The 45438-nt window shown below is 64.7% G+C and carries 37 protein-coding genes (1 of these 37 cut by a window edge); 16 read left to right on the forward strand and 21 right to left on the reverse strand.

Annotated elements, in window-relative coordinates; all coding sequences use genetic code 11:
* A protein-coding gene (locus K1X74_15575) for a phospholipase (protein MBX7167751.1) crosses the window boundary here: on the forward strand, positions 1 to 718 show its 3' portion. The gene continues 8 nt to the left of window position 1, outside the view; 718 of the gene's 726 nt are visible here — the last part of the coding sequence; its start codon lies beyond the left edge, outside the window; the stop codon is at positions 716 to 718.
* Positions 719 to 937: 219 nt separating this feature from the next.
* Positions 938 to 1417: a transcription elongation factor GreA gene (gene greA, locus K1X74_15580; protein MBX7167752.1), complete on the forward strand. Its 480-nt coding sequence runs from the start codon at positions 938 to 940 to the stop codon at positions 1415 to 1417.
* A gap of 24 nt (positions 1418 to 1441) precedes the next feature.
* On the opposite strand, the gene K1X74_15585 is transcribed toward greA, so the two are convergent.
* On the reverse strand, positions 1442 to 3175 hold the full coding sequence (locus K1X74_15585; protein ID MBX7167753.1) for a hypothetical protein: 1734 nt from the start codon (positions 3173 to 3175) through the stop codon (positions 1442 to 1444).
* 225 nt (positions 3176 to 3400) lie between these two features.
* On the opposite strand from K1X74_15585, the gene K1X74_15590 reads away from it, so the two are divergent.
* Complete coding sequence (locus K1X74_15590; protein MBX7167754.1) at positions 3401 to 4228, forward strand: heme-dependent peroxidase; 828 nt, start codon at positions 3401 to 3403, stop codon at positions 4226 to 4228.
* A gap of 31 nt (positions 4229 to 4259) precedes the next feature.
* On the opposite strand, the gene K1X74_15595 is transcribed toward K1X74_15590, so the two are convergent.
* Both K1X74_15595 and K1X74_15600 read right to left on the reverse strand, forming a co-directional pair.
* Positions 4260 to 4757: a DinB family protein gene (locus K1X74_15595; protein MBX7167755.1), complete on the reverse strand. Its 498-nt coding sequence runs from the start codon at positions 4755 to 4757 to the stop codon at positions 4260 to 4262.
* A 28-nt stretch (positions 4758 to 4785) separates the two neighbouring features.
* Positions 4786 to 5553 carry a YdjY domain-containing protein gene (locus K1X74_15600; protein MBX7167756.1) on the reverse strand — a complete coding sequence of 256 codons (768 nt, stop codon included), beginning with the start codon at positions 5551 to 5553 and terminating at the stop codon, positions 4786 to 4788.
* A gap of 193 nt (positions 5554 to 5746) precedes the next feature.
* Here K1X74_15600 and K1X74_15605 point away from each other — a divergent pair, with 193 nt between their 5' ends.
* The 5 genes from K1X74_15605 to K1X74_15625 all read left to right on the forward strand — a co-directional run bounded on the left by K1X74_15605 (position 5747) and on the right by K1X74_15625 (position 13437).
* Complete coding sequence (locus K1X74_15605; GenBank protein MBX7167757.1) at positions 5747 to 7576, forward strand: hypothetical protein; 1830 nt, start codon at positions 5747 to 5749, stop codon at positions 7574 to 7576.
* Between the two features lie 48 nt (positions 7577 to 7624).
* Complete coding sequence (locus tag K1X74_15610) at positions 7625 to 8338, forward strand: YggS family pyridoxal phosphate-dependent enzyme (protein MBX7167758.1); 714 nt, start codon at positions 7625 to 7627, stop codon at positions 8336 to 8338.
* On the forward strand, positions 8335 to 8637 hold the full coding sequence (locus tag K1X74_15615; GenBank protein ID MBX7167759.1) for a DUF167 domain-containing protein: 303 nt from the start codon (positions 8335 to 8337) through the stop codon (positions 8635 to 8637). The genes K1X74_15610 and K1X74_15615 overlap by 4 nt, the downstream gene beginning before the upstream one ends.
* 213 nt (positions 8638 to 8850) lie before the next feature.
* Positions 8851 to 10155, forward strand: a complete 1305-nt coding sequence (locus tag K1X74_15620; protein MBX7167760.1) for an efflux RND transporter periplasmic adaptor subunit — start codon at positions 8851 to 8853, stop codon at positions 10153 to 10155.
* A 12-nt stretch (positions 10156 to 10167) separates the two neighbouring features.
* Positions 10168 to 13437 carry an efflux RND transporter permease subunit gene (locus K1X74_15625; protein MBX7167761.1) on the forward strand — a complete coding sequence of 1090 codons (3270 nt, stop codon included), beginning with the start codon at positions 10168 to 10170 and terminating at the stop codon, positions 13435 to 13437.
* A gap of 39 nt (positions 13438 to 13476) precedes the next feature.
* On the opposite strand, the gene K1X74_15630 is transcribed toward K1X74_15625, so the two are convergent.
* The 8 genes from K1X74_15630 to K1X74_15665 all read right to left on the reverse strand — a co-directional run bounded on the left by K1X74_15630 (position 13477) and on the right by K1X74_15665 (position 22545).
* Positions 13477 to 13881, reverse strand: a complete 405-nt coding sequence (locus K1X74_15630) for a DUF2251 domain-containing protein (GenBank protein ID MBX7167762.1) — start codon at positions 13879 to 13881, stop codon at positions 13477 to 13479.
* Positions 13882 to 14073: 192 nt separating this feature from the next.
* Entirely contained in the window at positions 14074 to 14553 is a 480-nt protein-coding gene (locus tag K1X74_15635; protein ID MBX7167763.1) for an SRPBCC family protein, read from the reverse strand.
* Positions 14554 to 14588: 35 nt separating this feature from the next.
* Positions 14589 to 15071: a hypothetical protein gene (locus K1X74_15640; GenBank protein ID MBX7167764.1), complete on the reverse strand. Its 483-nt coding sequence runs from the start codon at positions 15069 to 15071 to the stop codon at positions 14589 to 14591.
* A gap of 141 nt (positions 15072 to 15212) precedes the next feature.
* Positions 15213 to 16721 carry a SpoVR family protein gene (locus K1X74_15645; GenBank protein MBX7167765.1) on the reverse strand — a complete coding sequence of 503 codons (1509 nt, stop codon included), beginning with the start codon at positions 16719 to 16721 and terminating at the stop codon, positions 15213 to 15215.
* Positions 16722 to 16773: 52 nt separating this feature from the next.
* Entirely contained in the window at positions 16774 to 17883 is a 1110-nt protein-coding gene (locus K1X74_15650) for a DUF444 family protein (protein MBX7167766.1), read from the reverse strand.
* A gap of 57 nt (positions 17884 to 17940) precedes the next feature.
* Positions 17941 to 19992: a serine protein kinase gene (locus K1X74_15655; GenBank protein MBX7167767.1), complete on the reverse strand. Its 2052-nt coding sequence runs from the start codon at positions 19990 to 19992 to the stop codon at positions 17941 to 17943.
* Positions 19993 to 20655: 663 nt separating this feature from the next.
* Positions 20656 to 21051 carry a response regulator gene (locus K1X74_15660; protein ID MBX7167768.1) on the reverse strand — a complete coding sequence of 132 codons (396 nt, stop codon included), beginning with the start codon at positions 21049 to 21051 and terminating at the stop codon, positions 20656 to 20658.
* A gap of 135 nt (positions 21052 to 21186) precedes the next feature.
* Positions 21187 to 22545, reverse strand: coding sequence for an NAD(P)/FAD-dependent oxidoreductase (locus K1X74_15665; GenBank protein MBX7167769.1), 1359 nt, complete (start codon positions 22543 to 22545; stop codon positions 21187 to 21189).
* 127 nt (positions 22546 to 22672) lie between these two features.
* Between K1X74_15665 and K1X74_15670 the strand changes: the two genes are divergently transcribed.
* Together K1X74_15670 and K1X74_15675 are read left to right on the forward strand one after the other, a co-directional pair.
* Entirely contained in the window at positions 22673 to 23824 is a 1152-nt protein-coding gene (locus tag K1X74_15670) for a Xaa-Pro peptidase family protein (protein ID MBX7167770.1), read from the forward strand.
* A gap of 10 nt (positions 23825 to 23834) precedes the next feature.
* The gene (locus tag K1X74_15675; protein MBX7167771.1) at positions 23835 to 24554 is read left to right on the forward strand and encodes a hypothetical protein; all 720 of its coding nucleotides are present in this window, start codon (positions 23835 to 23837) and stop codon (positions 24552 to 24554) included.
* A gap of 48 nt (positions 24555 to 24602) precedes the next feature.
* Here the strand turns inward: K1X74_15675 and K1X74_15680 are convergent, their stop codons facing one another.
* Positions 24603 to 26084: a leucyl aminopeptidase gene (locus tag K1X74_15680; protein ID MBX7167772.1), complete on the reverse strand. Its 1482-nt coding sequence runs from the start codon at positions 26082 to 26084 to the stop codon at positions 24603 to 24605.
* A gap of 89 nt (positions 26085 to 26173) precedes the next feature.
* Positions 26174 to 27217, reverse strand: a complete 1044-nt coding sequence (locus tag K1X74_15685; protein ID MBX7167773.1) for an SMP-30/gluconolactonase/LRE family protein — start codon at positions 27215 to 27217, stop codon at positions 26174 to 26176.
* A gap of 173 nt (positions 27218 to 27390) precedes the next feature.
* On the opposite strand from K1X74_15685, the gene K1X74_15690 reads away from it, so the two are divergent.
* A complete protein-coding gene (locus tag K1X74_15690) occupies positions 27391 to 28818 on the forward strand; it encodes a PQQ-binding-like beta-propeller repeat protein (GenBank protein MBX7167774.1) in 1428 nt (475 codons plus the stop codon).
* A gap of 168 nt (positions 28819 to 28986) precedes the next feature.
* Here the strand turns inward: K1X74_15690 and K1X74_15695 are convergent, their stop codons facing one another.
* The 5 genes from K1X74_15695 to K1X74_15715 form a co-directional block, all read right to left on the reverse strand.
* Entirely contained in the window at positions 28987 to 29790 is an 804-nt protein-coding gene (locus K1X74_15695) for an enoyl-CoA hydratase/isomerase family protein (GenBank protein MBX7167775.1), read from the reverse strand.
* Positions 29787 to 30854 carry an Ldh family oxidoreductase gene (locus K1X74_15700; GenBank protein MBX7167776.1) on the reverse strand — a complete coding sequence of 356 codons (1068 nt, stop codon included), beginning with the start codon at positions 30852 to 30854 and terminating at the stop codon, positions 29787 to 29789. The genes K1X74_15695 and K1X74_15700 overlap by 4 nt, the downstream gene beginning before the upstream one ends.
* 36 nt (positions 30855 to 30890) lie before the next feature.
* The gene (locus K1X74_15705; protein ID MBX7167777.1) at positions 30891 to 31784 is read right to left on the reverse strand and encodes an alpha/beta hydrolase; all 894 of its coding nucleotides are present in this window, start codon (positions 31782 to 31784) and stop codon (positions 30891 to 30893) included.
* 13 nt (positions 31785 to 31797) lie between these two features.
* Positions 31798 to 33696 (reverse strand): ABC-F family ATP-binding cassette domain-containing protein, encoded by a 1899-nt coding sequence (locus K1X74_15710; GenBank protein MBX7167778.1) that lies wholly within the window; start codon positions 33694 to 33696, stop codon positions 31798 to 31800.
* A 110-nt stretch (positions 33697 to 33806) separates the two neighbouring features.
* Positions 33807 to 34538 (reverse strand): ester cyclase, encoded by a 732-nt coding sequence (locus tag K1X74_15715; GenBank protein ID MBX7167779.1) that lies wholly within the window; start codon positions 34536 to 34538, stop codon positions 33807 to 33809.
* 253 nt (positions 34539 to 34791) lie between these two features.
* Here K1X74_15715 and K1X74_15720 point away from each other — a divergent pair, with 253 nt between their 5' ends.
* The gene (locus K1X74_15720) at positions 34792 to 35478 is read left to right on the forward strand and encodes a DUF1080 domain-containing protein (protein ID MBX7167780.1); all 687 of its coding nucleotides are present in this window, start codon (positions 34792 to 34794) and stop codon (positions 35476 to 35478) included.
* Between the two features lie 12 nt (positions 35479 to 35490).
* Here K1X74_15720 and K1X74_15725 read toward each other — a convergent pair whose 3' ends face one another.
* From K1X74_15725 to K1X74_15735, 3 genes are read right to left on the reverse strand one after another with little or no spacing between them, the layout of a single operon-like run.
* Positions 35491 to 36534, reverse strand: a complete 1044-nt coding sequence (locus K1X74_15725; protein MBX7167781.1) for an extracellular solute-binding protein — start codon at positions 36532 to 36534, stop codon at positions 35491 to 35493.
* A gap of 30 nt (positions 36535 to 36564) precedes the next feature.
* The gene (locus tag K1X74_15730) at positions 36565 to 38367 is read right to left on the reverse strand and encodes an adenylate/guanylate cyclase domain-containing protein (GenBank protein MBX7167782.1); all 1803 of its coding nucleotides are present in this window, start codon (positions 38365 to 38367) and stop codon (positions 36565 to 36567) included.
* A gap of 46 nt (positions 38368 to 38413) precedes the next feature.
* Entirely contained in the window at positions 38414 to 40816 is a 2403-nt protein-coding gene (locus K1X74_15735; protein ID MBX7167783.1) for a serine/threonine protein kinase, read from the reverse strand.
* Positions 40817 to 41025: 209 nt separating this feature from the next.
* Between K1X74_15735 and K1X74_15740 the strand changes: the two genes are divergently transcribed.
* The 4 genes from K1X74_15740 to K1X74_15755 form a co-directional block, all read left to right on the forward strand.
* Positions 41026 to 42246: an efflux RND transporter periplasmic adaptor subunit gene (locus K1X74_15740; GenBank protein MBX7167784.1), complete on the forward strand. Its 1221-nt coding sequence runs from the start codon at positions 41026 to 41028 to the stop codon at positions 42244 to 42246.
* A gap of 11 nt (positions 42247 to 42257) precedes the next feature.
* Positions 42258 to 43394: an ABC transporter permease DevC gene (gene devC / locus K1X74_15745; protein MBX7167785.1), complete on the forward strand. Its 1137-nt coding sequence runs from the start codon at positions 42258 to 42260 to the stop codon at positions 43392 to 43394.
* Between the two features lie 35 nt (positions 43395 to 43429).
* Positions 43430 to 44590, forward strand: coding sequence for an ABC transporter permease DevC (devC, locus tag K1X74_15750; GenBank protein MBX7167786.1), 1161 nt, complete (start codon positions 43430 to 43432; stop codon positions 44588 to 44590).
* Positions 44587 to 45438 (forward strand): ATP-binding cassette domain-containing protein (locus tag K1X74_15755; protein ID MBX7167787.1); only part of this gene is annotated, 852 nt, incomplete at its 3' end. The genes devC (K1X74_15750) and K1X74_15755, both read left to right, overlap by 4 nt.

Here is a 45438-nt window from a genome sequence, read left to right on the forward strand (position 1 = left end):
GATGCTCGAATCCCTGCGTGAGATCCATCGCATCCACCGTCAATTGAGTGATCTGCGCGACCGCCTGGAACGTGGCCCCCGGCAGATCAAGGCCCACGAGGGCAACGTCACTCGGCTGTCGGCCGCGGTCGACGACGTCCATGCCCAGGCCAAGGCCGCGAAGGTCCTGGCCGATCAGAAGCAACTACAACTCCGCACCGCCGAAAACAAAATCAAGGAACTCGAAGACAAGCTCAATCAGGCCACGAGCAACCGCGAATACCAGGTGCTGAAGGACCAGATCGCAGCCGACAAGATGGCCTGCAGCGTGCTGTCCGACGAGATCATCGAGGCCCTGGAAAAGATCGACGGTTTCAAGCCGCTGGTGGCCGAGGCCGAGGCCAACCGCAAAAAAGCCCAGGAAGAACTCGCCAAGGCCAGCGAGGCCGTGCGCCAGCAAGTGGCGCTGGTTCAAGGCGACGTCCAACGGCTCGAAGGCGAGCTGGCCGAGGCCGAAAAGTCGCTGCCCGACGACGTCCGGGATGCGTATCAGCGCGTCGTCAAATCGAAGGGCGCTGATGCCATGGCGGCCGTCGAAGGCGACGTCTGCGGCGGTTGCTATCAGCAGCTCACCCCGAACAACCACAACGCCTTGCGGATGGGCAAGCTCGTGTTTTGCTTGAGCTGCGGGCGGTTGCTGTACCTCCCCGAAGGCGTCGAGGGCAAGCCGGGGCGTTAGCTTCAACGGTTCTGGCCAGCGGCTCGCTCGGCATTTCGTGGGCCGGCGCGGTGGGTCCAGCGCGTCGATTTCCGCGCACGGTGCCAGATGGCGAGTCGAACGGCGCCACCCTCCAAGTCCCGGGGGCCGCTCTTTACATGCCGGCAATGAACCGGTCACAATAGACCCGTCGGCCCCGTCGAACGAAGGGCCGATTTTTTTGTTGGTGGGAGCCCAGACATGTCCGACATGATCCCCATGACGCGTACCGGCTACGCGAAACTCAAGGCCGAGCTGGATCACTTGGAAGGCGTCGAGATGCCGGCCGTGACGCGCCGGGTGGCCGACGCCCGCGCCGAGGGCGACCTCAGCGAAAACGCCGAGTATCACGGTGCCCGCGAGTCGCAGGGCATGCTGCAGGCCAAGATCAACCTGCTCAAGGACAAGCTCTCGCGAGCCCAGCTGGTCGACATGTCCACGCTCCCGAAGGACCAGGTGACCTTCGGCATGACCGTCGTGCTCAAGGACCTCGACTTTGGCGACGAGGAGATCTACACCCTGGTCGGCGCAGGCGAAGAGGATTACGACGCGGGGAAGATCAACATCACCAGCCCGCTGGCCCAAGGACTCGTCGGCCACAAGGTGGGCGACAAGGTCGAAATCCCCGTTCCGGCCGGCAAGATGCGGTTCCAAATCGTCGAGATGCGGTTCGAGGAATGATGTCTACCACAGTCCTGTCAAGCATCAAGCCATCGCATCTGTCTCGGGAAAATCCCAGTCGTTGTCAAAGTTGATCGGGGGAATCTCGCTCGAAAACTCTCCATTTGCACGAGCTTCCGTTGGCAGAGTGTCGAACACGCATTCGCGGTACCAATCAAAGTACTTGTTCTCATCCATGCAGAACATCATCGCAATAGAGGACGGTGCATTGGGATCGCGAAACGCGAGAAGTAACGTGCCCATCGGAACCTCCGGTTTCGCGCCGTTCCATGGGCCGCGATAGACATAAGACGGCGGGTGATCTGGGTGAGCCGTAACCGGGTAACCAAAGCTCTCCGCGAACTTTTCGATGACGGACTCGAGACGCGTATCTTTCCCGATCTCGCCGGCAGGCAACTTGGTTGACAGCACTAGGGCGAAGTCAATCTTAATTCCGACTTTCAGATGCAATGCATCGTGGCCGCGCAGCTCGCACGCCATCAGCACTGCTGTCGAATCTGGATACCATTTCAGTCGGAAGTAGACCCCCAAACCTTCGGGATCTAAAGGCAGTGATTGATCCGGGAACTGGGCGGTTTCGGCGAGACGTTGCTCCCTGTAGCCAAGCTCCTTCCTGAATAGCTGGACAAGGTTTGTGCTGTAGCAGTACTGGCACGTCCCAAATTCTGGCGGAAAGTGGGGCCTCTTGCCACAACGATCAAGGATCACTTGTGTCCATGCCTTGGGGAGTATGGTTGGATTGCGCAGGTACATGAATGGAGCGTCTCGCGATCCGCGATGGTGGCCAAGCCTTACACCACGATGTAGTCGACCGGCAAATCCCACGCCGCAGAAGTCGTATAGCGGCATACTCTCAAAGCGCGCCCAGACTTCGTCGGCTTCCGCACGAGGCAGAGGCTCTGACAACTCCGTGGCCAAGCGGTGCGCGCCAGCAGAAATAAGGTCAGCGTCAATGTAGCGCGAGGTGGCTAGCCAGGATATGGGATCCTGTGCAGGATGAGCCTTGGCCAGGACGACGCTTGGGCGCGGAGCGCTTACAGCCAAGACTCCATCGACGAACCCGATTCGGGTCTCCACGAGTGCGATCTCGTCACCGGTATGCTTTGAGTGACAAATCAGAAAGAGCGTGACAGGCTGATAAAAGTCGCCGTCGGCATTCTGATACAAATAGTAGAAGACGCCGCCAACGCCAATGCTTTCGAGCCGTGCAATTTCAAACCCTGTTGCGGCTTCCGTAAGTCCAAGGCAGTAATAAGCCGGTGCAATTTCCGGCGGACAATCATTGTGACCACGGCCAACCGGCAGGTGCTCCGTAAGGGTGGTATCGACTATTTGATAATAGTGGTCCAGGTGCTGTTTGCCTGATCCGAAGGACTGAAAGTCTTCACATTGAGTCAGACTATGGTCACTCGAAACCAACTGATAAAGGATTGATTGACCGGACGCGCGTGAAGCAATCAAGAGGGCGAATGGCTCCTGGTCAAATTCAAAAAACGGGAAGTCGTTCACAAGTGCCAGGAACGACGCCCATTTGTCGGCCACGTCAGCGCAGAGTTCGCTTCTTCGTCTGGCCTCGTGTACGAAAGCACGGATTCCCCAGAACGAACCTGAAGCTGCGTAGATCGCGCCAGGAAACAGAATTCCAGATTTCAGCGCGCTGTTGACACCGAAGGACTCCGGGCCGTCGCCAACTGTTGCGCGCAAATCTGCAATCAACGACGTAACGCCATGCCGCTTCATCCCGACGATGTACGTCATAGATGATTCCTTCGCCGTCTGGAGTGAGTAGTTGCGGAATACTACGCACGTTAGGCGCTGGGGGGAACAATCGGCTTCGTGCGCGTGGCCGAGGTAAAGAACGAAGCCGGAGGCTTAACGGGTGGGTAGCAAGATTGGGGCAAGAATCCGGGGGCATGGGTTGGCGGATTGCGGGGTTGGGTTAATACTGCATTGCTTGGGCAATCCTGGGTTTGGAATCGAACTATGACGACCGACAGCGCCGCCGAGGTCTCGCTCCGCCCTGAAGAGGGCTGGCACTGCACGCATGCCTATTACCGGTTCGATCGTGGTGCGTTGCAGGACTTGGGCCCTGCTGAGCGCGCCGCGGGCCGCGACGAATGGGCCACGATCCTCGACCCTGCCGTCGCCGGCGGACCCGTCCGGCTGCAGACGTCGATCGTCTCGGGGCACAAGGCCGATTTCGGCCTGATGATCCTCGATCCCGACCCGCTGAAGGTGCAAACCGTTCACCAGCGTTTACTGGCCAGCCGGCTGGGGCCCGCGTTGGTCCCGATGTATTCGTTCGTTTCGCTGACCGAGGTCTCCGAGTACGTACCCACGGTCGAGCAGTTCTCGAACAAGCTGGCCGAAGAGGGCGAGGACCCGGCGAGCCCGGCGTTTCAGGCCCGGGTCAAGGCCTATGCGGCACGCGAAGACGCCATGCGGCGGCAGCGTCTCGAGCCCGAGTTGCCCCCCTGGCCGAGCACGTGCTTCTACCCGATGAACAAGAAGCGCAAGGTGGGCGAAAACTGGTTCTTGCTCCCCTTCGACGAACGCAGCCGGCTGATGGCCGAGCACGGCCGCACGGGCATGACCTTCGGCGGCAAGGTGACGCAACTGATCACCGTCGGCATCGGCCTGGAAGACTGGGAGTGGGGCGTCACGCTGTGGGCCCGCAACCCGGGCTTCTTGAAGGACATCGTCTACCGGATGCGGTTCGACGAGGCGAGTGCCCGGTATGCCGAGTTCGGGCCGTTCTATACGAGCTACGTGACGACACCCGCGCGGATGCTCGAATTCTGCGGCGTGTAGGTCTGCCGTTCGTAGCTTGCGGCAGGCCAGCTTACGACCCGACCTCGAGCTGGTAGAGTCGCTTGAGCGTCTGGATTTGTCCGGCGTGGTAAACGTCGTGCAGCGCGATGCTGCGGACGAGCCCGGCAAAGTTCCACCGTCCGCTTTTGCGCTTCACCAGGTCGGCGTCGCTCAGCGACAAGACCGTCTCGCGCAACGCGCGATGCTGCTGGTCGAGCAGCTTCCGTTCGCGCTTCCAGGCGCGGGCGTCGGCCCCCTGGGGCCGCTCGAACCAGTTGGTGCCCGGCAGGCTGAACGAACCGCGTTTTTCGCCAAGAAGCCGCCGCCGGACGACGTATTTCCAATAGGCGGCGTGCAGTGCGATTTCCCAGATATTGTGCTTCGCGTCGTGCGGCCTCCATATGGCCTCGTCAAATTCGACGCCGCGCAGCGAACCGCGCAGGTTCGGCCCATGCCAAGCCCGCCGGTCGTACGACTCGTCGAGCAATTGAATCAGGGCATCGCGCTGCAGGCTCGCAGTTTTTGGCATTGGCCCGAGTCGTCCCAGGGCAAGACCGTCAGGGCTTGGAAGGGGCCGATGCCTGCGTTTTCGACCGCTTGGGCGCAAGCATGATTCCGACCTCGGTGCCCTCGGGCGGGATCCGGTCGGTGAAGGCGTCGAACATCAACTGCTCGTTGGCCTGCGAGCTTTGGATGGGCACGTCAAGCACGGCGCTGGGAAAGTTCGCCACACAGATCAAGTCGCCGTCCTCGCCGAGGTAATGCCGCTGCTTGCGCTCGGCGTCTTCCCAGAACCCGCTGCCGGCAAACACGAACGGCTGCTTCATCGCGGCTTGGGCCTGCACGTCGCGAATCCATTCCTGGGCACGCGCCGACCGCCGGCGCTTGGTCGCCGCATCGGTCCAGGACACCGTGACTTCGATTTCCGTGCCGCGCGGTGGCTTATACTCGGGCACGAACTCGACTGGGCCTCCGGCCGTGGCGCCGATCGCCAGCAGGCCCGCGTGAACGATGTAGGCCTCGGTCTTGACTGCCACGATCGCCTCGTGTTCCTTCGTTCCGGTCAAGCAGGCGAACAACTCGAGCGGCCCCTCGCGGAGCACGACCTTGCCGATCATCCAGAGCTGCTTCTTTTCGCCGGAGATCCAAACGTCGGCCTGCGGTGAAAGCCGCTTGTAGCCGGGGGGATCGGGCCGCTGCGACGGAGCGTTTGCGGGGGCCGACGCTCCGGGCTGGCCTTCGAGCGCTGCCGGGTCCTGGGCCCAACCGGTCGAGGCTCCTAACGCGGCGACAAGCATGGCAACACTGCTGCGCAAGTCGATCATCGAATGCAGTCCCCAAAAATCCAGCCCGAGCGGCGACGGTGCTGCCCGGGGAAACGCTCACGGGGGCAGAAATCGTCTGACCCACTTGTTAGGATACCCCGTTCCGCCAGCCCGTCACAACGAGAACCGTGCTGGGCTGATACTCTCCGATGGAACGCAGATCGACATGGCGATGAGGATCCCCACGAGCGGAATGGTTTCACCGCTGACACGTCCCGCAGGGCTCGTGACGGGCAGGCACGACTGGCACAAATCGGCGCCGCAAAAAATTGCCGCGGCGGGCGACTGGTCGGCTGATAGCACGGGTTGGCGGGCCTGGGCCAAATATCTTTCGCGTCGCGAGACGCCGCGGCAGCTCTGGCGGTTGATCGACGACGAGCAAAGCCCGCTCTTGTGGGCCGCTCCGTTGACGGCCGACGAACAGCCCACGGCCGAGCTGGTTCAGTGGCTCTATCGGCTGTCTTGTGGGCGCTCGCGTGCGCCGGAAACGCTGTCTGCGCAGATCGAGGCCTGGTTGCACGGCGCGACGGAAAGCGTGTTCGACGTGGCCGAGGCGTTGCAGATCCTGGCCTGGGTCCATGCCTTGCCCTCGTTGGCTACGCGAACCGCCGCCGGCACCTGGTGGAAGATGCTGCACCACTTCCATCAAGTGGCAACCACGGCAACCGGACTGGAGCTGAACGGCCATCCGCTCGTCCATCAGCTACTTGCGGGTGAGCTGCCATTGACTCTGGCCTACACGCTGCCCGAGCTGAACTCGTGCCGCGGGCTGATCGATTCGGCCCGGGCCGCATTGACCGACGGTTGCGACCGGCTGCTCGACGGTGACGGCATGCTGCACGGCGACAGCCTGGCGCAATTCCGTCCGCTGCTGGCCTGTTGGACCCGCGCCATGGCCCTGGGCGAGACGCTCAAGGGGGGCGCTTTCAGCGCAGCCACGGCCGAGCGGTTTCCACGGCTCGTACGTCAGGCGCTGCGCTTGGCGCGCCGCGACGGTGCACAACCGCTGGCTCGCGGCGAGGCCTCGGCCTGGTGCCCGGGCCTGTTTCGGGCCGCGGTGAAGATCGACGGTACCAAGACGACCCGGGCCATCGCGACGGCCGTGCTGCGACCGCAGCAGCAACGGCAAATTCTCGAGCGCCCCTGCTCGTCGACGAGCGCCACGCGCCTCGAAAAGCTCGCCCCGTTTGTGCATTCGAGCTGGTCGCGGCTGGCGGTGTTGCGTCCGCGCTGGAGCACCAAGCGCGAAATGCTGGTGTGCAACTATGCGAGCCCGCGCCTGGAAATCGAGTTGAATCTGGGCGCGTCGGTGTTCTGGTCGGGCAGTTGGGGCTACGACGTGCAGATCGACGGGCGGACGCTCCGGTCGCAGGGCAACTGGCGGCTGCTGCACGCCGCGCGCGGCGAAGAGGCCGATCAGCTCGAGCTCGAGATCGATCTGGCCGACGGCGTAACGCTGCGGCGGCAGGCCGTATTGACGCACAAGGACCGTCTGCTGCTGATCGCCGATGCCGTGTTGGCACCGCAGAACTGCCGGATCGATTACGTGGGCACTTTGCCGCTTTCGACGGCGGCTCGGTTCGAGCCGGCGCAAGACACGCGCGAAGGTGTGCTCCATTGCGGCCGCCAGGCTGCCCTGGTGTTGCCCTTGGCCCTGCCCGAATGGCGGCGCGATCCGCGCAGCGGGCAACTCGGCGCGTCGGCGGGCCAGTTGGAATTGCGGCAACAGACCGTGGGCCGCAGCTTGTATGCGCCGTTGCTGGTCTCGCTCGACGCGCAAACCATGCGGCAGCCGGTCACCTGGCGACAATTGACCGTGGCCGAAGACCGCCAAATTCGCTCGGCCGACACGGCCGTCGGCTATCGAGCCCAGATCGGGCAGCGGCAATGGGTGGTCTATCGGTCGCTCGGTGCGCTCGGCCAACGGACGGTGTTGGGCATACACCTGAATAGCGAGTTTCTGTTGGCCCGGTTTTCGCGCCGCGGTAAGTTTCATCCGTTGCTGCAGACCGAGGCCGGCTAGCGGTTTCGCGTTGCGGCAAGGCTTCGCGCAAGGCGGCGGCTTCAGTCCATGGCGCTTTCACCCCCGTCAGCGCGACGCCTGGCAGACAACCTGGCGCGGGTGCGCGGCGCGATCGACGCCGCGGCCGCGCGTGCAGGCCGCCCGGCCGACGCGGTCCAACTGGTCGCGGTGACGAAATACGTCGGTCCCGAGATTGCCCGCGCGCTGGTCGAAGCCGGGTGCATTGAGTTGGGCGAAAGCCGCCCGCAGGAGCTGTGGCGCAAGGCTGAAGCACTGGCCGACACTGCGGCTCGCTGGCACCTGATCGGTCACTTGCAGACCAACAAGGTGCGGCGGACGGTTCCGCTGGTCTCGTTGATTCATTCGGTCGATACCTGGCGGTTGATCGAGTCGCTCGACGCTGAGGCGGCTGCCTTGAGCGCGCGGCTGCGGATATTTTTGGAAGTGAACATGGCCGGCGAGGCGGCGAAGCATGGTTTCGATCCGCAGAACCTGCCCGAAGTCTGCCGGCGGCTGGGTGAATGGGCGAACCTTGATGTGCGGGGCCTGATGACTATGGGGCCGCTGGAGGGCGGAGCCGAGGCGGCCCGCCGTGCGTTTGCCGGATTGCGCGAGCTCGCTGCGCGGCTCCAGCCGTTTTGCCCCGACGGTACTTCGCTCGCGGAACTATCGATGGGGATGAGCGGCGATTTCGAGGTTGCCATCGAAGAAGGGGCCACGATCGTACGTGTCGGTTCGGCGCTGTTCGAGGGCGTCGCTTGAGCTGCTGCCAGCCACATCCCGAGGGGGCCCTGCTGTGGGTCCGCGCTCAGCCCGGTGCACGGCGGAACGAGCTACGCGGCGTCGACGCCGATCGGCTCAAGGTGGCCGTGTCGCAGGTGGCCGAAAAAGGGAAGGCGAACGCCGCCATCGTCGAGCTGCTGGCCAAGCGACTTGGTTGCAAACGCTCGCAAATCGAACTGATCGCGGGGCCCACCTCGGCCGAAAAGCGCTTCCTGATTCGGGGCGTCGATGTGCTCGAACTGGAGAGCCGGATTGCCGCTGCCACGGCCGAATCGTAGACGCTGCGGGGCCCCCCGGCGCCCGGCCGGTCGGAGCGACGCGAGAAACTTCCCCTGTCCCGGCGCCGCGCACGCTCGACAATCGAAGGGGCTGGACTAGTCTAACCTTGACGCATGTTCGGCTTGCGCCTAGGGTGAATTGGTTAGCTGGCTAATGGATTGCGGCTGGTCCCGGTTGTTCTGTCCTGCCGTGAGCTTGCTGTCTTTATGGGAATGATCCGTTCGAATCTGAGCGCCGTCGTCGTCGTGCTCGTGGCGGGGGCTGGCGTATTGCTGACGGCCGGGGTGGGCCAATATGGCGAGGCGATCTTCGGCAAGGCCAAGGAACAGCCCAAGGCCGAGGCGCGGGCCGTCCCCCGCGCGCCCGTCGTCGTGATGGATGCGGCCTTGGAGAAGATCGAGCTGATCGACGCCTATCACGGCATGGTTCGGCCGTTCGAACGGTTTGTGCTCGCGTTCGAAGTCGCCGGACGGCTCGAAGCGCTCGGCGAGAATGCCGACGGCAAACCTCTCGACGAGGGGGACGCGGTGCAGGTGGGCCAGATGCTGGCCCAGCTCGACCGGCGAATCTTCAACGCTCGCCTCAAAGAGGCCAAGACCCGGTTGGAACAGGCGCAGTACGACATTCGCCGTGCCGAGAACATCCGTAAAGCGAACCCAGAGGTTATCAGCGACACGGAGTACCAGGACTGGGTCACCAAGCTGCAATTGGCCGAAGCCCAGTTTGACATGACGGAAAAAAATGTGCTCGACGCGACGCTCTTGGCGCCGGCGACGGGCGTGCTGTCCAAGCGGATGATCAATCCCGGTGAACTGGTCAACATGCACCAGACGGTTTTCGAGATCATCCAGGTCGATCGCGTGTTGTTGGTACTGGGGGTCCCGGAGTCGCGCATCGCGCCGGTACGCGTGGGCCAGAAGGTGCACGTGTCGATCTTAGCGCGGGATCGATTCGGCGAGGATTGGCCGGAGATGCAGGGCCAGGTATACCGCGTGGCCGAAGCAGCCGATGATCGTTCCGGCTTGTTCGAAGTCGAGGTCCTGCTCGACAACCCGCAAGGCCGGATCCGCCCGGGTCACGTCGCCGAAGGGCGGATCGTCATAGACGAGGTCGAAGGCTATCGCCTGCCGGTCGACGCGGCCGTGGTGCGCGATGGCCAGACGATCATTTTCAGCGTGGACGATGCCGGCCATGCGCAAGCGTATGAAATCGGCGCGGCCCGTGAGCAGGACGGCAGCCTGATCGTGCGCGAACTGCCCGAGGCACACCGGCACGTGGTTGTCCGGGGCCAGCATCGGCTCGTCGCGGGGCGCGAAGTCGAACAGATGCGCGGCGACGACCTGCTCGCCGAAGAAGGCGCCGCGGCAATGGCGGCGCCTGCGCCAGTACCGAATTCCGAGGCGGCGCCCGCGGCTGCCGGCGAGGCTGCCCCGGCGCCCGCGGCCCACGGCGCCGCCGAGAGCCAGGCGCCTGCCCCGCCCTCCGCTACCTTGCCCGAACAGTCCGTTCAGCGCTAGCGTGTTTGCGTCATGAAACTGAGCGATGCCGCGGTCGATCGCCCGAAAGTCGTGATCGTGTTGACGATCATGACCCTGCTGCTGGCCGTCATGAGCGCGTATTTGATCCCGGTTCAGCGCACGCCGGCGATCCATACGGCGATTGTGATGATCAGCATCCCCTACCCCGGCGCCGAGCCGACCGAGGTGGAGGATGAGATCACGGCCAAGATCGAGGAGGCGCTCGAGCGGCTCGACAAGGTCGACTTCATCAGCTCGACCAGCCTTCGCGGTTCGTCCGTCGTGCAGATCGTGTTTCTCGACGGCGTCGACGGCAAACGGGCCCGGGACGACGTCGAACATCTCGTCAACGAGGTGCGCCGGCAGTTGCCGATGGGGCGCGAGGTCCAGCCGATCGTCACCGACCTGGACTTCGAAAGCTTCCCCCTGATGCTCGTCACGCTCACCGGGCCCCAGGGCTACGACGAGCGCGCGCTGAAGCAGACGGCCGAAGACGTGCAGGACATGCTCGAGGGTATTCCCGGCGTGGCCAACACGCAGTTGTTCGGGGGCCGCGAGCGGGAGATTCACGTCGACGTCGATCCGCAATTGCTGTCCCAATACGGGCTGTCGATCGGCGACGTGCGGCGCACGCTCGAAGGGTTTCATGCCCGGATGCCTGGCGGCGTGCTCGATTCGGAATCGCTCGACTTGCACGTGCGGAGCGAGACGAAGTTTCGCGACGTGCACGACATCCGCGAAGCGGTGATCAAGCAGGTCGACGGCCGGCTGATCACGGTGTCGGACGTGGCCGCGGTCGATGATACCTATCGGCGGCTGATGAGCTTCTCGCAGCTCGACGGTAATACGAGCGCGACGATCATCGTCAACAAGGAGTCGGGCATCAACACCCTGGCCACGGCCAAGGTGGTCAAGCAGCGGATCGAGCAGATCGCCGGCACGCTGCCGCACATCAAGATCTCGACGTCGCGCGACATCTCCGAGGATATCTCGGTGATGTTCGAGACACTGGGGTCCGACGCGGTGTTTGGCGCCTGGGTTGTGTTCTTGATCATGGCCCTGTCGATGGGCGTGCGCCTGGCGCTGATCGTCGTGCTGGCGATTCCCTTCGCGGGGGCCGTGTCGCTCGTGTTCCTGTACATGGCCGGCTACGCCGTGTCGAACATGGTGATCTTTAGCTACATCGTCGCCGGCGGGATGGTGATCGATGGGGCGATCATCGTCTCCGATGCCATCTATCGCTATCTCGAACAAGGCTACGACTCGAAGACCGCGGCCAAGCTGGGCACGCACGAGGTGGCGATGCCGGTCTTCGCCGCCGACCTGGTCACCGTGGCCGCCTTTGCCCCCATGATGCTCGTGCCGGGCATCATGGGCGATTTCATGGGCGTGTTGCCGGTCGTAGTTTGCCTGTCGCTGGCCGGGTCGCTAATCGTCGATCACTTCCTGGTGCCGGTCGTGGCATCCATTTGGTTCCGCAACTACAAGGCGAAGACACCGCAGCAGGAGCAGGCAGGCGGCAAGACTGGTTACGCCGTCGGTGGTCTCTGGGCGCCGTTCTATCGCGGCTACGAGGCCATGTTGCGCTGGTCGCTGCGCAATCGCTGGGCGGTCGTCACGTGCTGCGGCATGTCGATCGCCTGGGCCGGAATGATGCTCTACTTCGGACTGATCGGCTACACATTCTTTCCTGGCAGCGACCGCGGCCAGTTTGAGATCAGCTTCGAGATGCCGCTCGGCGCCAGCATCGAAGAGACCGCCGCGGCGGCCAAGTCGATCTACGGACCGCTGGAAGATCTGCGCCAGCGCGGTGAGTTGCGCAACTATGTGACGGCCGTTGGCTCCTCGCAGGCGCTGGCGGCGCGGCTCGACACCGATCCCACGATGGGGCCCGAGTTCGGCAAGGTGATGGTCGAGCTGGTACCGCCAGCGGAGCGCTCGCGCAAAGAAGACGAGATCGTCAATTGGCTGCGCGACACCATTGTGCCGCCGCCGGGGATGACGTTCAAAATCGAGCAAGTCGAAGAAGGCCCGCCGGGCGGATACGACGTCGCGCTGCGGCTTTCCGGCAAAAACCTCGATCAACTCGGCACATTGGGCCGGGCACTTTACAAGCGGCTGGCGCAGATCGAAGGCACCGTCGACGCACGCTGCGACTATCGTGCCGAGAACCCCACGTTGGTCATCGAGCCGCGCCCCAGCGTCGTCGGCATGTTCGACATGACCGAGGCCGACGTCGCCCGGTCGATTCAGACAGTCGTGTTGGGAGATACGACGATCGAACTCCGGCTGGACGACGAGGACGTCACCTTGCGATTGCAGGCGCTGCCCAAGTACCAGCGTTTTGGCCGCGACGTGGCCGACTTGATGCTCGTCAGCCCCACGGGGAAACGCGCCACCGTCGGCGAACTGGCCGACTTGCGGATCGAGAACGGGCTCTATAGCGTCAACCGCCGCGATTTGGACCGGGCCGTGACGGTCATGGCCAACGTCCGCGACGACCTGGGGGTGATTCCCGATCACGTCTTCAAGCAGTTGCGCGAACAGGTGCTGCCAGAATTCGGCCTGCAGTTGGCCGCGGGCAGCCGGGTCAGTTTTATCGGGCAGCCGAACACGCCGGCCGAGGGCATTCGTGCGTCCTTCACCGGCGAAAACGAGGAACGCGACAAGGGTGCATTCTGGCTGTTCAACTCGATGATCCTGGGCGTCGTCCTGATCTTCGGGATCCTCGTGATCCAGTTCTACAGCTTCCGGCAATCGATCGTGGTGATGTCGACCGTGCCGTTGAGCTTCGTGGGCGTGGTCGTGGGGATGCTGGTATGCCAGTTCGACTTCAGCCTGGCGGCCTTCATCGGCCTGGTCAGTCTGACGGGAGTCGTGGTGAACGACGCGATTGTGTTGGTCGATTTTGTCAACGAGGCGATCAAGCGCGGCCTGCCCCTCGACGAGGCCGTCGTCGAAGGCGGCATGAAACGGTGCCGCGCCGTGATCTTGACGATGTTGACTTCGAACGGCGGTATGCTGCCGACGTTTTTCAATTTCTCCGGCGGCTCGGAATTCTGGCAGCCGCTGTGCGGTTCGATCATCTTTGGGCTGCTGGTGTCGGCCTTCCTGACGCTGATCGTCATCCCGGTTGGCTACAGCCTGGCGTATGACCCGTTCGGCACGCGCCGCCGTCGCGAGGCGGGGCTCGTCCCGGCTGGCCTGACGCCGGGCCTGCCATCGCCCGCGCCCGATCTCTTGCCGGCGGGCGCTTATCGCACGGCCCCGCAAGCGACTTGACCCGGTACGCGACCCGGCCGCACGCCGCAACGCGGGCGACTACATCAGCGAATCGAGGGCTTGTTCGTCCCAGCGGTGATCGTAGGTCGACCAGCGTCCGGGAGTCTTGCCGTAATGCTGGCGGCTGTATCCTCGGTGCAGATGGAAGTCGAACACGGCGTGCGTGAAGTCGTTAATCATGAGCGCAGCCTTGTTGCCGTCCAGCGACCAGACGAGCTTGAGCCGCACATCGCGCTCAGCGGCCGGCACGCTCCGAGCTTCGTAGATCTGCACCGCGTCGAGCATCTTGCGCTCGCCGCTGGCGCGATGTTCGACTGCGTAGAAATATCCTGCCTGCCCATCGTCCTCAAAAACGACGCCGCGGGGCGGCGTTTTCCATGGGCCCTGGACCGTCGTTTTCTTGCCGATCGTCAGGGCCGTTTCCAAGGCGACATGCACGGGCATAGGCGCAGACTCCTCCACAGAAAAGAAGGTCCGCCGTGCCGCACGACGAGCGAAGATTGCCTCGTGTGCTCGCGGACTGCGCCTCGGCCTGTTCCCCCGCTTGGCTCTGCGCGATGGGCAGCGCCATGGCCCCTAATATAACCAAAACCTACGGTCCGCCGGCAATCTCTGTACGTGCCGCCGGCCTGCGGCTCAGCCCGGCTCCGCCCTGCAAAGCACGGCCAGGCGTTGTGCAGCCTGGTCGAGAAACGCGGCCGACGCATCGCTGCGGCTGCCTAGCGCTTGGGCCCAGGCTTCATCGGCCGGGACCTGGTACGACTCGATGGCAAGCGCACAGCCACCACCGGGCAGCGGCTCGAGCGAGAGCGTCAACCGGGTTTGCGCCGCATAGTGCGGCGCGGGCTGGCCATCGAGCCACTCGGCCACGAACTCCCAGGCGAGCCGATGAGGCGGCTCCCACACGACGACCCGTTCGTGACGCGTGAACCGCTGCGAACCCCAGGGCCCCTCGACCTGCTGCAACCGGCCAAGGCCTTCGCCCGCGAGCACGAAGGCGCGCTCGACGCAGGGGAACCAATCGGGCAGCCGCTGCGGCTCGGCGACGATAGCCCAGACGGCGCTCGGCGGCGCGGCCACGGTCGTCCGGCGCACGATGTGAATCGGGTCGGGCATGCGCAGCTCTGTCTATGCGGACAATCTGTCGCGGGCTAACTCGTGGCCACCGCGGCAAAGTCGTCGACCAATCGCAGCCAGACCTCGCGCGTCACATGGGCCGCTACGCGCTGCCGGGGATTGCCCACCGCCTTGGCATAGCGAGCCAATTCGAACTTGCCGGTGCGCGTGACGAGCAGCTCGTAATAGCGCGTACCGTCGTCGTCTTTTTGCGGTGGATTCGAGCGAAGTTGCACGGTGCAGCCCTGGGCGTCGATTTCCACGGGACTGATCCGCTCGAGCAGATAGGTGAGCCGTGCGGAGAGATCCTGGCCAAGTTGTTTGAGCCGATCGAGCCCGACGCCCGCGACCCGATCGGCGGTCAGCTCGAAACGGTCGAAGGCACATCCCAAGGCGTCGAGCCCTGACAACTCGCACTCGAGTTGCAGGTCGTCGTGTCGTGCGGTCAGCAGATGCAGTTGATTCTGAAAGGATGGGACAGCATCGAGTGCCGTGCGGGCCGCCTGCTTCAGACTCATGGCAATTCCACCTCGCGCGCCGGCGGGGCGCGCCTCGGAAAAATCGGGAGTTCTCTGTTCACTTCGGGTTGCAGAACCGTGATGTGGAGCTAGTCGTTTCTTCGACCGGCCTGGCCGCGATATTTGACCCCAACTACCGGATCAGCCGGATTGCTTCTGCTTTTCCATACTATGCTCGTGGCCGTCGTAGGACAGGACCGCCTTTCCCCCGTCGAGCACGCTCTCGATATGCACGGGTCGCGACCACAGGCGGTGTAAGTTGACGAGCGTGTCGTGGGCGTAGTTGAGCTGTAGCTCGACGCCGCTGAAGACGTGTTCGAGGAACAGCTCGCCCCGGTTCTTATAATTACCATCGCGCACCTGGATGATCGGCCGGCCCATATTGGTCAGGCTGAACAGCAAGCGTTGCTTGATCTTGGGAAATTCGCGGCTTTCGATCTCGTAAGCCTCGGCTTCGCGGTTGTAGCCAAACGAAAAGAGTCGGTGCTGCCGACAGAAATCGAGCGTGAGGAACTCGTCGATGAACGTCAGGTCGTTGTGAATCCGGCGGACCTCGAAGATCTTGCGGCGCCCCTGTCCTGCGCCGGTGTCCCAATCACGCTTGCGCGCGACGTCGTCGCACTCTTCGAACTCGCGGCCGTGGCGCCCGCGATTCCAGCGATCTTCGATGTCGCGGAATAGCTCGAGTCCGAGCTTGTACGGATTCAGGCGTGTGGGTGAAGTCGCCATCGTGCCGGAATGGTGATCGGCATAATCGACGATGTCGGCCGCCGTCAGGGCGTGCTGCGTCATGATGGTCGAGTGCCAATAGCTGGCCCAACCCTCGTTCATGATCTTGGTCTGGCCCTGCGGGGCGAAATAGTACGCCTCGTCCCGAATGATCGACAGCACGTCGAGCTGCCAGGCCCGTAGCGGCGCGTGCTCGAGCAGAAACAGCATCACGTCGCGGGCCGGTTCGCGGGGATGCTGCTGCGATTGCTGTTGCTGCAGGCGTAGCCGCTCGGCCTCGGCCGCGAGCACCTGCGGTGGATTGACGAACGGCTCGAGATACGACTTCGACTCGAACCGCCCTGGACGGACCGGCTGCTCGTCTTCGCTCGCCGGGACCTCTCGAACCGGGTCACGGCGGCGAATTGCAGTCGAGTGAATATCGATCAGGTCTTCGATGCTCAAGCAAGCGTCGATGAAGGCTTCGACTTCGTCCACGCCGTAGCGATCCATGTACCGCCGGATGCGGTTGCCGTGATTGGCCATCCCGTCCATCATCTTGCGATCGGTGTGGGCGAAATAGGCGTTGTTCTTGAAGAAATCGCAGTGCCCGTAGACGTGGGCCATGACGAGCTTCTGGTCGGACAGCGCGTTGGACCGCATCAGGTAGGCGTAGCAGGGGTCGTTGTTGATGACCAGCTCGTAGATCTTTTGCAGGCCGTAAACGTAGCCCTTGCTCAGTTGCTCGTACTCCATACCGAAGCGCCAGTGCGGATAACGCACCGGAAAGCCACCGTAGGCCGCGATCTCGTTGAGCTGGTCGTAATCGACCACCTCGAAAATCGTCTGGTAGAAGTCGAGCCCGTGGCGCCGCGCGTACTCCTCGATCTCGACCTGGAGTCGGGCGAGTTCGGCGGGCAGGGGTTTGTGTTGGGTGCGCAAGACCATGATTGCCACGAAAGCCGTCCGCGCCGGCCGATCCGGCGGCGGGGGCTTACTTCCCCTTCCCCAGGAAGAGCTTGATCGAGTCGAGGATCGCGTCCTTATCCGGAATCTCCGAAGTCACCAGCTTGTCGGTCTCCGCGCCGAGGTTGTCCGCCAGGGCCCGCAAAAACTCGCCGCTGCCATACGGGCTTTCGACTTGCCCGTAGCAAAACAAATTGACGGCCGGCAGCAGCCGCTGGCGCAGCAGCCGGAAGCAGGTCTCGTTGTCTTCTCCCCAGTTGTCGCCGTCCGAGAAATGAAAGCAGTAGACGTTCCACTCGCTTGTCGGGAATTGCTGTTCGATCAGATCGGCGCACAGCTTGTAGGCCGAGCTGATCCGGGTCCCGCCGCTCTCGCGGGTGTGATAAAAGGTCTGCTCGTCGACTTCTTTGGCCACCGCGTCGTGGATGATGTAGCGAATCTCTAGGCCGTCGTATTGCTTGCGCAGCCAGGTGTCGATCCAGAACGCCTCGATCCGCACGATCTCCTTTTGCTCGTCGGTCATCGAGCCGGAGACGTCCATCATGTAGAAGATGGCCGCGCTGGCCTCGGGCTTCTCGATCGTGCGCCACGAGCGGTAACGCTTGTCCTCGGGGATCGGCACGATCCGCGGGTCGCCGGCGTCGTAGGTTTTCGAGATGATCTCGCGACGCAGGGCTTCTTTGAACGTGCGCTTGAAATGGCGCAACGACTCGGGGCCCGCGCGCCGGACCCCCGTGTACTTGGTCTTCTCTTCGACGATCGTTGCCCGCCCACGGGGCTCGATGTTGGGCAATTGCAACTCGTCGCCGAGTATCTCGGCCAACTCATCCAGCGAGACCTCGACCTCGAGGATGTGCGCGCCTGGGTCGCTGCCGGCTTGCCCCTGGCCGCTGTTGGGGTCGCCGCCGGGGCCGAGTTGATCGCCGGTTTCACCTTCCCCCTGCCCCACGCCGCCCGAGCCATTCTTGCCGAAACGAAAATGGGGGATGTCGAGCTGTGGAATCGGGATGCTGACCAGGTCGCGTCCTTTGCGCCCGATCATCTCGCCGTGGCTGACATACTTGCGCAGATTCTGCCGAATCTTGCCGCGGACGATCTGGCGGAAGCGGGACTGGTCCCGCTCGATGCGCATTACCATTTCCCTGGATCCCCTGGCGTGCCCCGTGGCACGAACTCGCGATTCCGCCGGCCGACGTCAATTCGAGGCCTTGGCGTCTCCGCGGGCAAAAATGCTGGCCACGTAATTCAGCACGTCGGTGGCGCTTTCCTCGTTGTAGCCGTAGTCGCGAATCAGCCGCTGCTTGACGATGTCGATCTTGGCCTGGGTCTCGGCATCGACGACGTTCGAGACCAGGCTCGTGAGCTTGATCGTGTCTTTCTGATCCTCGAACAGCTTGAGCTCCAGGGCCCGGTAGAGCCGTTCGTTGGTCTTGTAGTCGAACTGGCGGCCGTCGATCGACAAGGCACCGATGTAGTTCATGATTTCCCGGCGGAAATCGTCCTTGCGGCTTTCCGGGATGTCGATCTTCTCTTCGATCGACCGCATCAGCCGCTCGTCCGGGTCTTGGTACTGGCCGGTGAACTTGTTCTTCACCTTTTCCCGCTGCGTGTAGGCCTTGACGTTGTCGATGTAGTTGCCGCACAGCCGTTTCATGGCGTCCTCGTCGGCGGCGATGGCGCGTTGGACCTCGTTCTTGACGATGTTCTCGTACTCTTCCTTGACCACGGTGAGCAGCTCGCGATAGCTCGCGCGAGTGTCGTCATGCGTGATCAAGCTATGATGCTTGAGCCCCGCATCCAGCTCGTTGAGCACCATGAAGGGGTTGATCGAAGTCGCCTCGGGATGGGCGACCAGGGCATTGGAGATCTTGTCCTGGACGTATCGGGGTGAAATCCCGTGCATGCCTTCGTTGACGGCCTCGTTGCGCAACTCGGCGATATTCTCCTCGGTGAAGCCGGGCAGGCTCTTGCCGTTGTACAGCTTGAGCTTCTGCAGCAGCGTCAGGCTCGCGTTTTTGGGTTGTTCGAGCCGAGTGAGCACGGCCCACATGGCGGCCATTTCGATCGTGTGCGGCGCGATATGCTTGCCGCGCACCTTGTGGGGGTTGTAGTCCTTTTCGTAGATCTTGATTTCGTCGGCCAGCCGCGTGACGTAGGGGATGTCGATCTTGACCGTGCGGTCGCGCAGGGCCTCCATGAATTCGTTGTTCTGCAGACGGCGATACTCGGGCTCGTTCGTGTGGCCGATGATCACCTCGTCGATGTCGGTCTGCGCGAATTTCTTCGGCTTGACCTTGTGTTCCTGGCTGGCACCCAGCAGGTCGTACAAAAACGCGACGTCGAGCTTCAGTACTTCGACGAATTCGATCAGGCCCCGATTGGCGACGTTGAATTCGCCGTCGAAATTGAAGGCCCGTGGGTCGCTGTCGCTGCCGTACTCGGCGATCTTGCGGTAGTTGATGTCGCCCGTCAGCTCGGTCGAATCCTGGTTCTTTTCGTCCTTGGGCTGGAACGTGCCGATGCCGACGCGGTCCTTCTCGGACAGGACGACCCGTTTCACTCGGACTTCGTTGATCACCCGGGTCCAGTCGCCGTTGTTGGCCTTCAGTCGCTCGGCATAGACGAACCGGCAGAAGGGACACAACTCGCCGGTGATCTTCACGTGGTAATCGTCCGATGGACGGCCCACGTTGAGACTGTCCATGACATCGCGGCGAAAGCGCTCGGGCACCAGGTGCAGCGGCTCTTCGTGCATCGGGCACCAGTGCACGTGCTTCGAATCGTCGGGCGACACCCAGCCGAGCGAATAGAGTGCTCCGGCGTCGGTGTTCGAATAGCGTTCCAGGCCCTTCTTGAGCAAGCGGGCAATGGTGCTCTTGCTGCTGCCGACCGGGCCGTGCAGCAACAGCACGCGTTTCTCGATGCCGTAGCCTTGGGCCGCGCTCTTGAAGGCGTTGACCAGGTGGGTCATGGCCTCGTCGAGACCAAACACGGCGTCGCGCCCGTGGTCGTCGGGGTCGTCGAAGAAGCGGTAGCGCAACTTCTTTTCTCGGCCCTGCTCATAGGTCTCGGTGCCATAGCAGAGCACCATGTCGTAGAGCCGTTCGAAGGCGTTGCGCGTGACGCGAGGATTTTCCCGCACGCAATCGAGGTAGTCCTCGAACGAGCCTTCCCACGTCTTCCGGCGAAACTGGTCGAGATCCTGGCGTTGCCCGATCAAGGCGATGACTTCGCGACCTTGGCCCATGTCGTGACCTCCGCATGCGCGGTGTGAAGTTTTGAGGCAGGGCGCGCACCGGGCCGCGGCCTGCGTGATGTGCCGACAGTTGCCGTCACCTCCTACCTTGCCGCGCGTTGCCTAGATTCACCCATCGATCGAGTCGCTCGGTTCCGTACGCGCAGGGTCCACCGCCAGCGGCGGTCCGAAGGGCATAACGGCCGGGGCATCGGAGCAATGAGCCCGCAGGCGCCCCGGGAAACAAGTCGCTTCGCCCGGGGCCATGCTTGGCCCGGTTCCTGCCGGTGCCGCCGGAGCGAACTTGCGAAAGAGCAGCGAAAAAAGCGACGCAGGTGAGATAGGTCGATTGCGACGGCGAAAAGGTCGGGCTTCCGTTCCCTAACGCGTCCCCTATCCTTCCTGACTTATAAGTATCGCTTGATCCTTGCGATGCGGCAATATCGGATTGGCGAGTCGGCAGCTCGACCAGGCCTGGAATGTAGTACCTAAGCCAATGGCAGGGATCGACTTGCGATTCCGCACCAGTGCCGACGCTCAGCGAGCGCAGCCGGGCCACCGACGCACTAGACCCCCGGTAGAGTCAATGCACACTCGCGGGGTGTCGGTTTCCTGGCGAGCACCGGACCACTTGGAAACACCGGCACGGGCCGCTTGCCGACCCTGCGCAGCAGTTCACGAGGCCATCAGCCGATCGACGCTTTCGAGCAGCCGGTCCATGGCAAACGGCTTCCGGATGTAATCGTCGACGCCCAACATCTCGGCATAGGCCTTATGCCGGCTGCCTTCGTTGGCGGTAATCATGATTACTCGCAGGGGCATCGGCCGCGACCGGCGGAGCTTTTCTAGCACGAGAAAGCCGCTGCGCTTGGGCATCATCATGTCGAGAATCACCAGGTCGGGATCCTCGCGCTCGGCCATGGCCAGGCCCTGGTTTCCGTCGCGGGCGACCATGATCTGGTAACCCCGGGTCTCCAGCGCAAAACGCATCGAATCGATGATCTCGGGATCGTCGTCGACGAGTAGGATGCGCTTAGAGGTAGGCTTCTTAGGGCTGGTTTCCTCGACCATGGCGATGCCGTCCGGGGCGGGCTGAAAGAAGGCGGGGTGGCCAGGCGAACTGGCTCACAGTTGCCATGAGAGATAGCCGACCGGCTGCCGGTTTGCAAGCAGCCCGGCCTGCGTTTCCCAAGCCTCGTAGCCGGTTTACATCCGCACGGCGGTGGCGCGTGCCGCGGCGCCGTCGCCATCGTCGCCGGCCGGAAGCGCCAAGTGCGGAGGCAGCACATGCTCGCCGGTGATCAGCCGCGCCGAACGGGCCCGAGTAACGTAGTTCGCGGCCCATTGAACCAGCACCAGCACGCGATTCTGAAATTGAATCAGGAACATGATGTGCACAAACAGCCATGCCAGCCAGGCCAGGAAACCTGACAGCCGCACCCGACCAAAATCGGCCACCGCCTGGGCGCGGCCGATCGTGGCCATATTGCCGCGATCGTGGTAGACGAACCGGGCCTGTGGCGTGAGCCCGCGCAGCCGGTCGTTGATCTGTCGGGCCACGAAGCGCCCTTGTTGCATGGCGACCGGGGCCACGCCGGGCAGAGGGTGGTCGCCTTGGTGGCGATAACTCGCCAAATCGCCGATCACGAAAATCTCCGGGTGGCCCGGTACGGTGAGATTGGCTTCGACCACCACGCGCCCGGCACGATCGAGCGGAGCGCGGGCGCGCTGATGCAAGCGCTCGCCGAGCGGCGACGCCTGTACGCCGGCCGCCCAAAAGACGGTGCGCGTGAACAGGGTGATCGATTGGCCACCCCGTTCATAGACCACCCGGTCGGGCTCGATGGCAGTGACCCGGGCGTCGGTCTGGACATCGACTCCCAGTCGCTGCAGCGAATCGAGCGCCCGTGCGGAGAGCACCTCGGGATAGGTCGAGAGGACGCGCGGTCCTGCTTCGAGCAACAAGATCTTGGCTTGGCTGGTATCGATGTGTCGGAAGTCGCGGCGTAGCGTCTGGTGGGCCAGTTCCCCGATCGCACCGGCCAGTTCCACGCCGGTCGGTCCCGCGCCAATCACGACGAACGTCATGGCCGCCTGGCGCAAGTCCTCGTCGCTTTCGCGTTCCGCCGCCTCGAAAGCGATAAACACCCTGCAGCGCATTTCGGTGGCGTCTTCGATCGTCTTCAGACCCGGCGCCGCCGCTTCCCACTCGGGGTGGCCGAAGTAGTGGTGCCTGGCCCCCGCCGCGACGATCAGGGTGTCGTAGGGGAGCGATCCGTCGTTGAGGATGACGCGGCGCTGTTCCACGTCGAAATCGACCACCTCGCCCAGGAGCACACGGGTGTTCGACTGACGTTTGAGCACCGAGCGGAGCGGCGCGGCGATGTTGGCCGGCGAAAGCCCGCCGGTAGCCACCTGATATAAGAGCGGCTGGAACAGGTGGAAGTTGCGGCGGTCGAGTAGCGTGATCAGCGCCTGGCTGCGGCGAAGCTGCTTGGCGGCATACAATCCGCCGAAGCCTCCGCCGACGATGACCACGTGATGTCCCGCGCCGGGGTATTGCATGACGCGGTTATCTTACCACTCGCGGTGAACCGCCGGGATACGTCGGTCGCCGCGTGCCCGCTGGCGACCGGGCGGCCCTGGCGGTATAGATGGCCATGGATTAACCCATTGCAGGAATCATCCCCCGATGTTGACCGCCGAAGGCTGCCGCCAGCGTCGCGAGCGGCTGTGGGCCGCTTGCCCTGAGTCGCTGGACGCCCTGCTCATCGCCGATCCGCAGCACCTGGTCTACCTGGCCGACTACGCGCCTTCACCTTTCGTGTTTCGCACGACGAATTCCGGCGCTTTGCTCGTCCTCACGCGCCAAGGTCCGAGCATCCTGATCGCCGACAATTTCATGAAGGCCGTGGCCGACGCTGCACACGTCGACGAGCGCGTATTGCCGATCTGGTACCGCGGCGTCGAAACGGCGCCGATCCGCCGAGGGCGCCTGATCGAGGCCGTGGCCGAACGCCTCGGCCAACTTCCGGGGACGCACTTCGGTTACGAGCCGGGGCATGTCCCGGCCGGCGTCGTCGAGCGCCTGCGCGACGAGCGGGGCGAGATTTCGCTGTTCGACATAGCGCCCATCCTCCACCGGCTCAAGCGGTCGAAAGACGCTGACGAACTGGCGATGATTCGCCGGTCGCTGCGCGCGGCCGAGGCCGGTTATGCCGCCGCCCTGGCCGAGGCTCGGCCAGGGATGAGCGAGCTCGACTTGTTCCTGCTCGTCCAGAACGCCGTGCTGCGGGCCGACGGTGAACAATTGCAGCTCTACGGCGATTTCGTCAGCGGTCCGCGTACGGCCGCCGTCGGCGGGCTGCCGAGCGCTCGCGTGATTGAGCCGGGCGACCTGGTACTGATCGACTTTTCGGCCGTCGTACACGGCTACCGGGGCGATCTTGCCAACACATTTGCCTGCGGAGCTGGCCCCACGCCGCGGCAGCGCGAAATGTACGAGGCGATTCTCGAGGCCTTGGCCGCGGCCGAGACGGTTCTGGCCGCCGGGCGCCCCGCGCGCGACGTCGATCGCACGGTGCGCTCCAGCTTTGCGGCCCGGGGACTTGCCGAGCGATTTACTTCGCACAGCGGGCACGGCATTGGTTTGGGGCATCCCGATCCGCCGTACTTCGTCCCGGAAAGCGCCGATGTGTTGCAGGTGGGCGACGTCGTGGCGGTCGAGCCGGGGTTATATTTCCCAGGCGAGTTCGGCATGCGCTACGAGCACAACTACCTGATCACCGAGTCGGGCTATGAGCGGCTTTCGCAACATGCGCTGCAGATTGATCAACCGGCGTAAAGTGAGTGGTTTGGCCTGGCCCCTGGCCGGGGCCATTTGCTGGCTGTCCATCGGGGGTTTGATCGCGGCGGCTTTGGCGGCCGACGATCACCCTGCGAACGACCGCGAGTCGTTGGGCGAGTTTCAAGTGCTGGTGGGCTCCTGGCGGGGTGTCGGCCAACCCAAACGCGGTTCGACCCGCGACGCCTGGACCGAGCGCGGCGCCTGCGCCTGGGAGTTTCGCGACGGTGCCGCGGCGCTGGTCTTCTCGATCGAGGGCGCCAAGCACTATCGCCTGCTCAGAATCACCCCGAGCGACGAGCCCAACACCTGGCGATTGTCGGCGACGCGGGCCGAGAGCGATGCGATCGATGCGTTTACGGGTAGCAAGTCGCCCGCGGGGCAGATCGTGTTTTCGGCGGCCGACGAGGGTGCGCTGGCGGCACAATTGACTCTGCGGACCGTGGCCGATGGTGATCGCCTGCTGGTGTTGCTCGAGCAGCGCAACAAGCAGCAGCTCACGCGACTGGCCGAGATCGGCTACACCCGTCAAGGCAGCAACTTCGGCAAGGGTGTGACCTACCGCGAGTGCATCGTCACCGGCGGACTGGGCACGATTGCCGTCGAGCACAATGGGCAGACCTATTACGTCTGCTGCGGCGGCTGCAAGGAATTGTTCGAGGCCGACCCAGAGGCCGTGATCGCCGAGTACAAGCAGCGGCGCGAGCAGAAACAGGTGGACAACAAATAGCCGCTTGGTCGGCTGCTTACGCGGCTTTCGCCGATGTCGTGGTCCGGTCTAGCTGACCGGCTGATAGTTTCGCGCCAATTCGACCAGGGTACGGACGAAGCAGCCGGTGCCGCCGGCGTCGAGCCAGGGCTTGGGCGATTCGAGAAACGCCGGGCCGGCGATATCGAGGTGCGTCCAGGGCGTTCCGGCGACGAATTCCTCGAGGAATTTCGCGGCAGCGATCGCGCCGCCCCAACGTCCTTTGCCCACGTTCTTGATGTCGGCCACATCGCTTTTGATGTCCTCGCCGTACTCGGCAAACATGGGCAATTGCCAGGCCGGCTCGCCACAGCGCCGGGCCGCCGCCAGCACGCGGTCGCACCAAGGTTGATCGTTGCTCATCGCGCCAGCGACGTGCGGTCCGAGCGCCACGACGCACGCCCCGGTCAACGTGGCCAGGTCGACGATGTGCCCTGCCCGCTGCTCGACGGCCACCGACAGGACATCGGCCAACACCAGGCGGCCCTCGGCGTCGGTGTTGTGCACCTCGATCGACCGGCCGTTGCGGGCCCAAAGCACGTCGCCCAGCTTCATGGCCCGGCCGCCCGGCATGTTTTCGACCAGGCCCATCAGTCCGACGACGTTGACCGGCAGTTTGAGCCGCGCAATGGCCTGCACGGCGGCGAGCACCGTGGCGGCGCCGGCCATGTCCATCTTCATGGTCAGCATCGACTCGCTGGGCTTGAGCGACAAACCGCCCGAGTCGAACGTGACGCCCTTGCCGACGAGTGCCAGCGGGCGCGCGTCGTTGCCCGCACCGCGATAACGCAGCATGACCAAGCGCGGCGGGCGTTCGGAGCCGCGGGCCACGGCCAAAAGCGCGCCGCACCGCTCGGCTTCGAGACGCGCCTGGTCCCAGGTTTCGATCGTCAGGCCGCATTCCTGCGCGACCGCGGAGGCACGGTCGGCAAACACCTCGGGGTACAGCTCCTGCGGCGGCTCATTGACCAGCCTGCGGCAGAGATTCATGGCGTCGCCGAGCACCTGGCCGCCTTGCAGCCCGCGCTCGGCGTTGGCGGCGAACAGCAGCCTGGCCGGTGCAAAGGTCTTCTTCTCTCGCCGGTACAGGTCCTGGCCCTGAGCCCCCGCGAGTGCTCCGGCCACGGCGCTTTCGGCCAGGTCCGGCGGCGCGAGATCGGCCAGATACACGCCAACGGTTTGTCGTGCACGAGCGGCGAGCTGCCGGATGGCAGCAGCCGCTGCCCGAAACGCCGTACCCCGGTCGAAGTTTTCGCGGGGTCCGAGGCCGACGACCAGCACTTGTGCCGCGCGGATCCCCGTGGGCGCCAGCAACGGGACCAACTCCAACGGCTTGCCGGAGAGATCGCCGCCTTCGATCAGCCGAGCAAGCGCGCCGCCCGTGGCGGCGTTCATGGCCGCGGCGGGGCGGTCGAATTGCTTGTCGTCGAACAGGCCGACGACGACGCAGTCGGCCTCAAGCGTGGTCGGGGATTCTGAGGTGATCTCAACAGCGGGGCGAACAGGCGGCATCGTTGGGCAATCTCACGGAGATCGGCGCGAAGGACAGGTGACAGCGGCAGCAGATTTCGATCTTGTCGGGGCCGGCGGCACGGGCTGCGCTACGGTTGGGGTTCGTAGACGTGATACCCCGGGTGCTTGAGCCGCGCGCGGTACAGCCCGTATTTCTCGTTGCCCGTCGCGGGATGCCTCGTACCGGGAACCGACGCAGTGACGTACAGCGTGGCCGACTCGTCGCCGCCGCCAAAGTCGCAATTGGTCGGAGTGCCGGGCACCGCGGCAAAGGCCAACGGCCGCCCGTCGGGGCTGAAGACGTAGATGCCCGAATCGCTCCCCTGCCCCGCCGTCGCATAAATGTTGCCTGCGCGGTCGATGGCCATGCCGTCGATGCCGCGCTGCTGCGGCTGAAACGTGTGGAGCACGCGCTTGTCGGCGAGCGTGCCATCGGCACCGACGGCGAACGCCGTCAGTTGCTTCTTGCCGCCCGCGGCGCTGTTGTTGTCGGCGATATAGACCGTCTTGCCGTCGGGCGCGACGAGAATGCCGTTGGGCTTTTCAACGTCGCGCGTGGCCACCTTCACGCTGCCATCGGGCGCCACGAGGAACACGCCCTCGAAATCCAGCGCGCGCGGTTCGCTGCCGACATAACGCGGATCGGTGAAGTAAACGCGGCCTTGTTGGTCGATCGCCAGATCGTTTGGGCTGTTGAACCGTTTACCGTCGAACTGATCGGCGAGCGTGCGCTTGACCTGGAAAGCAGGCGTCGTCACGGGCCCGGTCTTCGAGATACAGCGGTTTCCGCCCGTGTTCGCGCCTTCGCAGGCGACGAGGCAGCCGTCCGGGCTGAAAGCGAGTCCGTTGGCCCGGCCGCTGGGGTGAAAGTAGGCGTCCACCCGGTTCGTCTGGGGATGATAGATGTAAATCGTGTCGCCGATGTCGGAGAACATGATCGAGTTGCCCATCGCCAGCGTGGGGCCCTCGGTAAACTCGCCTTCTCCCCAGAGCAGTTCGAACTTGGTGCCAGGGGGCACAAATTCGTCCTGGGCCTCGGGGGTGAATCCGGCCGGCCAGTCGGCCTGCGCCGCGGCAATGGCCGAGCCGCTCAGGGCGGCGCCCAGGGCCATGACGATGAAAACTCGCGACATGCACATGCTCCTTCCCGAGACGCGTCGATCGTGGCAGCGTGGCGATATCGTAAAGGCACGCAGGCCGATTGCCAATTTTTGAAGTTCGGGCCCGTGGTCGCCGTGCCCGGTGTCGATCGACCGCGCTATCGAGTACAACGGTCGGCACCGCAAATCGAGGAGATCATCGAGCGATGAGACGTATTGTCCTGGCGCTGGCCGTGGTGCTGCTGGGGTGGCCGATCGGCGCCGGCCGAGGCGAAGATTGGCCGCAGTTCCGTGGCCTCAACGGCTGTGCACGCAGTACGAGTTCGGCGCCGCTGCCGGACGAGGTCGGGCCCGAGAAAAACGTCGCCTGGAAAATCGAACTGCCGCCGGGCATCTCGTCGCCGATCGTTTCGGGCCAGCAGATCTTTCTGACCACCGAGCGCGACGAGCGATTGTTTACGGTGGCCCTGGATCGCGCCACGGGCCGGATGCTGTGGGAGGCCGAAGCGCCGCACCAGGGCCTGGAGAAGGTCCACACGATTGGCAGCCATGCCCAGTCGACGCCGACGGCCGATGGCGACGTCGTGGCATCGTTCTTCGGGTCGTGCGGACTGTTCGTCTACGACCTCGGAGGGAAGCTGCTGTGGAAGTTGCCCATGGGGCCCTTCAAGAACGATTTCGGGGCCGGCAGCTCGCCGCTGCTGGTGGGCGAGCGGCTTATCCTGTGCCAGGATCACGACACCGACTCGTTCCTGATGGCCCTCGACAAGCGGACCGGCCAGATGTTGTGGCGCGTCGGTCGCGACGAATTTCCGCGCGGTTATGCCACCCCCGTCCTCTGGAACAACGACGGGCACACGCAGATCGTCGTGCCGGGCACGTTGCGGATCGTGGCGTACGACCTCGAAACGGGTGCCGAGGCGTGGACGATCACGGGCGTGGCACGGATCGTGAACATGTCGCCCTCGGTTGGCCCAGACGGCACGCTTTTCATCCCGACCTGGTCGCCGGGTGCCGATCAGGAAGATCGGATTCACGTCGAGCCGTTCGAAGCAACGATCGCCGACGCCGATCGCAACGGCAATCAAGCGTTGGAACTCGACGAGGTGCCGGATGGTCCGCTCAAGCAGCGTTTCGATCAGATCGACCGCGACAAGAGCGGCCAGATTACGCAGGTCGAATACGAGAGCATGCGGCGCGTGTTCGACGAGGCCAAGAACGTCATGGTGGCCGTGCGTCCCGGCGGTCACGGCGATATCACCGACACGCACGTCACCTGGCGCTACGACCGGATGTTGCCTTATGTGCCGTCGCCCGTGCTGGTCGACGGATATCTTTTCATGGTCAAGAACGGCGGCATCGTCTCGTGTCTCGACGCGGCCACGGGCAAGCCGGCCAAGCAAGGCCGGGTCTCGGGCACGGCAAACTATTATGCCTCGCCGGTTTCGGGCGACGGCAAGGTGTACCTGTTCAGCGAGCGCGGCGAGGCGACCGTGCTGGCGGCCGTGCCCAAATGGCGCGAGCTCAGTACCGCGCAGCTGGGCGAGTCGATCATGGCTACGCCGGCGATCGCCGACGGCCGGTTGTACGTGCGCACCGCGGGGCACCTGTACTGCTTTGCGCGACCCGAATAGCTCGTCGCGCCGGGCGTAGCGCCGGTTCCCAACCGCTTCGATCGGCGCGAGTCGAGTCGCGAGCGGGGGCGCCGTCGCCCGGCTGAAACAAGCCGACGTCGAACCGGCGAATCCGCCGCAAGGTTCTGTGCGCCGATGCTGCTTCGACGGCCGCCGCGGCTCGCCGCATCATTTGCCGCGAAAGTTGGCCGGTCGTTTTTCGAAAAAGGCCGCAATGGCCTCGGCCAGGTCTTCGCTGGTGATGAGCTGGCTTTGGGCCATGCGCTCCAGGGCCATTTGCGAAAGCCGATCGAGACCGGAGCCTTGATCGACGATCGTCTTGGCCAGGCCGACGGCCAACGGGGCGTTCTTCATGATCTGCTCGGCAAGCTCCGTGGCGGCCGCCAGCAATTGTGGAGCGGGCACGACGCGGTTGACCAGGCCCCAACTGAGCGCCTCTTGGGCGTCGATGGCGCGGGCCGTCAGGAGCATATCCTTGGCGCGTCCAGGGCCCACCAGGCGCGACAGGCGCGTCGTGCCGCCGACGTCGGCCACGAGGCCCATACGCGACTCGGGAATGCTCAAGCGGCAATCGTCCGCGGCCACGCGGAGATCGAAACACAGGGCCAGTTCGAGCCCCATGCCGATCACCTGGCCATTGAGCGCGCCGATCACGGGCACTTCGGTGGCCTCGATGTCGTTCAAGGCATGCTGCAAGTCGGCGGCCAGGCGTCGCAGCCACCGCGCGGGGTTCACGTCGCCCGCTTCACCGCGCATCTGGCCGAGGCTCAGCACGTCGATGCCGGCCGAAAAGATCGGACCCTCGGCATGGACGATCACGGCGCGCACGTCGCTGCGCGCGTCGGCCTGGCGTACGGCGGCGGCCAGGTCTCGAGTCATGTCGGCGGTCAGGGCGTTGCGCTTTTCCGCACGGCTCAACGCCACGTAGAGAATCTGTTTTTCGACCCGGGTCGTGACGTGCGTACCGCTCACGAGGATTCCTTTGCGAGAAGGGGTGGTTCGATGCCGTGCTGGGCAGCTAGCTCGAGCAGGCCCTGCCAGGTCTTGTCCGCCAGCGGGATGCCGTACTCCAAACGCTGCTGCCTGATCGCCGCGCTGCGCTCGCCGGGTAGGTCGACGTGCTCGACCCCAAGGCGCAACGGGGGCTCGTTGATCCAGGAGGCCAGGCGCTCGCTCTCGGCGGCCAGATGTTCCAACATCCCCCAGCGCGCCGGGTCCCAGACCGTGACGAGCACGTTGTTGCAGTCGACCTCTCCGGCGGGGGCGGGCGGACAAAACCCGCCCGACATTCCGGCCGCCAGCAGATCGACCATCAGCCCCAGACCGAAACCTTTGTACGCGGCGACCCCGCCCAGGGGAAGCAGCGTACCTGGCGGGTCGGCAAGCAGCACGTGTGGATCGGTCGCCGGATGGCCCTGCGCGTCTTGAATCCAGCCCTCCGGACAGCGCTGCCCCTCGTCGCGCCGGACGAGGATCTTGCCGTGGGCCACGACGCTCGTGGAGCTGTCAAAGACCACCGTGCGCGCGACGCCCGGAATGCCAAACGCCAGTGGGTTCGTGCTGATGCGCGGCCTCAGGCCACCGGGCGGCGCGACGTTGCGGCACACGCCATTGTCGTTGACCGCGATGAGCGAGACGAGACCATGCCGTGCGAACCAGTCGCAATAGTATCCCAATCGGCCGATGTGACCGCAGCGCCGCAGCGATCCGCTGCTGACCCCGGCTTGGCGCGCCATGGCCGCGAGCCGTTCGTTGAGCCGCTGCATCTGCACCGGCCCGAAGCCGAGTTGCCCGTCGACGTGCAGGACGGCCGGCGTGGCGGTGAGGACTTGCAAATCGGCACCGGGCACCAGCTCGCCGATGGCAACCTGTTGGGCGTATCCACGCAGGCGGATGACGCCATGCGAATCGTGCCCGCAGAGATTGGCATCGACAAGATGTTCGGCGACGAGGCCGGCTTCGTCAGGACCGAGTCCCAGGGCGGCCAGCAGCTCGGCTGCGAAAACACGGAGAGGCGTAACTTGAATCTGCGGCATGGGGTCGCCAGCAAGGTTGGATTGGAGCGGCGCGCGTCAGCCAATGTGCGCCTGGATGAAACGCCCGACGGCAGCCACGGCGGCTTGGGCCTCGGGCAACACCGAGGCGAAAAAGTGCCAGACGTGGATCATCTCGGGAAAGATTTCCAGCGTGACCTCGGTACCTGCCGCCCGAGCCCGTTCGGCGAGTCGAGTCGAGTCGTCGAGCAAGATTTCTGCGGACCCCACGTGGATCAACAGCGGCGGCAGGCCGGACAAGTCGCCCAACAGCGGCGATGCCGCCGGATCGTCGGCCGGATGGCCGGCGAGGTACAGATCGGCCATCCGCTGCAGCGCTGCGCGCGACAGCATGGGATCTCGATCGCCGACCGACGTGTAGGACTCGGCCGACTGCGTCAAATCGGTCCAGGGGGAGATCAGCACGCAGGCCGCGGGAAGCGCGACGTCTTCGTCGCGCAGCCGCTGGACGAGCCGCAGGGCCAAGGCACCTCCGGCGCTGTCTCCGCCGACGACGATCTGCCGGCCCTGAATGCCCTCGGCGAGCAGACCGCGATAGGCGGCCAGGGCGTCGTCGTGCGCCGCAGGGAACGGATGTTCGGGCGCCAGGCGGTAGTCGACCGCCACGGCCGTCGTGGCCGAGGCCCGGGCCAATTGGCTGATCAATTCGCGATGAGTGATCGGAGAGCCCAAGACGAACCCGCCGCCGTGCAGATAGAACAACACGCGGTCGGCCCGCGACTCGGGCAGGTGAAACCAGCCGACCGGCACTGGGCCGAGAGTGCCGTGGTCGAGGCGCAGGTCTTCCGGCGGAGAGGCCAGTGAAGAGCTGCGGACGAAATCGCGACGTAGCCGTTCGATCGGCGCTTGGTGATAGTCGGCCGGCCGGGCGCGAACGAACTGCAGCACGAAATTGAATTGCGGACTTGGCACGGGCAGGTACCGGCTACGAGTTCAGCTCGACGGCCTCTTCCCAGTGGGCGTAGAGCAGCGGCAGGGCCGCTTGCTGTTCGAGAAGTTCGGCATTCAGTTCCCGCACCTTGGCTCCCTGGCGCAGCGTGTCGGGATCGGCCAGCGCATCGTGAATGGCCTGGATACGGCCTTCGCGCTGGGCAATCTCGGCCTCAATCTCGGCCACCTTGCGATAAGGAAACTGCCGCTTTTTGCCAGGTGGCCTGGCCGCCCGCGTTTCGGTCTTGGGTTTGGCCGGGGCGGCTCGCCGCGGCTCGTCGTCGCTCGCGTGGGCCGCCAACTGGCTGAGGTGCAGATAGGTGTCGTAGTTGCCTTCGATCACCCGGACGCGTCCCCCTTCGACCGCCAGGATATGGTCGGCCACCCGGTTGAGAAAGTAGCGGTCGTGGCTGACGAACAGCACGGTGCCGTCGAAGCTGAGCAACGAACGCTCCAGCGCATCGCAGGCCCAAAGGTCGAGATGGTTGGTCGGCTCATCGAGGACCAGCAGGTTAACGTCGCTGGCGGCCAGGCGGGCCAGCGCCGCGCGGCTGCGCTCACCACCGCTGAGGCTGCTCACTCGTTTGAAGACGGCGTCGCCGACCAGGCCGAATCGGGCCAGAATGTCGCGGCGTTGCTGTAAGTTGAATTCCTTGCGCGGCGGCCGCACGGCCTCGACCACCTCGGTGTTCGGATCGAGCGTCGAGAGCAATTGATCGTAGTAGCCGATCGCCACGCCGGTGCCGAGGATCGCACGCCCCGCGTCGCAGGGCTCGGTGCCCAGCAGGCAGCGCAGTAGCGTCGTCTTGCCCGAGCCGTTCGGTCCGAGAATACCCCAACGCTGGCTGCGGAGGATGTCGAACGACACGTCGTTAAACAACGGGCGGCTGAATGCCTTGCTGAGATGTTCGGCACGAATCACGATGTCACCGCAGCGGGCCGCGGGAGGAAAGTTCATCACTGGCGCGGCGATTTCGCGCGGTGGGTCGACCCGTTCGACGCGCTCGAGCTTTTTCTTGCGGTCTTCGGCCTGCGCGTGCTTCTGGCCATAGTGATTGCGGCGGATGAAATCTTCGGTCTTGGCGATGTATTCCTGCTGCTTCTCAAACGTCCGCCGGGCCACCTTCAGCCGCTCCTCCTTGAGCTGCCAGTAGGCGGAAAAATTGCCGGGGTATGCGTCGACGGTCCCCTGGAACAACTCGAAGGTGCGGTTTGTTACTCGGTCGAGGAAGTAGCGATCGTGGCTGACCACGAGCAACGTCCGGTCGCTGTTGGCGAGAAAATCTTCGAGCCACCGCGTGGCTTCGAGATCGAGGTGATTCGACGGCTCGTCGAGCAGCATCAATTCGGGATCGTCGAGCAGCAGCTTGGCCAGCAGCAGCCGGTTCTTTTGTCCGCCGCTGAGCGTTGGCACTTGCTGCTCAAAGGTGCTGGACTGCAGTCCCAGGCCGTTCAAGATACGCTCGATCTTGTGGTCGAGGTGGTAGGCGCCGTGCTGCTGCAGCTCGTGGTGCAAGCGATCGTAGCGCTCGGCGAGTCGCTTGTGCTCGGTCGCGTCGGGTGTGGCCGCGAGGGCTGCTGCGGCCTGTTCCGCCTCGCGCAGCCGGTCGTGCCACACGCCCAGGGCGCTGGCTGCTTCTTCCCAGACGGTACGGTGCTGGTCGAACGTGGCATGCTGTTCGAGCAGCCCGAGCCGGGCTGTACGGTGCACTTCGACCCGGCCGGCATCTGGTTCCAAGCGGCCTGCGACGATTGACAGCAGGGTCGTCTTGCCCGCACCGTTGGGGCCGACCAGCCCGATCCGCTCGCCGGGCCGGATTTCGAACGTGCAGCCCGCCAGGACCGTTTGGCTGCCGTAGTGCTTCGTCACGTCGGCAACATCGAGCAGGATCATGGACGAATCGTGCGGACAGGGCGTAAGTAGCGGTCGAGACGATGGCGAACAACCAGTGCCGCTAGCCTAGTAGAACGCAAAGCGGGTATTCAAGGCAGTCGACCGGCAAGCTAGTGCTTGATCTCGATCCGGTAGACCCCGGGATGGCCGGGAAAAGTCGCCGCGATGATCAGCTCGCGGAATTCCCGGTGGGCCACGGCGGCCGAGAGCGATTCCTGGCTTTCCCACACGGTGATACTGACAAACGGGTACCAGGCGTCGTCGCCGACGCTGCGGTGCAGGCGCGCATCGAGAAACCCCGGCTGCTGTTTGAGCCAGCGAATGCGGCGATCCCACTGGTCCATGAACTCTTGCTCGCGCCCCGGCGCGACGAGGTAGGGGTTGATCACGCTCAGTGGTGCTGATTCGGAGTCGGCACTCGCGCGTTGCCGGCGATAATCGGCATGGCCCAGCTGGTTCCCGAAGCCGAGACGGTCGTAATAATTTTGGACGGCGCGAATCCGCTGGCCGTCGGTTTCGATCAAGGCCACACCGGGCAGGTCGAGCGCGCGTCCCGTGGCCGGATAGTCGCCCAAGGGGCCGGTGTTCGTGCCGCACATGCGATAGTGCAGCACCACGCGATCGGCTCCGCAGGGTTCGAGCAGGCCGACGTCGAAGCGAATGTCGGGCAAGCCGCGACAGGTGAGCTTGGCGTTCTGGGCCACGGCGAGTCCGCCGACAATCGGGTCGCGCAGCGAGGGGTCCTGGTACGCGCCGTGCTCGCCGAACAGGGCCGACATGGCCGCCCAATCGCGCTGTGCCCAAGCGTCGAGATACCGGCGAACGATGGCGACACGATCCATGCGGGCGCTACCCCCCCAGGAACTGCGCGGCCCGCTGTTGCCCCCGGCCGCGCAACAAGCAAGACAGGGTCCCGGCAGAATCTTAGCCGAGCGATCGCGCGGCGACCATCCGCCTGAGCCGGCAGGTCCACGGCGATTGCACGCCGTTCGGCTGCGCTGCATTTCTGGGGATGGACGGCCGCGCGCCGTAAGCAGAATATGGCACAATCGTCATCCCCGAACTTTCGCCGAACCATCCTTCCCGAGCAGCACGATGAGCATTTTTCGGTTCTCGCTGATTGGAACCCTGGCGCTGGCCCTGTGTGTACCGTCGCTCCACGCGGCCGACAACGAGCTGACCGCGGCCGAACAGGCCGCCGGCTGGCAGCTCTTGTTCAATGGCCGCGACCATACCGGCTGGTCGTGCAACACCGGCAAACCGATCGCGACGCCGATCGAAGACGGCTGCTTGCTGCCCTTTCAATCGGGGGGCTACATCATCGCCTACGAAAAGCCCTTCGGCGATTTCATCCTGAAGTGCGACGTCAAGATGAGCGACGGCGAGTGCAACTCGGGAATCTTTTTTCGCGTCGGCAACCTGAAGAACCCGATCTATACGGGCCTCGAAGTGCAGGTCTATGCGAGCCGCGACCTGGGCTATCACGACTTCGGGTCGATTTACGATCTGGCCAAGCCCTGGCACATGAATTGGAAGGACGGCGACTGGAACACAGTCGAAGTCACGTGCAAGGGACCGCTGGTCGTGGCGTCGGTCAACGGCGACGTGGTCTCGATGATCGACTGCGACGACTTTGCCGAACCCGGCAAACGGCCCGACGGATCGAAGCACAAGTTCATGAAAGCCATCAAGGACTTTCCGCGCTCCGGCTATCTCGGCTTTCAGGACCACGGCCACAAGGTCTGGTACAAGAACGTGAAGCTGTTGGAACTGCACGATTAACCACAGTTGGCGTCAAGGGCCTGAGAATTCGGCCCGGAGAAAGCCGGCCGCCTGGTCCCAGGCTTGGGCCGCGGCTGCAAAGTCGATTTGCATTGCGCGGACGGAGCGCGGCGAGGCCACGCGCGGATTGGGCGCGACTTGCGGATTCAACGGAATCTGGGCGCTCGCTCCAGCGGCCAGCCGCGCTTCGACGGCCGGGCTGAGCACGTAGTCGATCAGCCGTTGTGCGGCCGCGCGATGTGGGGCGCCGCGCAGCAGGCACACCGAGTTTGGCAAGAACAATGTGCCCAATTGGTCGGGGGCCTGGTCGGGATAGACGATTTCGACCGGCTGGCCTTGTTCGACCTCGATGATCGCGTCGTCCGTGTCGGTCAGGCCGAAATCGACCTGCCCGGAGGCGACGGCCTGGGCAACCTGCTTGTTGCCGGCCAGGATCTGCAGGCCGTTGGCGCGCAGGCGGCGAAAGAACCGTTCGGCAGAATCACGTCCCCAGGTGGCGAACAGGCAGGCCGCGTGCGTCGCCGTGGTGCCGAACAGCGGCTTGGCGATGGCGGCGCGGCCGCGCCAGCGAACGTCGGTCAAAGCCAGGATCGAATTGGGCCCCGCGCCGCGCTGGACCAGCTCGCGACGAACCAGGAGCACGCGCGCCCGTGCGGCAAAACCATGCCAACGCCCCGTCGGGTCGCGAAACGCAGCCGGGTATTGCTCGGCGCCCGGCGGCCGATAGACGTCGAGCAATCCGTGTTCTTGCAGGCGCAGCGTGTGCAGGATTTCGTTGTTCCAGAATACGTCGCAGCGCGGACGCGCGGCCTCGCTGATCAGGGCCTGGACGAGCCCCACCGTCTTGGTCGACTCGACGTCGTACTTCGCGGCGACCGGGATGCCGGTTTGGCGGGTGAATTCGTCGAAAACCGGCGCCGAAAACTCGCGGTCGAGCGCGCAGTAGACCACGACCGCTTCGCCCGAGCCCGCCGGGGCGACAAGCAGGAGCCAACGCGCGGCCAAGCCCAGGCCGATGAGTAACAGCGTCAGCACCAACCAACGTGAAATCTGCATAGGCAGGGCTCGCCAATCAACCGCGCGTCGTCAGGACTTGCTCTGCAGTTGAATGAAGCCGGACCAATCGGGCGGCACCTCGCGATTGTGCCGGGCGATGTAGACCATCAAGAAGTCCTTGGCCCGGTCGTCCGGCGGCACGTGGTGCAGCAACTGGTACGACTCGGCCCAGCGGCCGGCGAGCAACGCATCGAGCGCGGCCTCGTAGGCCGTGATGTGCTCGTCGGACAACCGCGGGTATTGGTCGGCAGGTGGCAGCAGCTCGCAAACCGTCAGCGAGCGATCGAGTCCATAGGGCTTGACGACCGCGAGCCGCCGACATCGCGCGACCTCGCGAGATACCTGCCCGCGCAGCACATCGCTCGTGATGTCGTCCATCAGGATCGGCACCTGCAAGATCTTGGTCATCCCTTCCAGGCGCGACGCGAGGTTCACGACGGGCCCGAACACGGTCACCTTGACCTGTTCCAGGGTGCCGATCTTGCCGGCGACGGCGCGGCCCGAGGCGATGCCGATTCCGACCTGAAACTTCGACAACGGATCTTCCGGCCGCCGGGCCGCGGCCTCGAATTCGGCGCGGATGGCCAACGCGGCGCGGCAGGCGCGCTCGGTGGCGTCGGCCTGCGCGAGCGGCCAGCCCCAGAACCCCATGGCTGCGTCGCCCTGGTAATCGCCGACCACGCCCCCTTGATCGAGGATGTGATGCGTCATCACTCCCAGCGCCAAGCTGACGCGATTGAGCAATCCCAACAGGTCGCCTTCCGACTGCTCGGCCCGGAGCGAAAAACCGCGCAAGTCGCAAAACAGCACTGTCACGTCGGTTTCGCGCGGCCGTAACACCACTTCGGGGTCTTCGCCGACCAGCGCATCGAGCACCGCCGGCGCGAAGAACTGGCTGAGCGACGCGTGCTGCCGCTGCATCCGCTTGACCTGCCGCAACGAACTCAGAATGGCCGCGACCAGCTCGGCGAACTTCAAGTCATCGCGCAGGTCGTTGGCATCCGACGGCGGCGTGTTGGTCGAGCCGATCGCCTCGTCGATAAACTGCCCGGCGACGTAAATGCCCAGCCCACGCCCTTCGATTTCCTTGACCGGGACGCAGAACGCCCAGTCGAAGTTTTCCATCATCGTCAGGGCCGTGACCGAGCCATCGCCGCTGCCGCCGCCGAGACCCCAGACGTGCAGCACGCTCTGCGCGCGCCGCACGGCCCGCAAGATCAGCCGCTCGCTTGGCTGAAAAGTCGTCCCGGTCGCGGCCCGGCGATCCCAATGCATGACGGACACGGCGGGCGTGCCATCGGCGGCAACCTCGACGTTAACCAGGGCCACGGCGCTGGCCCGCGCGACGCCGGTGAGCATCAGATTCACGAGCCGCACGTACAGCTCGTGATCGTCGGTGGCGCCGGAGATCACGTCGGGCAGGCGGCTGAGCACCTCGATGCGCTGATCGGCGTTGCGGAACTGGACGTGTTGCAGATATTGCGAGCTGAACGACTGCTCGCGCAACGGTTGGCGCAAGTCGAGCGAAACTTGTGCCCGATCGTCGGTCAGCGTGAACTTGGTCTGTCCGATGACGAAATGCTCGCCCGACCGCAATTCGAACCGGTTGGTCTCCTGTCCGCGGAGATAGATGGGGTTGCGTGACGTGGCCAGCCGTTCGACCGAGAGCGTGCCGTCGTGGTAGATGATCTCGGCATGGCGGCGCGAGATACGATCGTCCCAAGGGACGGCCCAGATGCCGGCGCTGCGGCCGAGCAGCAGTTTCTGGCCGACCGGCAACGGCCGGCGCCAGCGATGCTGAGGGTCTTTGCCCTCGGCGATCAGGTCGGCCACCTGAGACTCCCCTCGACGGATCGCACGACGATGCTTACTTGACGGATTAACTCTGCGACGCCGGCGACGGGTCTGCGCCGGTGCCGGGCGTCATACTGCCGCTGCCTAGCGTAGAGGCACTGCCCGTACGGAGCGAGCCCAAACCAATTGTACGCCGCAGCTTGCCGATCCAGCGCGATTGAGGCGCGTCGTCGAGCAGGATGATGGCAAAGCCCCACAGCAGCGTGACCAGCACCCCGACGACGCCCAATGCCGTCAAGCCCAGCCGCCGCAATCGAGGCCCGAGCGTGGCGATGGGGCGCGTAGCGGCCTGTTGGCGTTCCTGCACGATCACGGCCCAGCCCGTGTCGCGCATCTCTTCCGCGCGCTCGTCGACGATCACCGGCTCGACAGCCGCCAGCCAAACGCCCTGATACGTGCCCCCCACGGAATCGTAATACGTCGGCCGCAGCGCTAAGCGGCGCACTTTCTCGACCAGCTTCGGATCGACCGAGACCTGCTGCGGCAATCCGACGGGCGCGGGGGCGATCGTGTTGGCCGGCGCGTCGCTCGCGCTCGATTCGGCCTCTTGGCCCGACTTGCCGACCGATTCGGTGAGCGTGCCCTCCGGCGTGTCGGCCGCCGCCAGGTTGGAGAAGCTGCGCGCCTTGACGGCCTCGTCGGCACGTTGATTGGCAGCAATCAAGGCGAGTTTCAAAGGGCGTAGCTCTTCGATCCGGGCAATTTCGTCGTCGGTCAAATAGAGCTCGGGCGTGGGGCCGAAGTTGCCCCGCAGGTAGGCGGCGAGATAGGGGTGTTCGAGAATCGCCCCGCGCCTGCCGGCGGCGTCTTTGCGCGCGTCGACCAGCACGGCGACCTGGCCTTCGTTGGCCGTGTCTTCCGGGCTCAGCTCGGCAAAGCGTCCCAGCTCGATCGTCATGGCGATCACCCCCAGTACATGACGATCGGGCGTTTCCTTGGGTCCGCTCCAGACGCATGTGGAAAAGGCCACCATGCGGTTGTTAGTCGCGACGCTACGAAATACGTTCGAACGGTACGTCCGCTCGAGCGGCTTCAGATTGGGAGTGCCGGGCGGCAGGTCCTGGCCTTGGCCGTGAAAATAGTCGCGATAGGAGAAGTCGCGGTCGAGCGTCACTTTGTCGGCCGGGTAACGGGCAATCTGGATGCCTTTGCGGTCGGTGACGAACCAACTCGTGGCTCGTACCTCGGGATGCCGGACGGCCAAGCGGGTGAGCGCGTCTTGCAGGGCGCGCCGCGCGGGCGCCTCGATGGGCTGGTCTTGCGCCTCGCGCAACAGCTCGGTGAAATCCTCCTGCGCCGCTTGCTGCTCGATGATCTGCCAGCGGCGGTCGATCTGCCGAGCCACGGTTTCGGCGACGAACTGGGCGGCAAAGCGGTTGCTGTGCAGCGCTTTTTCGATGACCGCGGCCTGCGATTGGTCGATGGCGGCGCGAATGGCGTTCGAGGCGAAGAGCCAGATCACCGTCAGCAGCAGCACAGGCACCCCCGCGCCGAGCACCAACAGCGGCCGCTGGGCGCGGCGCATCCCGCGCAGATTGAGCGCGTCGAGTACGGCCTGGACGTTGGCGAATCGCTTATCGGGATCGACCGCCAGGCAACGCTCGATAATCTCGGCCAACGAGCGGTCGACGCCCGGCACTTTGCGGTGCTCGCGGGGTGGTGGCGATTGCTGGAGCATTCGCCGGTAGGTTTGCAATCGCTCCTCGAGTTCGCCGGCCGTACTCAGAGCGGTTTCCACATCGGCCGTTCGGTACGGCGCGTGACCGACGAGCATCGTGTAGAGCAATGCTCCCAGTGCGTAGACGTCCCAGCGGGCATGAGGCACCGCCCGCAGGTCGGCCTGCTCGGGTGCCATGTAGAACAGCGTGCCCAGCGAGGGTGTCTGATCGTGCGACAGGCGCGATTGGCCGAAATCGGCTAGCCGCGGATTGCCGTCGTGGTCCAGCAACACGTTGGCCGGCTTCAGGTCGCAATGCAGGATGCCCTTGCCGTGGGCATGCAGCAGCCCTGTGGCCACCTCGCGAAACAGCCGCAAGGCTTCATGCACGGGCAACGGGCCCTGCTTGGTCCGCTCTTCGAGCGCGCCTTGCGCCATGTATTCCATGACGTAGTAGGGCGGATCGGCGTCCCAGCCGACGTCGAGCAACTGTACGGCATAGCGGTCGGCAAACAGGAACCGCAGCTTCTCGACCTCGCGCGACAGCAGCGACCAATCGAGACCGCCGCGATGGGCATAAAACTTGATCGCCACCCGGCGGCCCGTGTTGCGGTTGGTCGCGGTCCAGACTTCGCCGAAGGCGCCGGCGCCCAAAAACCGCTCCGGCTCGTAGCCGGGGACGGTCGTGGGCGGGTGGTCGCGGGTCAGGCTCAGGTTCTGCGACCTGCCCCGGTCTTCCCGGTCTTGCTCGAGCGTGTGGTCGAGGGTCATCGCGAGAGGCAATGCTGCGAGATCACGGAGTCGGGGCCGGGCGGCGCTTGCGAGCAACGCGCGGGCGGTCCTCTGCCACTATACACGCTCCGGCTCGAGACCGACCAGCAACGTCTTGCCGTGCAAGCGTTTGGCGCAAGGTTCTCAGGCGCAATTCGAGAAGATACTCGCGTTGGCGCAGTGGGCTTGCAGGGATATCGTAGGGCGCGATGCCTGCTTCACAACGGCGAGAAACTTGGGAGGGTGCGGCGACTGCGCGGCTTGGATGCTGCGCGGCGCTGTGGGCTTGCGCCCTGGCCGCGGGCTGCTCGGGACGTCCGGCTCAGGTCGAGGCTCCGCGCGCCGCGGAGCAGCCCGTTCCGCAACGGATTCAGGCGCTCGGCCGGCTCGAACCGCGCGGCGGCATCGTCAATGTGGGTGGAACGACCGGCGACCGCGTGGCCAAGCTCGAGGTCCAAGCCGGAGACGAGGTCCGCGCCGGCCACGTGCTGGCCGTGCTCGACAGCTTCACAGTTCGCGACGCCCAGCGTCAGGCCGCGGCCGTCCAATTGGATGATGCACGGCGCAGGCTGGATACGGAGCTCGATTATGCCAAGCGCGCCCAGCAGGACGCGCAACTGGCCCGCGAACAGGCCCTGTTGGGCAAGACCGACGTCGAGGCCAGCGAGGCGCAGCTACGCGCGTTGACGGCTAGCCGCGATCAGGCCGTGCGCGATCTGGAGCGCCTGGAGAAAAGCGATCCGGAAGTCGTCTCGCAACAGGCCATCGAACACCAGCGCATGATGCTAAAAAGGGCGAACGAAGAGCTGGCCGCGGCACAATCGCAACATGCGAAGGTTCGGGCCAGCGTCGAGCTGGCGATCCGCGCGGCGGATTCGAAAGTGGCGACGGCCGAGAGCGCGTTGGCCCGCGTCGATGCGGCCGCAGCGATTCCCTCGCTCGAGGCGGCGCTCGCATTGGCCGAGGCCCAGCTGGCCGCTTCGCAGATCAAGGCCCCCGTGTCCGGCCGGGTGTTGAAGATTCTCACGCATCCCGGCGAGACGCTCGGGCAGCAACCGATCCTGCAACTGGCCGACACTTCGCAGATGGTGGCCATCGCCGAAGTGGACGAGACGGAAATTCGCTGGGTCAAGGTGGGGCAATGCGCCGAAATTCGCAGCCGGGCGTTTCCCAGCGACGTCGAACGGCTGACCGGGCGCGTCGTGTGGATCGGGCACACGGTGGCGAAGAACAGCCTGTTGATGCTCGATCCCACGCAAGTCCGCAGCGATGCCCGCGTCGTCGAGGTGCACGTGGCGCTGGATAGTCCCGCGGTGGCCGATCGGTTGATAAATCTGCAAGTGGACGTCGCGATTCTGGTGGCCGAACCGGCGCCAGGCGCGAAAGCCGAGATCTCTGTCTGGGAGCCACGCCCAGCGGCGCCACGCTAAGGAGCGATGCTTTGCTCCGCACGCCCCTGGCCTGGCTGAACCTGGTGCATGACAAGGCCCGCACCGCCGTGGCCTTGGCCGGCGTGGCCTTTGCCGTCGTATTGATCTTGATGCAGCTCGGATTTCTGGGCTCGGTCACGACGACGGCCACGATGATTTACGACCGGCTGAAGTTCGACGTGCTGTTGGTGTCAACCCAATACATCGATCTGAGATCGGCGGGCACCTTTCCCCGGCGGCGGCTGCAACAGGCAGCGGCGACCGAAGGAGTCGAGCGCGTCGAACCGTTGAACCTGGGCTTCAGCGTGTGGCGCAATCCCGAGACGCTCAAGGACCGCTGGATCTTGCTACTGGCGCCGCGCGACGGCGCGGAAACATTTGCGCTCGCGTACGACGAACGCCCGCCCTATGAAGCGCTCGCGCGGCCGGACCAGGTGCTCATCGATCGCCGCAGCCGCAAGGAATTCGGTCCGCAAGCTGCCGGCGTCGAAACCGAGGTGGGCGGCCAGCACATGACCATCGCCGGGCAATTCACGCTGGGCACTGGCTTTGCCGCCGACGGCGCGATCATGGTCGGGCCCGAGGGTTTTCTGCGGCTCTTGCCCTATCGCCGTGCCGAGACGGTCAACTTGGGGTTGATCCAGGTCGACGAGCGGTCGTCGCCCGAGGCCGTCGCCGCGCGGCTACGTGCGCGGCTGCCCGACGACGTGCTCGTGTATACCCGCGAGGCGATTAACGAGCGCGAGCGGCATTTCTGGCTCACGACGACCTCGGTCGGCACGATCTTCGGCCTCGGCGCGGGAATCGCAGTGCTGGTCGGCGTGGCAATCGTGTACCAGGTGCTGTCGAGCGACATCTCGAACCACAAGGCCGAGTATGCCACGCTCAAAGCGATGGGGTACGGTCCGCGTTACCTGTCCGGGATCATTCTCCAGCAGGCGGCCATCTTGGGCGTCGTCGGGTTTGTGCCCGGAATGTTGATCGCCTGGGGCGTGTACTCACTGGCCAACGTCGTGGCGAACGTTCCGATCGGCATGACGCCGGCGCGGGCCGTGTCGGTGTTGATCATGTCGGTGGTGATGTGTGGGGTCTCGGGCCTGGCGGCGCTGCGCAAGGTGCATGCGGCCGATCCGGCCGACTTGTTTTGAACGCGGCGAAGCGCAGGATAGAAAATCGAGCGGCGATGTTGCGGCGAACTCCCCTGGCCTGGAAAAACCTGACGCACGATCCGCGGCGACTGTTGATCGCCGCGGTGGGCATCGGTTTTGCCGTGCTGCTGATGACCACGCAGCTCGGGTTCTTGAACGCTATGTCCGACAGCAACGTCGAGCTGCTCGTCAAGCTGCGGGCCGACATCGTGCTGCGCAGCGGCAGCCGGTATACGCTGGCCCAGCGCAAAGGCTTTCCGCGCCGGCGGCTGGCGCAGGCCGCCGCGGTTCCCGGCGTGGTGGTCGCGTTGCCCTTGTATCTCGAACAGAATCTGTCGGTGTGGCGCAACCCAGCCGATGGCATCGATCGTGCGATTCGCGTGATTGGCGTCGACCTGGATCAAGAGCTGCTCGAACTCGACTGGCAGCCGGAGGTGCGCGACGCCCTGCGACGCCCGTTCACCCTAGCAAGCGACCGGCGTTCGAAGCGCGAGTTCGGCAACCTGGCCCCCGGGGCGGTCTCCGAGCTATCGGGCCAGCGGGCGGAGATCGTCGGGCAGTTTACGCTGGGCACGGACTTTCTGGCCGACGGCAGCCTGCTCACGAACCAGGACAACTTCGAGCGTTACTTTCCGCTGCGCAATCCGGACGGCGAAACGCTGGACGATGTCGACCTGGGGGTGGTGCGCGTGGCCGCCGACGCCGACCCGGACGAGGTCCTGGCCCGCTTGCGGCACATCTTGCCGGCCGACGTCGAAGCGCTGTCGAAGGACGCCATCGTGGCCGGCGAGCGCGAGTTCTGGCGCAAGAGTACGCCGATCGGCTTCGTCTTCGGGCTGGGCACGGCCATGGGGTTCCTGGTCGGCGTGATCATCTGCTACCAGGTGCTCTATACGGACATCGCCGACCACATGGCCGAGTTTGCCACGCTCAAAGCGATGGGCTATCGCGCGCGGTACTTCTTGCAGCTCGTGCTCGAAGAGTCGGTGCTGCTGTCGCTCTTTGGCTTTCTTCCCGGCATCCTGGTGAGCCTGGCCGTCTTCGGCTGGCTGGGCGACTGGACCGGGCTGCTGATGCGACTCACTCCGCCGCGGATGGCGACGGTGCTCGCGCTGACGATGCTGATGTGCATGGCCTCGGGGATGTTAGCGTTGCGAAAACTCATGGCGGCCGACCCGGCGGAGCTGTTTCGATGACCGATTCGTTCCTGGCACGATCGGCGGGCGGAGCGGGACCGCCGCTGCCTGCGCAGCCGCCTGTCAACGGCAACTTTTCGGTGGTCGTGCACGCGCTGAACCACTTTTTCGGCCAGGGCGAACTGCGCAAGCAGGTCCTGTTCGACAACGAGCTGCAGTTGCGGGCGGGCGAGATCGTGATCATGACGGGGCCGTCCGGCTCGGGCAAAACGACGTTGCTCACACTGATCGGCGGCCTGCGCACTGTGCAGCAAGGCAGCCTGCAAGTGGTCGGACAGGAAATGTGCGGGCTCGACGCCGAGGGGCTGGTGCGCGCCCGGCGCGGGATTGGGTTCATTTTTCAAGCGCACAACCTGTTCGGCTCGCTGACGGCGTTGCAAAACGTGCGCATGTCGCAGGAATTGACCGAACTGCCGCGCGCCGAGGCCGATCAACGGGCGGTCGACCTGCTGACCACGCTCGGACTGGGCCACCGCATTCACTACAAGCCGGCCCAGCTTTCAGGCGGCCAGCGGCAGCGCGTGGCGATCGCGCGGGCCCTGGCGAATCGGCCACGGCTGATCCTGGCCGACGAACCGACCGCGGCGCTCGACAAGCAGTCGGGCCGCGACGTCGTCGACTTGCTCAAACGCTATGCCTCGGAGCACGGCACCACGATCCTGATGGTGACGCACGACAATCGCATTCTCGACGTCGCCGATCGCATCGTGAACATGGTCGATGGGCGGATCATCTCCGACGTGGTCGTGCGCGAGTCGGCAGCCATTTGCGAGTTCCTGCAAAAGGCCGGGGTCTTTCAGGGGCTGACGCCCAAGACGCTCTCCGAAGTGGCCGACAAAACGCGGCTC

Source organism: Pirellulales bacterium (genome assembly GCA_019694435.1).
In the GTDB taxonomy this organism is placed as follows: Bacteria; Planctomycetota; Planctomycetia; order Pirellulales; family JAEUIK01; genus JAIBBZ01.

Coding starts and splice junctions, on each gene's coding strand:
- K1X74_15630 (MBX7167762.1), bottom strand. CDS start 13,881: ATGCCCGTGCATGTCGCCTTGGAAACGGCCCTGACGATCGGCAAGAAA.
- K1X74_15620 (MBX7167760.1), top strand. CDS start 8,851: ATGATCCGTTCGAATCTGAGCGCCGTCGTCGTCGTGCTCGTGGCGGGG.
- K1X74_15665 (MBX7167769.1), bottom strand. CDS start 22,545: ATGCAATACCCCGGCGCGGGACATCACGTGGTCATCGTCGGCGGAGGC.
- greA (MBX7167752.1), top strand. CDS start 938: ATGTCCGACATGATCCCCATGACGCGTACCGGCTACGCGAAACTCAAG.
- K1X74_15735 (MBX7167783.1), bottom strand. CDS start 40,816: ATGACCCTCGACCACACGCTCGAGCAAGACCGGGAAGACCGGGGCAGG.
- K1X74_15610 (MBX7167758.1), top strand. CDS start 7,625: ATGGCGCTTTCACCCCCGTCAGCGCGACGCCTGGCAGACAACCTGGCG.
- K1X74_15650 (MBX7167766.1), bottom strand. CDS start 17,883: ATGGTAATGCGCATCGAGCGGGACCAGTCCCGCTTCCGCCAGATCGTC.
- K1X74_15725 (MBX7167781.1), bottom strand. CDS start 36,534: ATGCAGATTTCACGTTGGTTGGTGCTGACGCTGTTACTCATCGGCCTG.
- K1X74_15690 (MBX7167774.1), top strand. CDS start 27,391: ATGAGACGTATTGTCCTGGCGCTGGCCGTGGTGCTGCTGGGGTGGCCG.
- K1X74_15640 (MBX7167764.1), bottom strand. CDS start 15,071: ATGAGTCTGAAGCAGGCGGCCCGCACGGCACTCGATGCTGTCCCATCC.
- K1X74_15660 (MBX7167768.1), bottom strand. CDS start 21,051: ATGGTCGAGGAAACCAGCCCTAAGAAGCCTACCTCTAAGCGCATCCTA.
- K1X74_15720 (MBX7167780.1), top strand. CDS start 34,792: ATGAGCATTTTTCGGTTCTCGCTGATTGGAACCCTGGCGCTGGCCCTG.
- K1X74_15685 (MBX7167773.1), bottom strand. CDS start 27,217: ATGTCGCGAGTTTTCATCGTCATGGCCCTGGGCGCCGCCCTGAGCGGC.
- K1X74_15585 (MBX7167753.1), bottom strand. CDS start 3,175: ATGACGTACATCGTCGGGATGAAGCGGCATGGCGTTACGTCGTTGATT.
- K1X74_15655 (MBX7167767.1), bottom strand. CDS start 19,992: ATGGGCCAAGGTCGCGAAGTCATCGCCTTGATCGGGCAACGCCAGGAT.
- K1X74_15670 (MBX7167770.1), top strand. CDS start 22,673: ATGTTGACCGCCGAAGGCTGCCGCCAGCGTCGCGAGCGGCTGTGGGCC.
- K1X74_15600 (MBX7167756.1), bottom strand. CDS start 5,553: ATGATCGACTTGCGCAGCAGTGTTGCCATGCTTGTCGCCGCGTTAGGA.
- K1X74_15700 (MBX7167776.1), bottom strand. CDS start 30,854: ATGCCGCAGATTCAAGTTACGCCTCTCCGTGTTTTCGCAGCCGAGCTG.
- K1X74_15715 (MBX7167779.1), bottom strand. CDS start 34,538: ATGGATCGTGTCGCCATCGTTCGCCGGTATCTCGACGCTTGGGCACAG.
- K1X74_15605 (MBX7167757.1), top strand. CDS start 5,747: ATGGTTTCACCGCTGACACGTCCCGCAGGGCTCGTGACGGGCAGGCAC.
- K1X74_15635 (MBX7167763.1), bottom strand. CDS start 14,553: ATGCCCGACCCGATTCACATCGTGCGCCGGACGACCGTGGCCGCGCCG.
- devC (MBX7167786.1), top strand. CDS start 43,430: ATGTTGCGGCGAACTCCCCTGGCCTGGAAAAACCTGACGCACGATCCG.
- K1X74_15590 (MBX7167754.1), top strand. CDS start 3,401: ATGACGACCGACAGCGCCGCCGAGGTCTCGCTCCGCCCTGAAGAGGGC.
- K1X74_15595 (MBX7167755.1), bottom strand. CDS start 4,757: ATGCCAAAAACTGCGAGCCTGCAGCGCGATGCCCTGATTCAATTGCTC.
- K1X74_15625 (MBX7167761.1), top strand. CDS start 10,168: ATGAAACTGAGCGATGCCGCGGTCGATCGCCCGAAAGTCGTGATCGTG.
- K1X74_15710 (MBX7167778.1), bottom strand. CDS start 33,696: ATGATCCTGCTCGATGTTGCCGACGTGACGAAGCACTACGGCAGCCAA.
- K1X74_15680 (MBX7167772.1), bottom strand. CDS start 26,084: ATGCCGCCTGTTCGCCCCGCTGTTGAGATCACCTCAGAATCCCCGACC.
- K1X74_15740 (MBX7167784.1), top strand. CDS start 41,026: ATGCCTGCTTCACAACGGCGAGAAACTTGGGAGGGTGCGGCGACTGCG.